The sequence below is a fragment of the Pantoea sp. RIT413 genome, from assembly GCF_003057675.2.
In the GTDB taxonomy this organism is placed as follows: Bacteria; Pseudomonadota; Gammaproteobacteria; order Enterobacterales; family Enterobacteriaceae; genus Pantoea; species Pantoea eucrina.
The window spans coordinates 1-57,053 of the sequence record NZ_QBJB02000006.1 but is presented as its reverse complement, the minus strand read 5'-3'; the positions used below and the strand labels follow the sequence as shown (position 1 = coordinate 57,053).

The following is a 57,053-nucleotide window of genomic DNA, read 5'->3' as shown; positions in this document are numbered from 1 at the left end:
CTGCTGATGTCTACCCGGAAAGGCTATTTTTTTATGTTTTTCGGAGGCTATACCTAAAATATAGTGCAAACAGGGCAAAAGCAGCATCTTAATAGGGTAATTAATCGGTTGCCTGACAACAATAACCGCCGAATAAGCGGAGCTACGCAAAATATTTGACCAAATGGTCAAATTTAATCTTAGCAGCTGAGAAAAAGATGAGTTAACTTGCAAATAAACCCATTACGAAGATATTTTATGGCGAAGAGGTTATTTTGACAAAAATAAAGGGCAATAAAAATATTGCCCTGCCAATCAATGGACTAGCGACTGAAAAACCACATCACGATGGCTCACAACAATCAACTTTTTGCTAAATTAAGCACATCACGCATGTCATAAAGACCATTTTTTCGCAACTCAACCCAGACTGCAGCCCGGACGGCACCTTTTGCAAAGGTCATCCGGCTTGAGGCCTTGTGGCTAATCTCTATCCGTTCGCCGATATCAGCAAACAGAGCAGTATGCTCACCAATGATGTCGCCGGCGCGCACCGTGGCAAAACCGATAGTGTGAGGTTTGCGCTCACCGGTATGGCCTTCACGCGCGTAAACCGCATGATCCTCCAGCTTCCACTCCATGGCGTCCGCAATGGCTTCACCCATTGCCAGCGCGGTTCCTGAGGGCGCATCAACTTTATGGCGATGGTGCGCCTCAACGATCTCAATATCCGCATACTCCCCCATCACTGAGGCCGCCTGCTGCAGCAGATTCAGCATCAGGTTGACGCCAACGCTGAAGTTGGCAGCAAACACGATGCCGATCTCCTCTGCCGCTGCACGAATTGCGGCTTTTCCGGCGTCATCAAAACCGGTTGTGCCAATCACCATCGCCTTTTGATGCTGGCGGCAAAAGGCCAGATACTCCAGCGTGCCTTCCGGACGCGTGAAGTCGATTAGCACATCGAAATCGTCCACCACCTTTAGCAAATCATCGGTGACGGTGACGCCGGTTTTACCGATGCCCGCCAGCTCACCCGCGTCTGTACCCAGCAGTGAAGAGCCGCTGCGCGCCAGCGCAGCGCCCACCGCCACGCCTTCCGCCTGATGCGCGGCCTGAATCAGATTTCGTCCCATGCGGCCCGGCGCACCAACAATAGCTAAGCGGATATCACTCATATTTATTCATTCCTGATACAAAACTATGCATGCAAAGCGTAAACAGGTTAACCATCAGCTAACCGTCACGCCACAATAAAAAAGGGATATAAGAATTTCAGGACAGCGATAAAACATTATCAGTAAAAGCAATCCTGGCGGCTGGTTGTGGCGAGGCACGCAGCCGTACATAAAGAAAAGGCCGAACAATGTCGGCCTGATACGGTAGCAAATGTTAAACGCTTATTGCACGTTGCGCACGTCAACGCGCAGCTCTTTCGGCACTTCGAATACGATATTTTCTTCACGGCCGATCAGCTCAATGGCTGCTTCACCACCGAGTTCGCGCAGGCGCTGGATCACCTGCTGTACCAGAATATCGGGCGCAGAAGCACCTGCCGTCACGCCAATACACTCTACGCCGGTTACCCACTCTTCCTGAATATCATCCGCTGAGTCGATAAGCTTCGCCAGCTTGCCTGCGCGCTGCGCCAGCTCAGCCAGCCGGTTAGAGTTGGAGGAGTTTTTTGAGCCGACCACCAGCACCACTTCAGCATCCTGTGCCAGCACGCGCACCGCTTCCTGCCGGTTAGTGGTGGCATAGCAGATGTCATCTTTGCGCGGGCCGATAATGGCCGGGAAGCGCTGACGTAAGGCGTCAATGACGTCAGAGGTGTCATCAACTGACAAGGTAGTCTGCGTCATAAAACAGAGGTTGTTCTCATCTTTGACGGTCAGCTTAAACACATCTTCCGGTGATTCCACCAGATACATGCCGCCATTGGGGTTGCTGTATTGCCCCATGGTGCCTTCCACTTCAGGATGACCGGCGTGACCAATCAGGATCGCCTCCACCCCTTTACGGCTGGCACGCGCCACTTCCATATGGACTTTCGTTACCAGCGGACAGGTGGCATCAAACAGCATGGTCAGATCGCGTGCTTTCGCTTCAGCGCGTACCGCCTGCGACACACCGTGCGCTGAGAAGATCAGAATGGCGCCATCCGGCACTTCACCGATCTCTTCGATAAAGATCGCGCCACGCTCGCGCAGGCTGCTCACTACATAACGGTTGTGCACCACTTCGTGACGCACGTAGATTGGCGCGCCATACATCTCCAGCGCCCGCTCAACGATGCTGATAGCGCGATCCACACCGGCGCAGAAACCGCGCGGGTTAGCTAACAGGATTTGCATTGTTATCCTCCAGCGCCGGGTCGATCTCGAGGACTTCAATATCAAACCGGACAGGCTGCCCCGCCAGCGGATGATTAAAATCCACGGTGATTGAGTCACCGGAAATTTCGCGGATTACGCCAGGCATCTCGCTGCCGCCCATGCCGCTGAACAGCATGATTGCGCCGATTTCCGGCTCGCCCGCGTCGATAAAGTCGCGACGCGAAAAGTACTGGATCAGATCCGGGCTGCTGGCGCCAAACGCATCTTCCGGCACCAGGGTAAAGGCGAGCTGATCGCCCGCTTTGCGCCCCAGCAGCTCGCGCTCCAGCGCCGCCGACAGGCTGCCGTCACCCAGACGGAACAGCGCAGGCTTGCCGTTAGCACGGGTGGATTCGGCAGTAGAGCCATCCTCCAGCTTGAGCGTGAAATGCACCAGCAGCGCGCTATCGGGCTGAACTGTCTCTGTCATCGGTTACCCTTACTCTCTTTTTCATCATGCCTGCGCCTGCAGCCGTGACCGGCATGCAGGCAGCAGACGTCAGGATGTTGCTTTTTTGCCGCTGGGGCTGAAGAACCCCTCAAGCACCACCAGCGCCGCGCCGATGCAGATGCCGCAGTCAGCGATATTGAACGTGGCGAAGTGCCAGTTACCGACATAAAAGTCGATAAAGTCGACGACAAAACCGTGCCAGGCGCGATCGAACAGGTTGCCAAGCGCCCCGCCAACAATCAGCGCATACGCAATATTGCTGAGCCTGTTGCTGGCGCGGTTGCGATACATCATCACCAGCAGCGCGACCACAATGGCAATGGCAATACCGGCAAAGAACCAGCGCTGCCAGCCACCTTTGTCTGCCAGGAAGCTGAACGCGGCGCCATAGTTATGCGCATAGAACAGGTTCAGAAACGGCATCAGCGGCTGCGTTTCATGCAGCATCATATTGTTCATGACCCACACTTTACTGGCCATATCGATACCAATGACGACCAGCACCAGCCAGATCCAGCGCAGTCCGGTAGAACTGAGTTTAGTCATCAGGCAAATTTCCGTACTTCACCGTCACCGGCTACGTTTGAGTAACAGCGTCCGCACACGTCGGCGTGCTCCGGATTCTGGCCTATGTCGGTAGTATAGTGCCAGCAGCGCGGGCACTTCTCGCCTTCTGCTTTATGCAGAACGATTTTCAGCCCTTTCAGCAGGTCGCTCTGCTGCGCCTCATCGCTCGCCGTTGCGTAATCGGCTACCGTCGCGCCGGAGGTCAGCAGCACAAAACGCAGCTCGTCGCCAAGCGCCTGCAGCTTCGCACCCAGTTCCGGTTCCGCGTAAAGCGTGACCGTCGCTTCCAGCGCGCCACCGATGCGCTTGTCGCTGCGCGCCTGCTCGATCGCTTTGTTGACTTCGCCGCGGACTTTCAGCAGATCGGCCCAGAACGCATCGTTCATCGGCTCATCCGCCGCAAGACCGAACAGATTGTCATACCACTCTTCAGTGAAGACATACTGCGCGCGTTCGCCGGGCAGGTGACCCCAGATCTCATCAGCGGTAAAGGACATGACAGGTGCCATCCAGCGCACCAGCGCCTCCACAATGTGCCACAGCGCGGTCTGGCAGCTGCGACGCGCCAGGCTGTCGCCCTTCGCGGTGTACTGGCGATCTTTAATCACATCCAGGTAGAACGACCCCATCTCAATGGAGCAGAAGTGCATCAGACGCTGCACCACTTCATGGAAGTCGTAGTTTTCATAGGAGGCAACGATATCCTGCTGTGCAGCCAGCGCACGTCCTACCGCCCAGCGATCGACCACCACCATCTCTTCCGGCGTAACGCAGTCAGTAGCCGGATTAAAGCCCGCCAGGTTAGCCAGCAGGAAGCGTGCGGTGTTACGAATACGGCGATAGCTGTCGGCAGCGCGTTTCAGGATCTCATCCGATACCGCCATTTCGCCGGAGTAGTCGGTAGAGGCGACCCACAGACGCAGAATGTCCGCGCCAAGCTTATCCATCACATCCTGCGGCGCTACCGTGTTGCCGATCGACTTCGACATCTTGCGACCCTGACCATCCACGGTAAACCCGTGCGTCAGAACCTGACGATAAGGCGCTTTGCCTTTCATCGCCGTAGAGATCATCAGCGAGGACATAAACCAGCCGCGATGCTGATCGGAGCCTTCCAGATACATATCCGGCGCGTGTCCCTCAAACTCCGGACGCGCATCGACTACCGAGAAGCTGGTTGATCCCGAGTCAAACCATACATCCAGCGTATCCGGCACTTTCACGTACAGATCGGCGTCGTCACCCATCAGTTCGCGCGGATCGAGATCCCACCACGCCTGAATGCCATCCTGCTCCACGCGCTGCGCAACTTTCTCCATCAGCTCAAGCGTGTCAGGGTGCAGCTGCTCACTCTCTTTATGCACAAACAGCGCCATGGGCACGCCCCAGGTACGCTGACGCGAGATGCACCAGTCAGGACGGTTGGCAACCATCGCTTCGATACGCGCCTGACCCCAGTCCGGGATCCACTGCACGCCTTTAATCTCTTTCAGCGACTGCGCGCGCAGCCCCTGCTGATCCATGCTGATAAACCACTGCGGCGTCGCCCGGAAGATGATTGGCGTTTTGTGACGCCAGCAGTGTGGGTAGCTGTGCAGCAGTTTCTCCACGTGGAGCAGCGCGCCCTTCTCTTTCAGCAGCTCAACAATCATGTCGTTAGCTTTGAAGACATTAACGCCATCAAGCGACGGATAAGTGCCCGGCAGATAGGTACCATCTGGTGCCACCGGGTTAGCGGTCTCGATGCCATACTTCTGACCGATTACGTAGTCATCCGGGCCGTGTCCAGGCGCGGTATGCACCGCACCGGTACCCGCTTCCAGCGTAACGTGCTCACCCAGCAACACTTTCGACTGAACCTGCGTCAGAAACGGATGCTGAAACAGCTGCAGCTCCAGCGCTGCCCCCTGGCATTCACCCAGCACCTGCCACTCGCTGATGCCGGCGCGCTTCATCACGCTCTCCACCAGATCTTTAGCGAGGATCAGGCTGCGGCCCTCAATCTGGACCAGCTGGTACTCAAATTCAGGATGCAGGGAGATCGCGCGGTTGGCGGGCATGGTCCACGGCGTGGTGGTCCAGATCACCAGTGAAACCGGCCCCTCTGAGGCGCTGACGCCAAAGGCTGACCGCACCGCGTCGGCATCCAGCGCGTTGAACATCACGTCAATAGACGGCGAGGTTTTGTCGTAATACTCAACTTCCGCTTCCGCCAGCGCTGAACGGCAATCCATACACCAGTGCACCGGCTTCGCGCCTTTATGCAAATGGCCGTTACCGATGATTTTGCCCAGTGCACGGATGATGTTGGCTTCGGTCGTGAAGTTCATGGTCAGATAGGGACGATCCCAGTCGCCCAGCACGCCAAGGCGGATAAAATCTTTTTTCTGCCCTTCTACCTGCTCAGCGGCATAGCTGCGGCAGGCGGCACGAAACTCTGCCGCGCTGACTTTCTCGCCCGGCTTGCCAATCATCTGCTCAACTTTGTGCTCGATCGGTAAGCCGTGACAGTCCCAGCCCGGAACATAGGGTGAGTCGTACCCTGCCATGCCTTTCGACTTGACAATAATGTCTTTCAGAATCTTGTTAACAGAGTGACCAATATGAATATTGCCGTTTGCGTACGGAGGGCCATCATGCAGGATGAAGGTTTTTTTCCCTTTTTTGGCGGCGCGGATGATGCCGTAGAGATTGTCATCGTACCAGCGCTGCAGCATGCCCGGTTCGCGTTTGGCCAGATCGCCACGCATCGGGAACCCCGTTTCCGGCAAATTCAGGGTAGATTTATAGTCACTCATCAGATTCTCGATTCCGTCTGTCGGTCATTAAACCGGTGTTTGTAGCCCAAAGAATTGGCGGGCTGTCACCACATCTTTTGCAATTTGTTCTTTCAGCGCATCCAGCGAGGAAAAGCGCTGTTCGTCGCGGATCTTCTGTTTCAGCACCACCTCAATATGGCGGCCATAGAGATCCATATGTGTGTCGAGCAGATGAACTTCAAGCTGCTGACGTAAACCTTTTACCGTCGGGCGGGTACCGATGTTGGCGACGCCTGGCACCGGCTCTGCGGTCAGACCCAGCACTTCCACGGCAAACACGCCCTTAACCGGCGTGACCGCGCGACGCAGCGGCAGATTAGCGGTCGGAAAACCTATGGTACGGCCCAGTGCATCACCGTGCACCACGCGGCCTGAAATGCTGAAGGGATGGCCAAGCAGCTGCTGCGCCTGCGCAAAATCATCCTGCGCCAGCGCCTGACGGACAGCCGTACTGCTGATGCGCTTACCGCTGTCGCAGAAGGTCTGGGTGCTGATGACCTCAAAGCCATACTCTGCACCCGCTTTCTGTAATAACAGGAAATCCCCTTCGCGACCAGCGCCGAAGCGGAAATCATCGCCTACCGCCAGAAAACGCACGTCGAGTTTTTCCACCAGCAGCTCGCTGATAAAACGCTGAGCCGGATAGGCTGCAAACTGACGATCAAACCGGATACAGAGCACGGCGTCGACGCCAGCGCGCTGCAGCCAGCGCAGTTTTTCACGCAGCCGCGTCAGACGGGCCGGTGCTTTTTCACCCGCAAACAGCTCCAGCGGCTGCGGTTCAAACAGCATCACCACCACCGGCAGATTGCGCTTACGGCCCTCTGCAATCAGCTGCGCCATCAGCGCCTGATGACCGCGATGCACACCATCGAAATTACCAATGGTCAGAACGCAGCCGCGATGCTGCTGTTTCAGATTATAAATACCGCGGATTAACTTCATGGCTGACTCAAACCGGTGGAAATCGGCGGATTATACCCTTGAATAGCGCTGAGGTTAACCCGTATACACGCCTTTCCTGCGCTGAAGCGCCCTCTGGCCCACCGTCGGGCAACAAATCACCATACCTGCTGAAGAAATTGTTGCGAAATACTGTATTCAGAGCGGGGTTGCTGGTAGAATCTTGCGCCATCAATTACGTAAGCGGGTGTCGTGGTTAAAACGACGCTTATTTGCACAAATCCATTGACAAAAGAAGGCGCAAAAGGCATAGTCCTCGGCCTTTGATTTGTCCATATAGAACACATTTGGGAGTTGGACCTTGGCTAATATCAAATCAGCTAAGAAACGCGCCGTAACATCTGAGAAACGTCGCAAGCATAACGCGAGCAACCGTTCTATGATGCGTACTTTCATCAAGAAAGTATACGCGGCTATCGCAACCGGCGACAAAGCTGCTGCGCAGAACGCATTCAACGAAATGCAACCAATCGTGGACCGTCAGGCTGCTAAAGGTCTGATCCACAAAAACAAAGCTGCACGCCATAAAGCAAACCTGGTGGCTCAGATCAACAAACTGGCTTAATCGCCTGTCTGTTTATCGCTTTGTAGAAAGAACCGGCTTATAGCCGGTTTTTTTATGCCTGTCGTTTGCCGGCAGCGTAAAAAGGAGGCTGACGCCTCCTCTCCGGTTAACGCAGCTTAACGCGCAATAGCGTATAGCCAATCACCGCTGACAGCAGCGAGCCGCTAAGAATACCCAGTTTCGAGAACGTCACCAGCTCTTCATGCGCGGCGTCAAAGGCCAGCGAACTGATAAAGATAGACATGGTAAAGCCGATACCGCACAGCACGCCTATGGCCATGATATCGCGTATCGTTGTCCCGCCCGGCAGCGCCGCCAGACGCAGTTTTACGGCCAGCCAGCAGAACAGCGTAATACCCAGCGGTTTACCAATCAGTAACCCGAGGATAATCCCCAGCGGCTCTGGTGAGAACACATCACCAAAGGTGATACCACTCAGTGAAATCCCGGCGTTAGCAAACGCGAACAGCGGCAGAATCAGCCAGTTCACCCACGGCATCAGACCGTGCGCCAGATGCTCTGCCGGTGAATGCCCCTCTTTCTCCTCCAGCGGTACAAAGAAGCCGACTACCACGCCTGCCAGCGTGGCGTGCACGCCTGATTTCAGCACCGCGGTCCAGAGCACAATTCCGACCAGCATATAGACGGCGATATTCCGCACGCCACAGCGGTTAAATATGGCCAGCACCACAATCGCCGCTGCCGCAACGCTGAGCGACAGCACGGAGAGATCGCTGGTGTAGAAGAGTGCGATAATCACAATCGCGCCGAGATCGTCGATGATGGCCAGCGCCATCAGGAACACCTTCAGCGCCACGGGAACACGACTGCCAAGCAGTGCCAGCACGCCCAGAGCAAATGCGATATCGGTCGCGGTCGGGATCGCCCAGCCGTTGCGCGCAATCTCATTGTCATAATTGAAAAACAGGAAAATCAGCGCCGGCGCAACCATACCGCCGAGGGCAGCAATGACCGGAAAAATCGCGCGATCGCGACTGGCCAGCTCGCCGCTGATTAATTCGCGTTTCACTTCCAGACCGATCAGCAGAAAGAACAGCGCCATCAGCGCATCGTTGATCCACAGCAGCAGGTTCTTGCTGATATCGAGTGCGCCAAAGCGGATCTGCACCGGCTCAGCGAGAAAGCTCTGATAGCCAGCGGCTGTCTCTGCACTGTTTGCCAGAATCATGGCCGCGACCGCAGCGAGAATTAATACCATGCCGTTGCTGGCATCACTTTCTATAAAGCTTTTCAGCAACGTTTTAATCGAACGGGGCTTATTCACAACTCCTCCTGAGCAAAAACAATTTGTTAAGGAGTGTAACCGCGTTAACCCTGTGATAAAAGCCGCTTGCCGCGTCTTTACGCCAGTTTAAAATTAATAAAAAAGCGGAGAGTCACCTCTCCGCTTTTCGTGTGTTGCCCTGACGCTGAATCAGCGCGTCAGGTCATCAAAGAACTTCTTCACGCCATCAAAGAAGCTTTTTGAACGCGGGCTGTTCTTTTCACCGCTCGGGCCACCAAAGCTCTCTTCCAGCTCGCGCAGCAGCGCTTTCTGTTTATCATTCAGGCTGACCGGTGTTTCCACCACCACCCGGCACAGCAGGTCACCAACGGCGCCGCCGCGCACTGATTTTACGCCTTTGCCGCGCATGCGGAACAGCTTGCCGGTCTGGGTCTCCGCAGGCACCTTCAGCTTCACGCGGCCGTCCAGCGTCGGCACTTCAATCTCTCCGCCCAGCGCCGCCATCGCAAAGTTGATCGGCACTTCGCAGTAGAGGTTATTCTCTTCGCGCTCAAAGATAGGGTGCTTCTTCACCGATACCTGAACGTAGAGATCGCCCGCCGGTGCGCCATGCTCGCCCGCTTCCCCTTCGCCACTCAGACGAATACGGTCGCCGGTGTCTACCCCCGCCGGAATTTTTACCGACAGCGTTTTCTGACGCTCTACGCGCCCATGACCATGACAGGCGTTGCACGGATCTTTGATGACCGAGCCGCGACCGTGACAGGTCGGACACGCCTGCTGTACGGTGAAGAAACCCTGACGCATCTGTACCTGGCCTGCACCGTGGCAGGTCGGACAGGTCTGTGGCTGCGTGCCCGCTTTGGCGCCGCTGCCGTGGCAGACGTCGCACTCTTCCAGTACCGGGATGCGGATCTCTTTGGTCACGCCGCGTACCGCTTCTTCCAGCGTCAGCTCCATGTTGTAGCGTAAATCGGCACCGCGTGATGCACGCTGACGGCGACCGCCGCCAAAGATATCGCCAAATACGTCGCCAAAGATATCGCTGAAGTCTGCGCCGCCACCGCCGAAGCCGCCACCAAAGCCGCCGCCACCGCCACCCTGTTCAAAGGCTGCGTGACCATACTGGTCATAGGCCGCACGCTTCTGAGCATCCGTCAGAATTTCGTACGCTTCCTTCACTTCTTTAAATTTTGCTTCAGCTTCTTTGTCGCCCGGATTACGGTCCGGGTGATATTTCATCGCCAGGCGCTTATAAGCCTTTTTGATTTCACGCTCATCAGCCGATTTTGAGACGCCTAAGATCTCGTAAAAATCACTCTTAGCCATTTTGTTCTGCCCTTAACATAGTTGCACGGGCGTGGAGAAACTCCTACGCCCGTGCTGGTTTCAACGGCTGTCAGGCCAGCCGTCGCGCCCGGTCAGGGGCAATTATTTTTTATCTTTAACTTCTTCGAACTCAGCGTCGACCACGTCATCCTGCTGCTGTGCTGACGCGTCGCCGGCGTCCGCTGCGCCTGCCTGACCCTGCTGCTGTGCCATCTCCATCAGTTTGCCGGAGACTTCCATCAGCGCCTGCATTTTCGCTTCGATAGCCGCTTTGTCTTCGCCTTTCAGCGCTGTATTCAGCTCAGTCAGTGCAGCTTCGATAGGTGCTTTGTCTTCTGCAGAGAGCTTATCGCCCGCTTCATCCAGCTGCTTGCGGGTGCTGTGCGCAATCTGGTCACCCTGGTTGCGCGTCTGTACCAGCTCTTCAAACTTGCGGTCAGATTCAGCGTTCGCTTCCGCGTCACGCACCATTTTTTCGATCTCATCTTCGTTCAGACCAGAAGATGCTTTAATGGTGATTTTCTGCTCTTTACCGCTGTTTTTATCTTTCGCTGACACATGCAGAATACCATCAGCATCGATGTCAAAGGTGACTTCGATCTGCGGCATACCGCGTGGTGCAGGCTGGATGCCATCGAGATTAAACTGACCCAGCGATTTGTTGTCACCGGAACGCTTACGCTCACCCTGCAGCACGTGAATGGTCACGGCAGACTGGTTATCTTCAGCAGTAGAGAACACCTGACTGTGTTTGGTCGGGATAGTGGTGTTCTTGCTGATCAGCGCGGTCATTACGCCGCCCATGGTTTCAATACCCAGCGACAGCGGCGTTACGTCCAGCAGCAGAACGTCTTTCACATCACCTGCCAGTACGCCACCCTGAACAGCAGCACCGACCGCTACGGCTTCATCCGGGTTAACATCTTTACGCGGCTCTTTGCCGAAGAACTCGGTCACTTTCGCCTGCACCATTGGCATACGAGTCTGACCACCTACCAGGATGACATCGTTGATGTCAGAGACTGACAGGCCAGCATCCTGCAGCGCAACTTTCAGCGGCTCAATTGAACGGGTTACCAGGTCTTCTACCAGAGATTCCAGTTTCGCACGCGTCACTTTGATGTTCAGGTGCTTAGGACCGGTTGCATCTGCCGTGATATATGGCAGGTTAACGTCGGTCTGCTGCGCAGAAGATAGTTCAATTTTTGCTTTCTCAGCGGCTTCTTTCAGACGCTGCATCGCCAGCGGATCGTTATGCAGATCGATACCCTGGTCTTTCTTAAACTCGGCTACCAGATAGTTGATCAGGCGGCTATCGAAGTCTTCACCACCCAGGTGGGTATCACCGTTGGTTGCCAGCACTTCAAAGGTTTTTTCGCCATCAACGTCGTCGATCTCAATGATTGAGATATCGAAAGTACCACCACCCAGGTCATAAACCGCGATAGTACGGTTGCCCTGACCTTTGTCCAGACCGTAAGCCAGCGCTGCTGCGGTTGGTTCGTTGATGATACGCTTAACGTCCAGGCCCGCGATACGGCCCGCATCTTTGGTCGCCTGACGCTGTGCGTCATTGAAGTAAGCCGGTACGGTAATAACCGCTTCAGTCACCGCTTCACCGAGGAAATCTTCCGCGGTTTTCTTCATTTTTTTCAGCACTTCAGCAGAGATCTGCGGCGGTGCCATTTTCTGGCCCTTCACGTCCAGCCATGCGTCACCGTTGTCAGAACCGGTGATTTTGTACGGCATGATTTTGATATCACGCTGTACTTCTTCGTCCTGGAAACGACGACCAATTAAACGCTTGATAGCGAACAGGGTGTTCTGCGGGTTGGTCACTGCCTGACGTTTAGCCGGCTGACCTACCAGCGTTTCGCCGTCTGCGGTATACGCAATGATTGACGGCGTGGTGCGATCGCCTTCAGCGTTTTCCAGCACGCGTGCCTTGCCGCCGTCCATGATCGCCACACAAGAGTTGGTTGTACCCAGGTCAATACCAATAATCTTACCCATCTAAACGTCTCCCACGTAAATTCTTTGTCAAATTGGGTTGTGATGCAGAGATGTGGTCGTTACCGCCACTTTCAACTGCGACTGCAGGCTTTTTTGCTGCCTCACAACGCCCGATGACAAGTAAATGGGGCCGCTTCGATGCGCATCAAGGGTTAAAAGCAAAAAATATTTCGATTCTTTTACCCGGAAGGGATAAATGGCGGAAAAATGTACAACTTCAGCAGCAGTACGGCGGAGCAGTGCTGCCCGCCGTACCGGGCTCATCAGGATAAAGAGCGCGAGGAGTGCCCCGCTGGCTGACGTGCGTCACGCCACAGCCAGCAGCCGACAGCGGCACCGATCGCCGCCAGCGCCAGCACATACCAGGCCGGTGCCATAGGCGTCAGCTGCATCATCAGCGTTACGCTGACGGGCGTCAGGCCGCCGAAAATCGCGTAAGCAACATTGTATGAGAAAGAGATGCCGGTAAAGCGTACCGCTGGTGGAAAGGCGCGCACCATGACAAACGGCACTACGCCTACCACACCGACGCTCAGTCCCGCCACGCCGTACCAGAAAAACAGCATCTGCGGCGCGCTGCCGGTGTTTTGGAAAAAGTGCCAGCTGCAGAAAGCCAGCAGCAGCGATCCCGCTATCAGCGTACGCGCCGCACCCGCGCGATCTACGATCCAGCCTGCCAGCACGCATCCGACCAGCAGCATTACGGTCGCCAGGCTGTTGGCCTGCAGGCTCAGCGCAGCAGGCACGCCCTGTTTCTGCATCAGTGCGGGCGCCATTAAAATCACCACTACAATGCAGGCGGAGAGCAGCCAGGTCAGCAGCATTGAGATCGCAATACTGCGCTTGTGGTGCAGCAAAATAGCCTGCAGCGGCAGCCGTTCAGACAGCGTTTTCCGCTGCTGCATCTGCTGAAATACCGGCGTTTCATGCAGCCAGCGACGCAGGTACATCGCCAGCAGTCCAAACAGGCCGCCGAGAAAGAACGGCAGCCGCCAGCCGTAATCGCGCATTGCCGCTGGCGAAATCGTGCTGTTAAGCAGCGTCGCTACCAGTGAACCCAGCAGGATACCGGCAGTGAGGCCTGCGGTCAGGGTGCCGCAGGCAAAGCCGGTACGCTTTTCCGGAACGTGCTCAGCAACAAATACCCAGGCGCCCGGCACCTCACCGCCAATTGCCGCCCCCTGCAGCATCCGCAATAGCAGCATTAGCAGCGGTGCAGCGATACCTATGCTTGCATAGGTGGGCAGTGCGCCCATCGCCAGGGTCGGCAGCGCCATCAGCAGAATACTCAGGCTGAACATCTTTTTCCGGCCGACTTTGTCACCAAAGTGCGCCATAACAATGCCGCCCAGCGGTCGCGCCAGATAGCCGGCAGCAAAAATACCAAACGTCTGCACCTGACGCAGCCAGTCAGGCATATCGGGCGGGAAAAAGAGCTCGCCAATGACGGCAGCAAAGAAGATAAAAATAATGAAGTCGTAGAATTCCAGCGCCCCGCCAAGGGCAGCCAGCGACAGGGTTTTATAGTCCTGCCGGTTAAGTCGATGCGAGGTGAGCGAGTCCATAACGATGCGGTATCCAGAGCCGGGAAAGGTAGAGCAGACGTTACTATACCGGCAAACCCGCACCACACCAGCAAGGCTGAATTTTATGCCTGAAAAGCCTTATATTCAGAGGTTTGTCTCACGCCGTGCGCTTTTTGGACGAAATGCTGCTACCACTGCCGCATGCGTCTCGATATAGGGTCCTTCCAGCAGCTGCAGGCAGTAAGGCACGGCGGCAAAAATTCCGGGTACCCTTACGCTGCCATCCTCCGCTTTTACCCCTTCCAGCGTCTCTTTAATCGATTTCGGCTGGCCGGGCAGATTCAGGATCAGCGACTGTTTGCGGATAACCCCTGCCTGACGTGACAAAATGGCAGTGGGTACAAACTGCAGGCTGATCTGACGCATCTGCTCACCGAAGCCAGGCATTTCGCGATCCGCTACCGCCAGCGTCGCATCCGGCGTCACGTCGCGTCGTGCCGGCCCGGTACCGCCGGTGGTGAGCACCAGATGGCAGAAACGTTCATCTACCAGCTCGCAGATCGCCTGTTCAATCATCGGCTGTTCATCCGGCACCAGCCGCGTCTCCAGCTCGAAGGGTGTTGCCAGCGCAGTGCTGAGCCAGCTCTCCAGTGCCGGAATGCCCTGATCCTGATAAATGCCGTTTGCTGCGCGATCGGAAACGGAAATTAATCCAATGCGTAAAGTATCCATAAGAGTATCGCTGTGGTTAGCCGCGTGGCGGCAAAGAAAGATAGATGCAGAAAGGATAATACAAAGCGCAGAGCAGAGAAATGCGTAATGCCGCGGCGGCAAGGCACCGCCACGGCGTCATGCTTACAGCAGTTCGGTCAGCATCTTTTCAAGTTTGCCCTGATCAACGGCAAAGTTGCGGATGCCTTCCGCCAGCTTAGTCACCGCCATAGGATCCTGATTATGCTGCCACAGGAACTCCGCTTCGGTCATTTTCGCCGGACGCTCGCTGATCTCGCCGCTGTAGCTCAGCTTGCGCTCAACGCTGCCTTCGCTCTCAGCCAGCTCTTTCAGCAGGCCCGGAGAGATGGTCAGACGGTCGCAGCCCGCCAGCTCAATGATTTCGCCCACGTTACGGAAGCTGGCACCCATCACTACAGTTTCATAGCCGTGCTGTTTGTAGTAGCTGTAGATTTCAGATACGGACACCACGCCTGGATCTTCATGCGGCGCATACTCTTTTTTATCGGTGTTCTGCTTGTACCAGTCGAGAATACGGCCTACGAATGGAGAGATCAGGAAAACGCCCGCTTCTGCACAGGCGCGTGCCTGCGCAAAGGAGAACAGCAGCGTAAGGTTACAGTTGATACCCTCTTTTTCCAGCTGCTCCGCTGCACGGATGCCCTGCCAGGTTGAAGCGAGTTTGATCAGAATACGATCGTTGCTGATGCCTGCGTCGTTGTAGAGTTTGATCAGGCTGCGCGCTTTCGCGATGCTCGCTTCGGTATCGTAGGAGAGGCGTGCATCAACTTCTGTGGAAATGCGGCCCGGGATCAGTTTGAGGATCTCCAGCCCGATGTTGACAGCCAGTTTGTCAGAGACCAGCGCCAGCTGCTCTTCCTTGTTGCTGCTCTGCTGACGCGCCCAGCCGATCGCTTCATCAATCAGCTTGCGGTATTCAGGAATTTGGGCAGCGTTGAGGATCAGGGAAGGGTTTGTCGTGGCATCCTGCGGCTGATAGAGCTTCATCGCCGCAATATCACCGGTGTCGGCGACCACGGTAGTCAGCTGACGCAGGGAAGTAAGTTTATCCGTCATGGTTCTCTTTTCTCTTTGGTTGACTGTCAGGGTATAAAAGGCTGAATCGATAATATCACGCGCAATCAGCGGCGCAACATCGTGGCGTGCCCTTTACGATAGCGCTGACGAATAGGAGTGATTTGCCGATTGATGCCGCTTTTTTGATACACTCCGCGCAATAAATTTTCCGTTAATGTCCTGATATTTAAGCAGGCGCACAAGGAGACCCGGTATGCTGATGGTGATTTCACCGGCTAAAACGCTGGATTATGAGAGCCCGCTTGCCACCCCCCGCTTTACCCAGCCTGAGCTGCTGGAAAAATCGCAGCAGCTGATTGACGTTGCGCGCGCCCTCTCTCCGGCTGATATCGCTTCGCTGATGCGTATCAGCGACAAGCTGGCGCACCTGAACGCCGAGCGCTTTAACCAGTGGCAGCCGCACTTTTCGCCGGAAAATGCGCGTCCGGCTATTCTGGCGTTCAAAGGGGATGTTTATACCGGCCTGCAGGCTGAACGCTTTAGCGAGGCAGATTTTGATTTTGCCCAGCAGCACCTGCGTATGCTCTCTGGTTTGTATGGCCTGCTGCGCCCGCTGGATCTGATGCAGCCCTACCGGCTGGAGATGGGTACCCGACTGGCAAACCCGGCTGGCCGCGATCTCTATAGTTTCTGGGGCGATACGCTCACGGAAGCGCTGAATCAGGCGCTACAGGCGCAGGGTGACCAGGTGCTGATTAACCTGGCGTCAGATGAATATTTCCGGGCGGTAAAGCCGGCGAAACTTAATGCCCGGCTGATAAAGCCGGTGTTTCTGGATGAAAAGGGCGGCCACTATAAGGTCATCAGTTTTTATGCCAAAAAAGCGCGCGGTCTGATGAGCCGTTTTGTGATTGAGCATCGTCTGACACAGCCAGATCAGCTGAAGCAGTTTGATGCAGATGGATACCGTTTTGATGCGGCAGCCAGCCAGGGAAATGAGCTGGTGTTTAAGCGTCAGGAGCAGGGATAAATCGGTTTATGCCGGGGCGTCATCGCGTTTCGTATGCGCATCAATCCGGGCGCCATTAATGACGCCCCTACGGGACCATCCGATATCCGTAGGGGGCGCATTTATGCGCCCCTGGCATCATCGCGTTTCGTATGCGCATCAACCCGGGCGCCATGAATGGCGCCCCTACGGGACCATCCGATATCCGTAGGGGGCGCATTTATGCGCCCCTGGCATCATCACGTTTCGCACGCGCATCAACCCGGGCGCCATGAATGGCGCCCCTACAGGGGATGGGATATCCGTAGGGGGCGCATTTATGCGCCCCTGGCGTGTTTATGCGCCCCTGGCCGCCATGGACTACGCCCCGATCTGTTACTGCAGCAGGAATTTGCGTAGTGCGGCAAACTCTGCCGGCATCTGGTGTGACAGCAGCGGCAGATCGGCGCGATCGGCCAGCGCCTGCGGCAGCGTAAGCGTCTGTCCCAGAATCTCCTCTACGCTCTCGCGGAATTTCGCCGGATGCGCTGTACCAAGGAACAATCCATACTCACCTTCCTGCAGCTGATCGCGCAGCAGACGATAAGCGATGGCCGCATGCGGCTCTGAGAGATAACCCAGATCGGCCAGCTCGCGCATCGTGGCCTGCGTCGTCTCATCAGAAACCGCACCGTAAGCGAGATCGGTCAGACGCCAGGTTTTACGGCGGAACAGCTCTTCCACGCGCGGCCAGTTATTCGGCTGGCTGACATCCATTGCGTTTGACAGGGTAGCCACGGTGGCATTTGGCTGCCAGGCACCGTTGCCAAGAAAGCGCGGTACGGTGTCGTTGGCGTTGGTTGCGGCAATAAACCGTTTGATTGGCAGACCGAGCGATTTCGCCAGCAGGCCGGCCGTGAGATCGCCAAAGTTACCGCTGGGTACGGAAACCACCAGCTGATTACGCTGCTCCTGCGGAAGCTGTGCGACCGCCTCAAAGTAGTAGCAGATCTGCGCCAGCAGACGGCTGATATTGATGGAGTTAGCGGAGTTAAGGCCAATCGCTTTTTTCAGCTCCTCATCATCAAACGCCTGCTTAACCAGCGACTGACAGGTATCGAAATCGCCATCAATTGCGATAGTTTCAATATTGCCACCCAGCGTGCAGAACAGTTTTTCCTGCAGGGCGCTGATTTTGCCCTGCGGATAGAGGATCACTACACGCACATTGTCCATACCGTAGAAAGCGTGCGCCACGGCAGCCCCGGTATCACCCGAGGTGGCAGTCAGAATAGTGATCTGCTCATCTGCGCCGGAGACATAGGAGAGCATCTGCGCCATAAAGCGGCCGCCGAAATCTTTGAATGCCAGCGTCGGGCCGTGGAACAGCTCCAGACAGGCGATATCTTCGCTGACTTTCGCCACCGGTGCCGGGAAGGTAAAGGCCGTTTTGACCCGCTCAGCCAGCTGATGCGGGGTAACTTCATCCCCGATATAAGCAGACAGGATTTTGCTGCTGCGGCTGACAAAGTCCATCTCCAGCATCGCATCGATATCGGTCAGTTCAAATTCCGGCAGCTCCAGTGGAAAGAACAGCCCCTGCTGCGAGCCCAGCCCCTGTTTGACTGCCTGCGAGAAGCTGACCTGCTCGTTGTGATCCTTAAGATTATAGAGTTTCATACGTTATCCCAGTTTACGTGCGCCAGCCGTATCAAGACGGCAGATATGGACGAAGCCTTCTTCATTCTGCAGATAGTGCTGGCTCAGCCAGTCTGCCATCCGCTGCGCCGTTGCCATCTCATTGCAAACAGCGAAAAGCGTCGGACCGGAGCCCGAAATGCCGCAGGCCAGCGCGCCGATATCGGCTGCCGCCTGCCGTGCCGCGGCGAAGCCCGGCAGCAGTTTGGTGCGGTACGGTTCGGCCACCACATCCTGCATTAACTTAGCCGCCAGCTGCGGCTGCCGGGTATGGCAGGCGTGAATAAAGCCCGCCAGCAGGCGGCCATGTTTAATCACATCCTGCTTGCGATATTGCGCCGGCAGAATCGCCCGCGCTTCCGCGGTAGAAACTTTAATGCCGGGATACGCCATAACCCACAGCCACTCATCAAAGCACGGCACCTGCTGGCTGATAATCCCCTGCTCTTCAATCATTAATTGTACGCCGCCGAGGAAGCAGGGAGCCACATTGTCATAATGTACGCTGCCAGAGATACGCCCTTCCAGCTCGCCCATCAGCGCCAGCAGTGCGGTATCGCTGAGCGGCTTGCCGCAGAATTCGTTCATCGCCATTAAGCCTGCCACGACGGAACAGGCGCTGGAGCCGAGGCCGGAGCCGATCGGCATATTTTTCTCCAGAGTCATCGCAACCGGCACTTCTTTGCCAATCGCCTGACAGAAACGCTCCCAGCACTGATAAACGATATTTTCTTTGGGATCGTCAGGCAGCTTGCTGACAAAACGACCGCGATTCTCAAGGCTGAAACGATCGGCTGCTTCAACTGCCACACAGTCGCCCAGCAGCGATCCATCCACCGGCGACACCGCGGCTCCCAGCACGTCAAAGCCAACGCTGACGTTGCCGATGGAGGCCGGTGCATAAATTTTTACCATCATTAAACTCCTAACTTCCACGACAGCGTACGCAGCAAATCAGCAAACACGCCCGCTGCGGTAACATCATTCCCTGCACCATACCCGCGCAGTACCAGCGGAATCGGCTGATAGTAGCGGCTATAGAACGCCAGCGCATTTTCACCGTTTTTCACTTTGCACAGCGGATCGTTGCCATCTACTGCCTCAATTTTAACGCTGCAGTGACCATCTTCTGCAATCGCTCCGACAAAACGCAACACTTTGCCTTCATCGCGCGCCTGAGCGACGCGTGCTGCAAAGGCATTATCCAGCTCCGGCAGACGCGCCATAAACTGATCCGCATCCGCCAGTTCAGTCAGGCTGGCAGGCAGAAGCGGCTCGATGGTGATATCGCTCAGCTCCAGCTGATGCCCCGCTTCGCGCGCCAGGATCAGCAGCTTGCGCGCCACATCCATTCCTGACAGGTCGTCACGCGGATCGGGTTCAGTAAAGCCCATCTCGCGCGCCAGCGTGGTTGCCTGGGAGAGCGACATCCCCTCATCCAGTTTGCCGAAGATAAAAGAGAGCGAGCCGGAGAGAATGCCGGAAAACTTAATCAGTTCATCGCCCGCGTTCAGCAGGTTCTGCAGGTTTTCAATCACCGGCAGACCGGCGCCGACGTTGGTATCATAAAGAAACTTGCGACGCGACTTCGCAGCGGCAGCCCGCATCTGCTGGTAGTAGTTCCACGAGGAGGTGTTCGCCTTTTTATTAGGCGTCACGACATGAAAACCTTCGGCAAGGAAGTCAGCATACTGGTCGGCCACCGCCTGACTTGAGGTACAGTCGACGATCACCGGATTAAGCAGGTGATACTCTTTTACCAGCCGGATCAGACGTCCGAGGTTAAACGGCTCGCGCGCCTCACTCAGCGCCCCTTTCCAGTCTTTAAGGTCGATACCGTGGACGTTGGTCAGCAGCGCGCGCGAATTTGCGATCCCGCAGACGCGCAGATCGATATGTTTGCCTTTCAGCCACGCCTGCTGGCGATGCAGCTGATTCAGCAGCGCACCGCCGACGCCGCCGACGCCGACAACGAACACTTCAATCACCTGATCGGTCGCGAACAGCATCTGATGCACAACGCGCACGCCGGTAGTCACATCGTCATTGCTTACCACGACAGAGATTGAGCGTTCGGAAGAGCCCTGGGCGATCGCCACGATATTAATATTGGCGCGTGCCAGTGCCGAAAAGAATTTTGCGGAGATGCCGCGCAGCGTACGCATGCCATCGCCTACCACCGAAATCACCGCCAGCTGCTCCAGCACATCCAGCGGATCGAGCAGGCCCTCTTTCAGCTCAAGATGAAACTCCTCTTCCAGCACGCGCCGCGCGCGCGCCTGCTCGCTCTGGGGTACGCAGAAGCTGATACTGTATTCGGAGGAGGATTGGGTGATCAGCACCACGGAGATACCGGTGCGGGACATCGCAGCAAACACGCGCGCGGCCATGCCCACCATGCCTTTCATTCCGGGGCCGGAGACATTAAACATCGCCATGTTGTTTAGGTGGGTGATGCCTTTGACCGGGTTTTCGTCATCGCTGCCCTCGCCGCCAATCAGCGTACCGGGCGCCTGCGGATTAGCGGTGTTTTTAATCAGGCAGGGGATCTGAAACTGTGCGATCGGCGCAATGGTACGCGGGTGCAGAACTTTGGCGCCAAAGTAGGAGAGCTCCATCGCCTCCTGATAGGACATCGACTTCAGCAGGCGTGCATCGGGCACCTGACGCGGATCGCAGGTATAGACGCCATCGACATCGGTCCAGATTTCGCAGCAGTCAGCGCGCAGGCAGGCGGCCAGTACGGCAGCAGAGTAGTCGGAACCGTTGCGCCCCAGTACGACCAGCTCGCCTTTTTCGTTACCGGCGGTGAAGCCAGCCATCAGGATCATATGATCGGCCGGGATCTGACTGGCGGCAATGCGCCGGCTGGATTCAGGGATATCCACTGTGGACTCCAGATAGTGTCCCACGGCCAGCAGCTTCTCAACCGGATCGATCACGGTCACCTGATAACCACGCGCCTGCAGCAGCGCCTCCATAATGGCAATCGACAGCTTTTCACCCCGGCAGATGATAGCAGCATTGACCGCGTCCGGGCACTGCCCCAGCAGGCTGATACCGTGCAGCACCTGCTTAAGCTGAGCAAACTCCAGCGCAACAAAGGTATTGATGCGCTCAGCGTCAAACCCCGGCTGGGCGGCCGCAAGCCCCTGCAGAAGATCGGCAAAAATGCGCTCGGCGTCGCTGATATTCGGCAGGGGATCCTGGCCGCTGATGGTTTTTTCAATCATCGCCACCAGGTGATTAGTAATTTTTGCGGGTGCAGAGAGCACGGTGGCAACCTGTCCCTGCTGCGCATTGCTTTCCAGAATGTCCGCTACGCGCAGAAAACGCTCTGCGTTTGCTACTGAGGTTCCGCCGAATTTCAGCACTCGCATGGTTAAAACTCTCCTGAATTTTTGCCGAAAAAAAAGCCCGCACTGTTGAGGTGCGGGCTTCTTTTTTATTTTTTCCTGTATGCGTCAGCCCGCACCGTTACCTGTGGTAATGGTGGTGGTAATAATTGTTGTGGTGTTCAGGCTGTCGTTACGCATTAAGATTTTTCTGTCTGTCTTTGTCTTGTCCGTCTGCCTTCCAGAAGTAAAGCAAAGCGCACGTTAAGTCAACGAATTTGTCTTTTGCCGCTGAACCTGCAGCCGGGCAGTGCTGCGCTGGATCGGGTAAATGGTGTTGCGATCGTTCAGCCCCGAGGCAAGATGCCCGATCAGCAACTATCTGTTCAGGATTTTGCCGAGTAATGCTCTGCCAGCTTTTTTTCCACATCGTGCAGCAGCCGGTGCAGCATTGCGCTGTCGCGCTGCTCCAGCAGACCGATGCGTTGATCGATCCAGTCCACCATCTTGGTGTCATCGCTCACCTCAAGCGTCGTGAGCAGCTGCTGAAAACGCTGACGCAGCGCCTGCAGCTGCAGCGCATTGGCCGTTTCTGCCGGGGTGACGGTGACCTGATTAAGCGAGGCGAGCTGATAGCAGTAGACCATTACCGCCTGTCCCAGATTGAGTGAGGGATAATCCGCCGCCATAGGAATACCGGTCAGCAGATCGACCTGATCCAGCTCCTCGTTCGTCAGCCCGCTATCTTCACGACCAAATACCAGCGCAATGCGCGGCAGCCACTGTCGTTTTTCCTGCAGAATAGTCTCTACCTGCACAGGCGTGGCATAGTAGCGAAACTTCGCCCGGCTGCGCGCCGTGGTGGCAACAGAAAAATCGACATCGGCCAGCGCGTCACTTAGCGTGGCATACGTCTGAACATTGTCGAGGATTTCACCGGCGCCGTGCGCAACGCGCCGCGCCGCCGGATCCTGCCACGCATCGCTGGCGACAATGCGCAGCTCTGTAAAACCCATGGTTTTCATCGCGCGGGCAGCGGCACCAATATTTTCCGGACGGGCGGGTGAAACTAAAATCAGGGGAAAAGACATAATTTTTCCAGTAGCAAATTAACACTATGCGCTATGGTGGCATGCAGCGAAAAAAATACCAATTGTTATGCAGTGATAAAGCAGAATGTTAATAATGTTAAACTGCCGGAATAAATTGTACTGATGGCATTTATCGCGATCAGGCAGATATTATGCGCTTATAAAACATAAATCCTGTTAATTCATAATACTACGCCAGCTATTTATGCAGTTTGCATACGTTTAAAACCGCGGGCTAAATGTAGCGAAAATGCTGCTTTTTGTGAGCTAAGCTGGCAATACAGGAGAAGTTTTTCATAAAAGTGTTAACGTGCTACACTTGCTTTTGATATAAGTCAACGAAGCGTTGTTTTTATGCTTATCGGTTGTTGCTGGTGCTGTTAGGTTGCTGTTAATGCGGTTAGGATAAACGCTATTCCGATCCCAACGGGGCGCACAGATATTCATTCTGACCGGCTGAGCTGACACTGAAGTTGACCTGATGGATGGTATATTCCGAAGATTATTTCGTACTCCGGCTGCGCACACGCCTTTATTCTGTCGCGGCAACGGCGGTACGCCCTGTTTTCGATTTGTTGGCAAATTTTAGGTAGCAAAACATGCAGACCCCGCACATTCTTATCGTTGAAGACGAACTGGTCACGCGTAACACGCTAAAAAGTATTTTTGAGGCGGAAGGTTACGTGGTCTATGAAGCCACTGACGGTGCTGAAATGCATCAGGTTTTAACAGACAATGACGTAAACCTGGTGATTATGGATATCAACCTCCCAGGGAAAAATGGATTGCTGCTGGCGCGCGAGCTGCGTGAACAGGCAAACGTCGCGCTGATGTTTCTGACCGGTCGCGATAATGAAGTGGATAAGATCCTCGGCCTGGAAATTGGCGCTGATGACTACATCACCAAACCTTTTAATCCGCGTGAGCTAACCATTCGCGCGCGTAATCTGCTGTCGCGCACCATGAACCTGGCGATGCCGGGTGAAGAGCGCCGTCAGGTAGAGAGCTACCGCTTTAACGGCTGGGAGCTGGATATCAACAGCCGTTCCCTGATCAGTCCAAACGGTGAGCAGTATAAGCTACCGCGCAGCGAGTTCCGCGCGATGCTGCACTTCTGCGAAAATCCGGGCAAAATCCAGACGCGCGCCGATCTGCTTAAGAAGATGACCGGTCGCGAGCTTAAGCCGCATGACCGTACCGTGGACGTCACGATTCGCCGTATTCGTAAACATTTCGAGTCAACGCCCGATACGCCGGAAATCATCGCCACCATCCATGGTGAAGGCTATCGCTTCTGCGGTGAGCTGCAGGATTAAGTTAAACAATAAAAAAACGCCCGTTCGGGCGTTTTTTTTGGCTGCTTTAGTGCCACGGCATAATGGGCACTGCGCTTAGCGCGTTTTTCGGCGATCCATCCACAACCTTATCTGAGTAGCTCAGATAGACCAGCGCATTGCGTTTCTGATCGAAAAAGCGCACCACCTGCAGCTTCTTAAACACCAGCGATGTCCGCTTGCGAAACACGACTTCTCCCTGCGCCTTGCCTTGTGCGATTTTCTCGCTAAGCTCTACAGGCCCTACCTGCTGGCAGGAGATAGCCGCATCCGATGTATCTTCAGCCAGCCCCAGGCCCCCTTTGATACCGCCGGTTTTAGCCCGGCTGATATAGCAGGTGACATTTTTCACGTCCGGATCGTCGAACGCCTCGACCACAATCTTATGATCGGGGCCGAAAATTTTGAATACGGTGTCAACAGAGCCGATCTCCTCCGCCAGCGCGACGGGAGTGAGCATAAAAGTTGCCAGCGTGACTATAAGAGCGCGATTTATTGTCATTGGGTTACCATTGCAAAGGAAAGAGATGTGGCGATAATGTACCGTCACCAGATCAAAGTACCAAACCTGAACGGGTTATCACCCGCATTGATATAGCACAGTTGATCAACACACAAGCGCCGCGCGTTTGTGCATTTAGTGCTATTATTCGACGACTTCATCGTTGCGCCACCAGAGAGTTATGAGGATGTTTTATGGACCAAGCCGGTATCATTCGCGATTTGCTTGTCTGGCTGGAGAGCCATCTGGATCAGCCGCTTTCACTTGATAACGTTGCACTGAAAGCGGGTTACTCCAAATGGCACCTGCAACGGATGTTTAAAGAGGTCACCGGACACGCCATCGGGGCCTATATCCGTGCGCGTCGGCTCTCCAAAGCCGCCGTGGCGCTGCGTCTGACCAGCCGCCCTATCCTCGATATCGCTCTGCAGTATCGCTTCGATTCACAGCAGACATTTACGCGCGCGTTTAAGAAACAGTTTAATCAGACGCCCGCCTGGTATCGCCGCTCGTCCGAGTGGAACTCTTACGGTATCCGTCCGCCCATTCGTCTGGATAACCAGCCCGTGCCGGAAGCACAATTTGTCACGCTGCCGGAGACGATTCTGGTAGGCCAGACGCAGAGTTATACCTGCGCGCTGGAGCAGATCTCCCGCTACCGTGATGAGATGCGCGTGCACTTCTGGAAACAGTTCCTGCTGGAAACCGATACCGTGCCGCCGGTGCTTTATGGTCTGCATCAGGTGCGCGCCAGCCATGAGAAAGATGATGAGCAGGAGATCCTCTATACCACTGCGGTACCGGCCGATCAGCAGGCGCTGAATATGCAGTCAAACCAGCGCGTGACGCTGGAAGCGGGCGACTACGTGCAGTTCAGCTATGAAGGTCCGCGCGTCGCGCTGCAGGAGTTTATCCTGATGCTCTACGGCACCTGCATGCCGCTGCTGGGGCTGATCCGTCGTCAGGGGCAGGATATTGAGCGATTCTATACCCACGGCGGCAAAAAGCGCAGCGAACCGCCTGCCGATATTCGCTGCGAATACCTGATCCCGATCCGCCCGCAGCCCGTTAATTAATCGCCAAAGAACCTCGTCGGGCGCATTAATCCGGGCGCCATTAATGGCGCCCCTACATTTTCCGTAGGGGGCGCATTAATGCGCCCCTGGCCGCGGTAAAAAACGTCATCACGTTCCGTACGCCCATTAATTCGGGCGCCATTAATGACGTCATCACGTTCCGCACGCGCATTAACCTGGGCGTCATTAACGACGCCCCTACATTTCCCGTAGGGGGCGCATTAATGCGCCCCTGGCAGCTCATCCAGCGCAGGGGCATCCAGATGCGAGACGTCGCCGGCGGTCTCTACGATCCAGCCAGACGCCAGCCAGGCACTCTGCTGATGATCCACGCGTGAAATCGAGCAGTTACGCAGGCGCAGGCGTCGTTCCGCATGCGCCGGTAAACCCAGAATGGTACTCACCAGGGCACCCAGCGCCATACCGTGGCTGACCAGCAATGGCCGGCTGCCGGCTGGCAGATCGAGGCAGGCGTTTAGCGCATCATGCATGCGCGCCGCCAGCTCGCTCATCGACTCGCCGCCGGGAATGCGCCCCGCTTCGGTGCCATCCACCAGCGCCTTGCGCCAGCGCTCCTCTTCCGCCGTCAGGCCATCAAGCGGACGCTGCTCCAGACAGCCCATATTCAGCTCGCGCAAACGTGCATCCAGCGTAACCGGGCAGCCGCAGGCGTCAGCGATAATCTCTGCCGTACGCCGGGTGCGGCCTAAATCGCTGGCAATGACGTGCGTAATGCCCAGCGTTTTCACCCGCTCACCGACCTGACGCGCCTGCTGTTCACCTTTATCCGTCAGAGCACTGTCGGACTGCCCCTGAATGCGTCGGGCCGCATTCCAAACCGTTTCACCGTGACGAACAAGATAGACCTGTAACATGCGTAATTTCCGTTATACTGCGACAAATTTGCCTTGAGGGTTCAATCAATTATGTACCATGTTGTCGCAGCCACCACCAATCCGGCAAAAATTCATGCGGTTGCGCTGGCGTTCAGCGACGTATTCGGTGAGGGATCCTGCCATATTCGCGGGGTAGCGGTCGAGAGCGGCGTGGCGGCGCAGCCGCTTAGCGATACAGAAACGCGCAGCGGCGCACGTCAGCGCGTGATCAATGCCCGTGCGGCCGCGCCGGAGGCGGATTTCTGGGTGGCTATTGAAGCGGGCATCGAAGGCGACTGCGCGTTTGCATGGATGGTAGTGGAAAATGCACAGCAGCGCGGTGAATCACGCTCTGCCAGCTTTACGCTGCCGCCGGTTGTGCTGGCAGGATTAGCAGCCGGGCGCGAGCTGGGCGATGAGATGGCGCGCCTGACCGGGGTCGACAATATCAAACACAAGGGCGGCGCGATCGGCGCTTTTACGCAGGGCCTGCTGACCCGCTCCAGCGTCTATCATCAGGCGCTGATCCTCGCACTCTGCCCGTTTACTCATCCGCTTTATCAGCAGTAATCAGCCGCGATTCCAGCCAGCGTCTGAGTTCGGGTGGCGCCTCTTTCAGGCTGTTAGAGCCGCGCGTTATCGTCGCAATGCCCACGCCCAGCTCGTTTTTCAGTTCGCGCTGGCTGATATCGCCGTTGATTAACGCTTCGATAATGCGCAGCCGCGTGCCGAACGATTCACGTTCATCGGGCGTCATCATCAGCTGCAGCATCGGCAGCGCCACGTTATCGGCAAACGCATGCTGCATCAGGTCGATAAAACGCAGCCAGTGATCGTCAGCGGGCTGCTCAGAAAGGGATGAAGGCATAGTGGCTTCCGTACTCATTAACGAGTACGGAAGCATAGCACACTCAGTAACGCTGATTCCACTCGCTGTCGCTGAGAATCTTGTCAGGTTTCCCCATGAAGTAACGATAGTAGGCGTCATACGCCAGCACGTTCTTCACGTAGCCCCGCGTTTCAGAGAACGGAATCGTTTCAATAAAGGCCACGGCGTCCAGTTTGCCTCCGCTGTTATTACGCCAGCTGCGCACCCGCCCCGGCCCGGCGTTATAAGCGGCGGAGGAGAAAATGCGGTTCTGCCCGAACTGCTGATAGACATACTCCAGATACTGCGTGCCAATCTGGATATTGGTTTGCGGATCAAGCAGCTGGCTGCTGTTTACGTAGCCGGGAATATTGTACATTTTCACGGTATGCGCGGCCGTGGCTGGCATCACCTGCATCAATCCGCTGGCCCCGACCGGGGAGCGCGCTTTCGGGTTCCAGGCGCTCTCCTGGCGCGAGATGGCCATGGCGTAGCTCGGATCGATCGCCTTATCACCGGTGTATTGCTGATACAGATTGCGCCACGCCAGCGGGAAACGCTCTTTCAGGCTATCCCACATTTTTGCGCTAATCGTGGCCTGCACGCTCAGATCCCACCAGTCCTGCTGGTTCGCGTAGTGCGCCAGCATCTGCTGCTGCGTGCGGGTTTTACTGACGATCAGGTTTGCCCACTCGCTGCGCGCCAGGTTATCCATGCCCCAGTACATCAGCTCGCGTACGCGCGCCATCTCCGGTCCCTGCACGATGCTGTTGTCCGCGGCCGGCGCGTCATCAATCTTCAGCGGATAGTCGGTGCCAAGGCGCTGCGCCGCCACCATCGGATAGAAGCCGCGCTGCTGCATCAGCTTACGCAGGATCTCATCGGCCTCTTCTTTGCGCCCCTGCGCTATCAGCAAATCCGCCTGCCAGTACTGCCACTCATCTTTTTCTTTCGCTTCCGGCGGCAGGCGCGCAATCCAGGTGTTGAGGCCACGGCGATCGCTTTCGCTCAGCGCAAGGCGCACGCGACGTTCGATAAGCGCGGTGGATTCACTGTTCATCACCACGGCATCGCGCCAGCGCGCCTGCTCTGAGGTCAGGTCAGCCCCCATCATGCGCCATACCACCGCTTCTTTCAGATCCTGCTCTTCTGCCTGACTCATCTTCTGCGCTTTAACCAGCTGCGGGATCATCATGCGCGCGTTATCCATATCTTCGCGCGCCACGCGCGCAAAGGCGTAGCTGGTGGCCATACGGGTAAAGTCGGTCGGCCCCAGCGTGGCGGCAAACGTCGTTACGGTCTGCGGATTCTGCTGCAGGGCCAGCAGTGCGCTGGCGGTGGTCTGGTAATCCGCCGGCAGCATTTTTGCCAGATAGTTTACCAGGCTGTCGTTGCCCGCTTTCATCGCCAGGCGGATACGCTCCAGAATGGTGATCGGCGAGAGCTGGCCTGATGCCTGCCAGACTGAGAAGAGCCGGTCGCAGTCAGCGGGCAGTGCCGAGCCGCGCAGCCAGATACTTTTCGCGCCGGTAAACGCCGTCTGCTGCTGGCCGGTGGCCCATTTAGCGTAGTACCAGTTGCAGCGCGCCTGCACCGGCTTCGGCTCATCCGGACTGAAACTCAAAATTCCCTGCCAGTCCTGCCGGTGCGCCAGCACGTTCACAAATCGCGTCTGCAGCGATTTGGCCGGCGGCAGCGTCGGATACTGCTGAATAAAGTTTTTGATCGCCAGCCCCGCTTCCTGATCGAGATCCTGCGCCAGCAGGCGATACTGCAGATAGGGATAGAGCGGATAATCCTGCAGCGTCGGCATCAGCTGCTCAACCTGGTCCATCTGTTTGTTATCCCAGGCCTGCTTGATCTGCGCATAGCGCTGTCGTTGCTGATCCAGCGAGTCGGCCCATACGCTGCCTGCCGTGCTGACCAGACACATCCCTATCATCCAGTTACGCCACTTCTCCACTCCGCTCTCCTCTCTGCTTCGGTCCAGCGTATGCCGGACTCCCTTCATGCTAACCAGGGCTTTCGTCTCTCGCCACGTTCTTAACAAAATTTACCTGACGAACAGGCTCCTGCCCCCCTGACCCGCCTGTGCACCTGCAACACAGTTTACGCCACGGCGCCTTTAAGGCTACTATTGACCACCCGCTGCTGACGCCGCCGCAACCGCCTGAAACCTGTCAGGATTGTCGCGCTCAGAGGCTCAATGGCAAACCGCATCCGCTGCTCTGCGGCAGAACACCACTTTTACCGAGATGCTTATGGAAACCCGGCGCGACGAACGACTCAATAAGCTGGCCCAGGCCCTGAAACGCACCGATAAGCTGCATCTGAAAGAGGCGGCGCAGCTGCTGGGCGTCTCTGAAATGACCATCCGCCGCGATCTCAGCGAATCGGCCTCGCAGGTGGTGCTGCTCGGCGGCTATGTGGTCAGCGATCCGAAAAACCATGCCGGGCACTACTTTGTTTCCGATCAGCACGGGCACAACGCCGCGCGTAAACGGCGTCTGGCGCAGGCCGCCGCCGCGCTGATTCGTGAAAATGATACGGTGTTTTTTGACTGCGGAACCACGCTGCCCTACGTCATCGACGCGATTCCGGACACCCTCGCCTTCACGGCAGTCTGCTGCGCGATGAACACCTTTCTGGCACTGAAAGAGAAGCCCGCCTGCAGCGTGATCCTCAGCGGCGGCGAGTTTCATGCTGATAACGCGCTGTTTACGCCAGTCGGTAACCACTCCATTCTTGATGACCTCTGCCCGGCGCTGGCGTTTATCTCAGCAGCGGGAGTGGATCTGCAGCAGGGCGCAACCTGTTACAACCTGAATGAGCTGGCGATGAAGCACCACGCCATGCTGCGCGCGCGTGAACGGGTACTGGTGGCAGACAGCAGCAAATATGGCAAAGTGCTGCCCGCCCGTATCAGCGCGCTGCACCGTTTCGAGCGGCTGGTCAGCGACAGCGCCCCCGACGCCGCGCTCAGTTCGTGGCTGGCAGAGCAGGCGATTACGCTGCATCTGCCCTGATCGCCGTCAGCGCGTACAATTACGCAGCAGTGCGCCTGACATCACGCCTGTCACGCAAGTTTCACCGCGGCGCGGCTGTGATTAGGCCGTGAAAACCGCTAAACTTCACCATCTGACGTTCCACTATTTACAGACCAAGAGGCTCATCACAACGTGGCTCAATTCGTCTATAGCATGCATCGCGTCGGCAAAGTGGTACCGCCGAAGCGTCACATTCTGAAGAATATCTCTCTCAGCTTCTTCCCGGGCGCCAAAATCGGCGTACTCGGCCTGAACGGCGCGGGTAAATCGACCCTGCTGCGCATCATGGCCGGTATCGATAAAGATATCGAAGGGGAAGCGCGCCCGCAGCCGGGCATTAAAGTGGGTTATCTGCCGCAGGAGCCGCAGCTCAATCCGGAACACACCGTGCGTGAATCGGTTGAAGAAGCGGTGGCGGAAGTCGCTGGCGCTCTGAAACGTCTTGATGAAGTCTACGCGCTGTACGCCGATCCCGATGCGGACTTCGACAAGCTGGCCGCCGAACAGGGCCGTCTGGAAGAGGTGATTCAGGCGCACGATGGCCACAATCTGGAAACCCAGCTCAACCGCGCCGCTGACGCGATGCGTCTGCCGGAGTGGGATGCCAAAATCGGCAACCTGTCGGGTGGTGAGCGCCGTCGCGTCGCGCTGTGCCGCCTGCTGCTGGAAAAGCCGGACATGCTGCTGCTTGATGAACCGACCAACCACCTGGATGCGGAATCTGTCGCCTGGCTGGAACGCTTCCTGCACGACTTCGAAGGCACCGTAGTCGCGATTACCCACGACCGTTACTTCCTCGATAACGTTGCGGGCTGGATCCTGGAGCTGGACCGCGGTGAAGGTATTCCGTGGGAAGGCAATTACTCCTCCTGGCTGGAGCAGAAAGATCAGCGTCTGGCGCAGGAAGCGTCACAGGAAGCTGCACGCCGCAAATCCATTGAAAAAGAGCTGGAGTGGGTGCGTCAGGGTGCGAAAGGCCGTCAGTCTAAGGGCAAGGCGCGTCTGGCTCGCTTTGAAGAGCTGAACAACAGCGACTATCAGAAGCGTAATGAAACCAACGAACTCTTTATTCCGCCAGGCGCACGCCTCGGCGATAAAGTGCTGGAAGTGAAAAACCTCAGCAAATCGTATGGCGATCGCGTCCTGATTGACGATCTGTCGTTCTCGCTGCCAAAAGGGGCAATTGTCGGGATTATCGGGCCGAACGGCGCGGGTAAATCGACGCTGTTCCGCATGATGTCTGGTCAGGAGCAGCCCGATTCCGGCAGCATCGATCTGGGCGAAACCGTGAAGCTGGCGTCGGTCGATCAGTTCCGCGATGCGATGGATAACTCTAAAACGGTATGGGAAGAGGTCTCTGGCGGCCAGGATATTATGCGTATCGGTACCACCGAGATGCCAAGCCGTGCCTACGTCGGACGCTTTAACTTCAAAGGCACCGATCAGGGTAAACGCGTAGGCGAACTCTCCGGTGGTGAGCGCGGACGTCTGCACCTGGCGAAACTGCTTCAGGTAGGCGGCAACCTGCTGCTGCTGGATGAACCAACCAACGACCTCGACATCGAAACCCTGCGCGCGCTGGAGAATGCCCTGCTGGAGTTCCCGGGCTGCGCGATGGTGATCTCGCATGACCGCTGGTTCCTCGACCGTATTGCCACCCACATCATCGATTATCAGGATGAGGGCAAGGTTGAGTTCTTTGAAGGTAACTTTACCGAATACGAAGAGTATAAGAAACGCACTCTCGGCGCGGATGCGCTGGAGCCGAAGCGTATCAAATACAAGCGTATGGCGAAGTAACCTGCTGATAAAAAAGGCGCCTTCGGGCGCCTTTTTTTATTGTGCTCAGGCGTTAATTGCCCAGCCGCTCTTTGACCAGCTCCACACAGCGCAGGAAGCGCGCATCGTAGTTGTCCTCCTGCACGTGTACAAACTCAACGTTATTTTCCCGCAGCATGGTCACCAGAATAGACTGAAACTCGCGCCGGTCCACCGAGCTGCCAAGGCTGCGCAAGCCATCCGCCACCCAGGGCACGTTGTTCTCCAGCAGGATCACCAGGTCAAAGCGGTACTCATCGATCAGCGCCTGCACAAAAGGATGTTCGCGTCCTTCATACTTCAGGCAGAACGCCTGAGTGGTAATAAAATCGGTATCGATAAAGGCGACTTTATTCGCGTACTTGACGGCAAAATCGATGTATTGCGCCTGACCGAGCGCGATTTTATCGTAGTCAGAATACTGCAGCGCCATCTCGTCGCCGCCGAGGTGAGAGAAGACGTAGTCGCGGCCATACTCCCAGGCGCTGGTGGTATTAAAGATATTCGCCAGCTTGTTGACCAGCGTGGATTTGCCGCTCGACTCGCCACCCAGCACCGCGACGGTGCGCACAAAGAAAGGCTTCACTTCGGTCGGAATATATTCCCAGTAGCGAAACGGATCCTGACGGATCTGGCTGCCGCTGATGCTCATAAACGATCGATGCGGATCGATCACCCGCGCCGGGATCCCCAGATATTGCTGATACATCGGTGCATCCGGTTCTTCGCTGGTATAAACGCAGTCGGGCATAATCCCCTGCTCTGCCAGAAACGCGCTGACGCCTGCGCTCCAGAGATCCCAGCCGTGCGGATAGGGTTCGATTCCCTCTTCGTTGAATGAGTGAATACGAATGTTTTTCTGGTATTTGAATGTCTGCAGCAGCCAGCGCAGACGATCGCTGATGGTGGGCTGCTGCGACATGGCGCTGTTCTCAAACAGTGCGCGATCGCGCGGCTCGTCGTGGCCCATAATAATATGCAGCTCATCCACCTGACTGCAGGCGCGCTGGATCAGGTAGATATGGCCGGTGTGCAGCGGATAGAACTTGCCAAATACCACGCCCACGGTTTTCTCACGCCGCGGAAACTCCAGCCCGAGAAAGTGATGCAGCGCCGCCAGTTTCTGCGCGCCAGGGCTTTTTATTTTCGCGTTAAGCAGCTGACTCAGGTAGCCCTTGGTCATTCCGCTGGCGTCAGCCACCTGCTGCAGCGTATGGCCCTGCTGCCGAATCGCGGTCTTCAGATAGTCAAATGATGACACTCAGTGCCTCCTGCGGATAATAAATGGCGGTGCGGCCTTTAAGGCGGGGCGCATTAATGCGCCCCCTGCATATCGCGGCGGCGGCATTTATGCCGCCCTGGCGAAATTACAGCTCATCCAGAATGGCCAGCGCATCTGCCAGCTTCTTCGCGCTGTAAACCTTCATGCCATCAATGGTTTTCTTCGGCGCGTTGCCGGCCGGCACGATGGCGCGCTTAAAGCCGTGCTTGGCTGCTTCAGAGATACGCTCCTGGCCACTCGGTACCGGCCGGATCTCACCTGCCAGCCCGACTTCACCAAAGATCACCACATCCTGCGGCAGAGGGCGATCGCGCAGGCTGGAGACCATCGCCAGCAGCAGCGCCAGATCGGCACTGGTTTCCGTGACTTTTACGCCGCCTACCACGTTAACAAACACATCCTGATCCGCCATTTGCAGGCCGCCATGACGATGCAGTACCGCCAGTAAAATCGCCAGACGGTTCTGCTCCAGCCCTACCGCTACGCGGCGCGGATTGCCCATCATCGAGTGATCCACCAGCGCCTGGATCTCAACCAGCAGCGGCCGGGTACCTTCCCACACCACCATCACCGAACTGCCTGAAGTGATCTCATCGCCGCGCGACAGGAAAATAGCTGAAGGGTTGCTGACCTCACGCATTCCCTGCTCCGTCATGGCGAATACGCCCAGCTCATTCACCGCACCAAAACGGTTTTTATGGCTGCGCAGCGTGCGAAAGCGCGAGTCGGCATCGCCATCCAGCAGCACCGAGCAGTCGATACAGTGCTCCAGCACTTTCGGACCTGCCAGCGAGCCATCTTTGGTGACGTGGCCGACCATGATAATCGCCACGCCGCGCGTCTTGGCAAAACGCGTCAGATAGGCGGCGGTCTCCCGCACCTGCGCCACGCTGCCGGGAGAAGACTGAATATCCGCCATGTGCATCACCTGGATGGAGTCGATAACCATCAGCTTCGGCTCTTCCTGCTCGGCAATCAGGCAGATCTGCTCAATACTGGTTTCCGACAGCATATTCAGGTTGTCCGTGGGCAGTCCCAGCCGGTGCGCGCGCATCGCCACCTGCTGCAGCGACTCCTCGCCGGTGACATAGAGCGTCTTCATGCTCTCCGCCAGCTTGCACATAACCTGCAGCAGCAGCGTCGATTTACCGGCACCGGGGCTGCCGCCAATCAGGATAGCGCTGCCCGGTACCACGCCGCCGCCCAGGACGCGGTCAAACTCTTTAAAGGTGGTGGTGAAGCGCGGCAGCGCCTCAAGGCTGATCTCCGAGAGCTTCTGCACCCGGCTGCTGCCGGCGTTACCTGCATAGCCGCTCAGGCGCTCATTGCGCGCAGCGGCAGGCGAGGCAGCAATACGCACCTCGGTGATGGTGTTCCAGGCGTGGCAGGCGCTGCATTGCCCCTGCCAGCGCGGATAGTCTGCGCCGCATTCGTTGCACACGAAGGCGCGTTTTGCCGCTTTGGCCAAATCAGTTCCTCAGTTAACGCTCTTCATGAATCAGGCTGCCGGTCAGGATGCAGAACACCCCCATCAGGTCAGCGTGACGGATAGTGACTTCCGTCTGCTCATTCACTTTAGGTTTAGCATGATAGGCAATACCCAGTGCTGCACGCTTAATCATCGGCAGATCGTTGGCGCCATCGCCCACCGCTACCGTCTGCTGCGGTGCGATATCAAAACGCTGTGCCAGCTGATGCAGGGTATCCGCTTTATATTGCGCATCGACAATCTGTCCGATCACCTCGCCGGTGAGTTTACCGTCGCGCATCTCCAGCTCATTGGCGACGGCCGCCGCCAGATGCAAGGTCTGACGCAGGTGATCCGCATAAAAGGTAAAACCGCCAGACGCAATCGCAACCTGCCAGCCGAGCGCCTGCAGCTTATGCACCAGCGTGGTCAGGCCCGGCATCAGCGGCAGAGTGTCGCGCACCTGTTTAAGGATAGCGGCATCGGCGCCAGCCAGCTGCGCCACGCGCTCACGCAGGCTGGCTTTGAAGTCGAGTTCACCGCGCATAGCCCGTTCGGTGACCTCAGCCACCTGCTCACCGCAGCCCGCCAGCCTGGCGATCTCATCAATGCATTCGATCTGAATCGCCGTGGAATCCATATCCATCACCAGCAGCCCTGGCGTTTTCAGATGCGGGATTTTGCCCAGCGGCGCCACGTCAAACCCGGCGTCATGCGCCAGCCGGGTGGCGCGCGGCGTCAGCGAACCTGCCAGCCGGATCACCTGATATTCGTCAACGTTCCACGCGCTGACAATCACCATGGCGGCCCCCAGCTGATGCTGATAATCGGTCAGCTGCTGTTTATCGAGTCCGCGCCCATACAGCAGCCAGCCCGTGCGGCCGGCACGGTAGTCCAGCGGCATAACTTCATCACCGCTCAGGGAGAGGGGTAAACCCGGCCAGAGAGAGACATCGGCGGGCAGATCGCACCAGGTAAGACGATTTGGCATTACAGCTCCTGTAGGGACAACAAAACCACGCAAGAGGCTACCTTGTCTGCGCGGGTTCTGGCAACATAATTGCCAGCCTTTCTGCTGCTATGTCACATGGGTTTCTGATGGTTAAAACTGCACTGAAATTTCGCCTGCATCGCACGGTGATTGTTCTTATCTCTCTGGCGCTGCTGGTGGTGCTGATGCAGGGCGCCTCATGGTTCAGCCTGGGTCATCAGATGGCGCGTTCTGAGCAGGTTGAAGAGCTGGCCCATACCCTCACCCGCCAGGTGGCGTTCAGTCTCAAGCCCCTGATGGATAACAGCGATGATAACCGCACGCAGATTGCCGCCATTCTCGATCAGATGACGGATAACAGCCGCATCCTTGATGCCTCCGTCTATGCTGACGATGGCAGCCTGGTGGCACACAGCGGTGAAACCATCAACGTACGCGACCGTCTGGCGCTGGATGGCAAACGCGCCGGCAGCTACTTCAATCATCAGATTGTGAAGCCGCTGGAAGGCAAAGAGGGGCCACAGGGTTTCCTGCGCGTGACGCTGGACACGCACGTTCTGGTTACCGAATCACGTCAGGTAGATAACACCACCAATATTCTGCGCCTGATGATGCTGCTGGCGCTGGCGATTGGCATCATTCTGACCCGTACTCTGCTGCGCGATCGCCGCACCCGCTGGCAGCAGTCGCCCTTCCTGCTTACCGCCAGCCGCGCGGTGAAAGAAGATAAAGAGGAAGAGCCGGCAGAAACACCCGACGCGCAGGAAAAGACGCGCTAAGCGCCAGCCTGAGCCGCGGGCTGTTCAGAAAGATACAAAAAAACCAGGCCGCTGCTTCTGCCTGGTTTTCGGTTTTTAACGGCGCGCTTTAAGCGGTAAGAATAGCCTGAAGCTGAGCGAGGTTTTTCACCTGAAAATCAGGGGTAATATCCGCAGGCAACGGGCGCGTGCCGTGATCGATCCAGCAGGTTTTAAGACCCGCATTCATTCCCCCGAGAATATCAGACTCGGGCGTATCGCCAACCATCAGTACGCGCTGTGGCGCCGGATTGCCGAGCAGCTCCAGCGTATGGGCAAAGATTTTTGCGTCCGGCTTGGGAACACCAACCTGCTCTGAAATCACCAGCGCATCGAACATATCGTGAAAGCCCGTGCGCTCCAGCCGCGCCTGCTGCAGGGCCGTAAAGCCGTTGGTGACGATCGCCATTTTGACGCGGCCTTTAAGGCTCTGCAGCAGTTCAGGCGCGCCTTCCAGCGGCAGGCAGATCTCCGCCATCGCATTAAGGAAATCGCTGTTCAGGATATCCGGCTCTACGCTGAGCTTCTCTCCCCAGAGCGTAAAGCGCTGCGTCTGCAGCTGTGCGGCGGTGATGGTGCCGTTCTGGTAATCCACCCATAAAGGCTTATTGATCGCCTGATAATCGGCGTAATCGCGATCGCTGAACTGCACGTCGTAGCGGGTAAACATGCGCTGCAGTCCGGCAAAGGCATCGAAATGAAACAGTGTTTCGTCAGCATCAAACAGGATGCAGTCCCAGTCGTTTAACATGGTGCTCCTTAATCAGCGGTCAAAGTGTCAGCGCCATAATGATGGCGTCTTCCCGTCCGCCTGCAGTGGGGTAGTAATTGGGGCGCACGCTGACCCGGTGAAAATCGAGCTGCTCATACAGGGCAATCGCCGCGCGATTTGAGGCGCGCACCTCCAGCCAGAGGGTCAGCACATCGCGCTGCTCCAGTTCGCCGATCAGCGTCTGCAATAGCTGACGCGCATAGCCGCGGCGCTGAAAGTCGGGATCAACGGCGATGTTAAACAGCGACGCCTCATCCAGCACAACCTGCGTAATAGCAAAGCCGGCAAGGCGTCCGTCACTGTGCAGCCCGAAGTTGAGAAAGCGTTCCCCCTGATTGCTGGCGAAGGTCTGTTCACTCCAGGGAAAAGCGTGCGCCCGGCGTTCAATGGCGAGCTGCTGCGGCCGATCGTCAGCCGTGATGAGCGAGATAGTGATCATGGTTACACATCTGTTGCCACAGCGCGCGCCTGGCTGCGCCGCTGCTAATCAGTTCATTAAGGACGGCGCTGGTGAATACCACACCGTTAAAGGTGTGCCCGCTCTCCACGCCCAGCAGCCAGCCGGGACAGGCTACCTGCTCTGGCAGCATCGGCAGCTGCTCCGGCGTCAGCGTCATCACCTGTGCGGGCAGAATATCCAGCGCCCGCAGCACGTCCCGTATCAGAGGCTCATCCAGTGCCGGCGGGTGTTCCGCTACCAGCAGCAGGCGCGTATCGGGTGCCAGCCTGACGGCGATCTCCCCTTGCAGCACGCGCGGACGCCGCAGCTGATACTGCGTAATCCCCATCTGCTGCAGAAGCCAGTCGCGTCTTGTACTCATGCTGTTTTCCGCTATGCCGTAAGTAATGCGCGCTATGCTAGCAAACCCGTCGAACATGCGCCAACAAAGCACTATAATCCCCGCTCTGATTTAACAGGAGCGTTCCATGTCTGCTTTTACCCCGGCCAGTGAAGTTATTCTGCGCCACAGTGATGAATTTACCACCCGCCACGTGCTGTTTGCGGGTGATCTGCAGGATGACCTGCCCGCCCAGCTGGAAACCGCGCTCAGCCGCGTTCATACCCAGCAGTATCATCACTGGCAGAACCTGAGCCATCGGCTGGGCGATCGCGCCGTATACAGCCTCGTGGCCAGCGCGGCCGATGTGACAGACTGCACCACTCTGATTTACTTCTGGCCCAAAAATAAGCCGGAAGCGCAGTTCCAGCTGCAAAATCTGCTCGCGTTACTCCCTGTCGGCAGCGATATCTTTGTCGTGGGCGAAAACCGCAGCGGCGTACGCAGCGCCGAAGGCATGCTGGAGCAGTGGGTGACGCTGGAGAAAATTGACAGCGCGCGTCGTTGCGGCCTCTATCATGGCCAGCTGACGCAGCAGCCTGAGTTTGACGCCAGCCGGTTCGGCAATACTTACCAGCTGGATGAGATGACCATCCATACGCTGCCGGGCGTATTCAGCCGCGATGGTCTGGATATTGGCAGCGATCTGCTGCTGTCGACCCTGACGCCGCACACCAAAGGAAAAGTGCTGGATCTCGGCTGCGGCAGCGGTGTCTTAGCCACCGCGCTGGCACAGCACTCCCCGAAAGTGCGGCTGTGGCTGTGTGATGTGCATGCTGCTGCCATTGAAGCGAGCAAAGCCACGCTGGCGGCAAACGGGCTGGAAGGCGAGGTGTTTGCCAGCAACGTCTTTAGCGACGTTACCGGACGTTTCGATCTGATCATCTCTAATCCACCGTTCCATGACGGCATGCAGACCAGCCTTGATGCGGCCAACAGCCTTATCCGCGGCGCGGTGAAGCATCTGAACAGCGGCGGCGAACTGCGTATTGTGGCGAATGCTTTCCTGCCTTATCCGCAGATACTTGATGAGACCTTCGGCAGCCACGAAGTGCTGGCGCAGACCGGCCGCTTTAAGGTTTACCGTGCGGTTTATGGTCGTGGCGCGCGCGGACGCTAAGCGCCTGATGCGGCGATAAAGCGTTGCTTTTTCCAGCAGTCGGTTTATCGCCGTAAAATATCTGTTGACGCATTGCGTAAAACCTCTAGAATGCGCCTCCGTGGTTAGCAATACTGTAAAGTGTTGCCGGTATGCGAAGGTGGCGGAATTGGTAGACGCGCTAGCTTCAGGTGTTAGTGTCCTAACAGACGTGAGGGTTCAAGTCCCTCTCTTCGCACCAATAATCACAGAGTTTATATCGCGTGCACTGCGCGAAGGTGGCGGAATTGGTAGACGCGCTAGCTTCAGGTGTTAGTGTTCTTACGGACGTGAGGGTTCAAGTCCCTCTCTTCGCACCATGCGGTGATATAAACAGACAACACGATGCGAAGGTGGCGGAATTGGTAGACGCGCTAGCTTCAGGTGTTAGTGTTCTTACGGACGTGAGGGTTCAAGTCCCTCTCTTCGCACCACTGTTGTCACCTCTCTCCCGTCAGTTAATTCCCTGAATGTTATTCTCCTGCTTATCACGCGCTGCGTGATGGTGCTGTTTCTGCACGCTGCTAACCCAGATGAAAATTCACTGACGCTGCCGTGATGCCGCCCGCCAGCGCGACACAGGATGGCAGCAATATATAGTGGCGCAGCCGCTGGTGAAACAGCATAACCAGCGTCAGCAGAAGCATAACAATCATGATCGCCCGCCACTGCGCATAGCCCGGTTCCCATAACGCAAACAGCGGCATAGCGGTACAGGGCAGCAGAATACCCCAGCCACTATCCAGGCGCTTACCCATTATCCAGCTCACACCCCACAAGCCGCAGGCAGCCAGCATTGCTGCGATCATCATTACGCCCCTTAATGATAAGAATTACCATTATCATATGACAACCATTCTCATTCTGCAGCGAATTTTTCACCGCATGACAGAAATACTGGAAAATGCTAAATTGCCGCCGATAACACACCTGATAACAACATGAAACGTGCTGACTATCCGCATAGCAGAATTAACGCTGCCGGGTAGCGCTTTGATATTTCAGGGCTGTCACGGGTAATAATAATGAAATTAAACGCTTACGATGAACTGAAACAGAGCAAATATCGGCTTTCGCTGATGCTGTTTTTGTTTCTTAATATCGCCGTTTCACTTTTTTGCCTGCTGCCCTGCCTGAACGTTCAGATACCGGTATTTACCCTGCCTGCGGTGCTGGTCGCGGGTTTCAGCACCACGCTGCTGCTGCTTTGTCTGATAATGCCCGGCCTGCGCTTTCCCGTATTAACGCCGGTCGCGCTGCTGCTCGGGCTGCTGTGGGCGTGGCATATTAATCAGAAATATCATCTGATTTCTGCGTTTGATAGCAGCTATTTAATTATCAGCTTACTTAGCGTCTTTTTTATCAGCGCTATCGCGCTGAGCGACTATTTAACGGCATTTTGCCTGCATATTCTGCCGCCGGTGCTGACCGTGCTGCTGCTGGATAACGGACAGCACCTGACCACTATTCTGTTTACTATTACGCTGCCGCTGATTGGATTTTCCCTGCTGCATTTGATGCGCCGGCGTTTTGACCATTTTACCCGGCAGCTGATTGGCCAGCTGTATGAAGAGAAGCAGAGCTTCAGCGCGCTCAGCATGCTCGATCCGCTGACCGGCCTCTATAACCGGCGCGGGCTGCAGAACCGGCTGGAAACCATTCTCGAGAACCATGCCGGCAGCCACTTTATCCTGCTGCTGGATATCGATCACTTTAAAGCCTATAACGACAATTACGGACATGCGATGGGCGACCAGGCGCTGAAGCGCGTATCGGCCGCGATCCGTGACGCCGTCCGCTCGCGCGATGTGGTCACCCGCTATGGTGGCGAAGAGTTTCTGGTACTGCTGACCAATGTCAACGCGTCAATCGCCATGAAGCTCGCCGAGCGCATCCGGCAGTCGGTGCTGGAACTGGAGATCCCCCATCGTTCTAATACCGCGGTATCGACTCACGTCACCGTCAGCGCCGGCATCGCGCCGATGGCTGCGCACGATTTTGAGCGGGCCGTCGCCAACGCTGACCGTGCGCTCTATGTCGCCAAAAACCGCGGGCGCAATACCATTCTGGCCTGGGAGGCGCTGCCGGCACGCCGGCAGGCGATTAGCGAGCCGCACTAAAGTGATAAATACAACGCTATAGCAATCTTATGCTGCTGCTATCTTGCTCACTCAATCAGGAACGATTATCATTTGTTTTTCGTTTCCCGTTATCATTCAGGATTGGCATGGCTACGATTACGCGTCAGGCGCACCGCTTCAGTGAGCAGTCCCCGATCTTCATGCAGCGCGATCGCACGCTGGTACGCGCGCTGCAGGAGCTGATCCATGAGCAGTGCAGCGACCGTCAGGCTTATGTCAGACTGGGAGAAACCGCACCGGAAGGCGCTTTGACGCTGGCTGAATGGTCGGCACCGGAGCACTTTCAGTCTCTGACGCAGCGCTACGGTGACTATCTTTATCGCAGCCATCCTGATACGCCGCGGGAGGCGAAGCCGCTGCAGTCACTCTGGGCGCAGTGGTACTTCGGCCTGCTGGTGCCCACGCTGATGATGGCGCTGCTGCATGAGCCGCGTGCCCTCAACTGCTCACCTGAATATATCCGCGCTGAGTTTCACGAAAATGGCCATCCCGCCACCTTCTGGCTGGATGTACAGGAGGATGAGCCCGCGCGATTTCTCTCTGCCCCGCAGCGTATGGCGCGCCTGATCCAGACCTGCCTGCAGCCCGCCGTGGAAGGCATGACGCAGCACGGCGACATCAATGCGCGCCTTATCTGGAACAACATGGGATACCTGATCTACTGGTTTCTGGGTGAACTCCGCGCGCAGCTGCCCGCCGCGCTGATCGACCAGCTGGAAGAGATGCTGTTTTTCACGCCGTCGCTGCCGGACGGCAGCGATAACCCGCTTTACCGCACCATGATTATGCGCCACGGGACAATGGAGCGGCGCAGCTGCTGTCAGCGCTATCGTATTCCTGACGTCGAGCGCTGCGGTAACTGTACACTGAAAGCGCAATAAGCACGCGCGCGCCGTAAATTCTCCTTTTCTCTCGTTTACACTTTTTTCGCCTTGTGGCAGCGTTCAGGTTCAGTTTTTACCGGAGAACAACATGAGCCTGGAGTCGGTACAGCAGTTCTTTGCTGAGCATGCGCCGGATATCGAAATTATTGAAACGCCTGAAAGCACGGCCACCGTGGCGCTGGCGGCACGCGTTCACGGCGTCTCACCGGGGCAGATTGCCAAAACGCTGTCGCTGAAAGTGAAAGAGCAGGTGGTGCTGATTGTTACCCGCGGCGACGCGCGTCTGGATAACCGCAAACTGAAAGCCGCCCTGGGCGCTAAAGCGCGCATGCTGAGCGTCGATGAAGTGGTGAACTGGACCGGCCATCCGGTCGGCGGCGTCTCTCCTTTTGGCCTGGAAAACCCGCTGACCGTGTACTGCGATATCTCTCTGCGCAGCTTTGATGAGGTGCTGCCTGCCGCGGGCTCGGTGCGCAGCGCGGTACGCATCTCACCGCTGAGAATGGCGGAGCTGACCCATGCCACCTGGATCGACGTCTGTGAAGCGCTTTGAGGGCGCGGATATTATCGCGCCGCCGCTGTCACGTTTCAGAGCCGGGTCGGCAAACGGGTAAAAGCCTGTTCTAGCATATCCAGCAGCAGCGCATTATCAACGTGCTGGATGACATGCACCAGCGCCCCGGTTTCCGGCGGGATCCCCACATCGAGCCGCAGCGGTGGACGGTAACGCCAGCTCTTGCCGCGCGTTGCACCGGGACGCAGCTCGATATCCACGTAATAATCGGCGCCTTCCGCCACGCGCTGGTTCAGCAGCCAGGCGACCACCAGCGCATCATGGATCCAGCAGCCTGGCAGCCGCCGGGTCCGCATTGAGTAGTCGATCCAGGGGCCCAGCGTCTCGCGGATAAACTGCGTCAGCGGATGCGGTTGCGCCGTGATGCGTGCGAGATCGTCGCGGGTCAGCAGCGTCTGCGTGGTGGCGTCCATCGGCACCAGGGTGATGGTAGCACCGCTGTGCAGTACCTGATGTGCCGCCTCCGGATCGAGACCAAAATTGGTATCTTTGATGTAGTCATCAAGCGCAAAGACGCCGCCCATGATCACAATCTCCGCTACCGCTTCAGCCATCTGCGGATAACGCTGCAGCGCCTGCGCCACATTCGTCAGCGGCCCGATAGCGACCAGGGTAAACTCTCCCGGGTTATCGCAGATCAGCTGGCCCATCACGCCGGCAGCGTCATTGCCGTCCGCCGCCATCACCGCTGGCTGACGCACGCCCTGCCACAGCGCGGCCAGCGCCGGGTCGGCCAGATTATCCAGACGCGCCCGCCACGGCAGCGGATCTTCGCGCAGCGCCTGCAGCGCCCCCTGCACCACCGGAATATTCAGCCCGAGACGTTTCAGCAAATCTTTTGCCACGCGCGCGCCCGTCGCGCTGGGCGTGTTACCGGTGACCGTGGTAATCAGTTCCGGCGACAGCGCGGGTGATGCCAGTGCCAGCGCAATCGCCAGTCCGTCATCGGTATTTGCACCTGCGATGCCATTCCCCGGATCGCAATCAATAATCACTCTTTTCATAATGTTTTATCGTTATTGTATTTAAGGCTGCAGGCAGCCACAGGATTCGCCGGTTTCGATGTAGTGCGGCAGCTCGGCCATCACCCCCTCCTCCGGCTGGTTTTTCAGCATAGCAATAGCGCGCTGCGCCAGCTCAGACAGCGGCTGTCGCACCGTGGTCAGCGAAGGCACATGAAACGCGGCCTGCGTGGTACCGTTGAAACAGACCAGCGCCACATCCTGCGGCACGCGGATCCCCTGCTCGGCAAACGCGCGAATACAGCCAATGGCCTGGCCTTCGTTACTGGCAAACAGCGCACGCGGTACGCGACCGCTGGCGATCATGCGCTGCGCCGCGTCGTAGCCGCCCTGCCGCGAGTAATCCGCCGGGAAAATCAGGCTTTCATCCACGGGCAGCCCCCGCTCCTGCATCGCATCACGCCAGCCCTGAATACGATCCTGAGCGTTAAACATCGCCGGCGGGCCGCTGATCATGCCCACCTGCTGATAACCGTGACTCAGCAGATGCCGGGTGACATCACAGGCCGCCAGCCGCTCGTTCATGCTCAGCACGCTGACGCCGGGCCGCGGAGTAATGCGATCCAGCATCAGCAGCGGTGTTCCGCTCGCCTGCACCACATCAATATAGGGATGACGATCGACGCTGTTATAAAACAGTCCGTCAATCTGACGGTTAAGCATGCCCTGAATCAACTCCAGCTCACGCTGACGATCGTCACCGGCATCACCCAGCAGCATGATATGGCCGTGGTTAAGCGACTCCTGCAGCAGGACATGCGCCATGGAAGCAACAAACGGGTTCGCAATGTTCGGCACAATCAGACCAAAAGTTTTGGTGGTGCCGGAGGCCAGCGCGCGCGCTACGGCGTTAGGCCGGTAGCCCGTCTGCTTAATGGCAGCCAGCACCCGCTGACGGGTCGCTTCCGCCACCGGGCGCGGCCCGTTGTTGATCACATAGCTGACCACGGCTACCGAGGTGCCTGCGACGCGGGCGACATCGGTACGGGTAACATTTCCGCCGGGAGATTTTGCCAAATTAGCCTCAATATAAATGCCGCTGGCCGGATTCACCGGCCAGCGTTATGTCAATGGTACTGCCTGCAGCTGCGCGTCAGATGGCATCCTCCGGCAGATTAAGGTCGCGACCGCGCGTTTCCGGTGCGACAAACGTCGTCAGAAATCCGATAGTGGCCATCGCGCTAAAGTAAACGGCGATTGGCCACCAGTGGCCGGTCCATGAGAGCAGCGCTGCCGCCACCAGCGGCGCAGTGCCGCCAGAAAGAATCGACCCCAGCTCTTTTGCCACTGCCATTTTGGTATAGCGATGCTTCACGCCAAACATCTCGACGCCCCAGGCCGCCTGTACACCAAATATCCCCAGCGAAGCGAGCGCCATTCCTGTAACGATGACAGCAATAATAATTGTCGGATCGCGGCTATCCATCAGGCTGAAGGCGGGCCACGCATAGATCATCAGCAGCAGGCAGAAACCACGATAGGTAATGCGGCGACCAAAACGATCGGAGAGCCAGCCCGCAAACGGAATAATCAGGAAGCCCAGCAGCGAGGCGATAAACACCGCCGTGGTCGGTACCGACTTATCCAGCATCAGCACTTTTGCGACATAGCCGACGATAAAGCCCTGAGCCAGGTAAGAGGGACCATTTTCACCGATGCGCAGACCCACCATGGTCCAGAACGCCCGGGTTCGCTGCCAGACGCTGCGGCTGTCAGTTTCAATATGCGCCCGGGAGAGCGTCTCGCTGCGCTGCGCCTGCAGTTCAGCCTGCTGACGCTCAAACACCGGCGTTTCGCGCAGATGGCGGCGGATCCAGAGCGCCACTACGGCGATCAGGACGCTGCTCAGAAAAGGAATACGCCAGCCCCAGGCCAGCAGACTCTCTTTATCCATCTGGATCACCGCCAGCCAGACCAGAGAGGCAATCAGCGTGCCGCTGTTTGATCCCAGCGCGATCACGGAAGAGACCAGGCCGCGTCGCTCAACCGGGGCATACTCGCCCAGCATAACGGTGCCGCCAGAGAGCTCCGCCCCCGCTCCCAGCCCCTGCGTAAAACGCAGCAGTACCAGACAGGCAGGCGCCCAGAGTCCGATTGTTGCATAAGACGGGATCAGGCCAATCAGCGTGGTTGAGGCGCCCATCAGGATAATCGTACTGATCATCACGACTTTGCGCCCTTTGCGATCGCCAATCCAGCCAAACAGCAGCGCGCCTATCGGGCGGGCGATAAAGCCGACTGACCAGGTGGCAAAGCTTGAGAGCAGCGCCATAGCGGGTGTCGCTTCCGGAAAAAAGATGTCGCCAAAGATGATACCTGCCGCCAGGCCATACAGCGCAAAGTCGGCATACTCCATTGCCGTACCGAGCCAGCAGGAGAAGGTTGCGCGCCAGAAATCTTTGCGGCCAGCGGGAGTTTGCAGCCGTTCATCAGCTGCGGTGAGGTGAGGTGAGTGCTGTGCAGTGGGATGATGTTCCGTCATAACCCTTTCTCTTAGTGAAGTGAAAACAGTAAACGCCCTTCCATGGGTCTGTTCCCTTGCTTAAGCAAGCAGAACGTCCCGGTGACGACGTTCGACAGGCAAATCCTGAAAGATCAGTAAGGAATTCCCTGGTGTTGGAATTCATCTCTCTGCTGCGTTTCGCCGGTGTTTAATTCACCGATCGTATTAGCACAGCAAATGTAACATGTTCATTTCAGGGCCGTAGCCGCGTCTGGCACCGTGAGTTATCACTGGGGAGACAGTCTATCTACGCGCGTAGATAAATCAAGCGGCAAAACGAAAATTAGTTAGATTATTTTGACTATCCTCCCTGATTAATACCAAAAAAATACGAGAATTCAGGTAATTGCATGCGTTTTAATTAAGCAAAAGCCGTATTAAAACGCAGCAACGGGTATCCGTAATTTATCAATAGCTGCGCAGTGCCTGCTGACGCGCCGCCTTTATGCCACCTGCAGATGACAATGAAATGACAGCGGCTGCCTCAGCTCAGCGTAAAATAACTTAACGCCTCACAGCCTGTGCCCGCCTGCGGCGTGGCTATCACCTTTCGTTGCGCCAGATCGATAACGCTTAACGACCCATCGCCTTCATTCGCGATAAGCAGCGTGCGGTTATCCTCACTGAAACAGCCATCCCCTGGCCGGCACCCTACGCGCAGAGTACCTGAGGGATTTAGCAGATCGTCAAACAGCGTAATCAGTGATTCATCATGCCCAATCGCAACCAGCCGTTCGCCACTGGCACTGAACCGCACAACCTGGCAGGGCTGCTGGTGGCCGGCCAGCGTAATGCGCTGCCGGACCCGGTGGCTCTGCCGATCGATCACATAAAGCAGCGGTGCGTCGGCGGCGCTGGCGACCAGATAAGGATGTCTGGGCGAGGCAGCAATACCGGCTATCGGACCAGGCAGCAGAATGTTATCAATGACGCGGCCTTCTGCCTCACATAAATCGATTACTGTGATGCTGGCGTCCTCTTCATTTTCCGTAAACAGCTTGCGTCCGCTGGGGGAGAGCGTCAGCCGGTGCGCGTTATGTGAAGGCAGCGGTATGGTTTTCTCTACGCGATCGGTGTGCGGATCGATGACCGCAACCGCCGCGCTGTTTTCACAGCAGAGATAGACTTTGCCGTCACGCCCCAGCTGTCCGCTGTGCGGCGACTGCAGTGGCGTAAGGTCGATAAAGCCGCTGATCCGGCGCTGACGCAGATCGATAACAGCGACTTTATGCCCGGGATAAGGATTAGCGCCGTGCACGCCGCTGCCATAGAGCGGGACATAGGCTTTTTCCAGTGCGGGCAGCATCAGCAGCTCGTGCGGGCGCGGCGGAAACGCATTCAGCTCCTGCTCAACGGCAAAGCTTTCCGGATGCAGAAACAGCACCCGATTCCCCTGTTTATCAACGGCTATCAGACCGCGGGCAGATGACTGCATAATGACTCCTTAAACAGAATGCCTGACTAAAGCGTAGCTAAGCTGTATGACGAAGGTAAATTTCGCTCTGATACCAGACTAAAATCCAGCAGGGATAAACGTTCATTTCTCACCACAATTTTCACATTCCCGCACTTCAGGCTGCACGCAGAGAACGATCTTAGGATTAATCCTGGCGGAAAAAAATAAACTGTGAAATTCGTCACGCTGTTATTTTGTTAAATTTTTATTGTTAACGGCAGCTTCATTTTCCGCTTTATCTGAAAGAGAAAAAAAGGATTAGCGCAATCGCAAAGAATGTTTTATTAAGCTCATTGTAATACTTTTACACACAGCCCCCGTAAGGAAACATAAGAGCGCCTAAGGCGCCAGCATCAGGGACTCCTTGCCCATAATCACAATAATCAGGTGCATCATGTCAAAAAAACGTCTTCAGCCGGCGCGCGCGCTCTGGCACAACTGGAAAAGAATAGCGTTTACCGGTCAGTCATTACTGCAGAAAAAACAGCATAATGCGCTCTGCGCGCCGGAGTATGATCCCAGCGAAGAGGACAATATCGTGTTACTTTCTGGTGAGAAGACGTTGCCAGATATCCCGAAAAAAGTATGGCTGTACTGGGATACAGAATATTTACCAAAATCGTTACAGGCGAATATTGCTAAAATACGCCGCGATAATCCTGACCACAGCGTTCACCTGTTAAATAAATATTCTGTAAAAGAAGTCCTGCCCGATTTTATATTTACTTCAGCGCAATTAACGGCGCAGCAGAAAAGCGAAGTGATCAGGCTTGAGCTGTTATTACGCTACGGCGGCATCGCTATCGACTGCGCTGCGCTGCTGTTTGAAGATCTGAGCTGGGTACACAGCGCCCATCAGGAACGTCCGATGGATGTGATCGGCTATTATTGCGAACGCTCAACGCTGAATTATCTCGCACCTGTTATTGAGAACTGGTTCCTTGCTGCTGCACCAAATAATCCTTTTATTCGCGAATGGCAGAAGCAGTATGCGCCCATCAAGCATCAGGGTGAGCAGAGCTTCTTTAACGAAATGCGCAAGCGTGATGACTTTTCGCTGCTGACGCAGAGAATCGCTGAACCGGCACAGCAGCCGGGCGCGCTGGCGCAGCAGGCGGCCATGCGCGAATACCGCCGCGTTAATCTCTTTCTGCGTAAATGCGAAGCCAGCGCCTTTTACTATCAGCGCCTGAACAACTGGAAAAGCGACGCCTTTACGCATGCCATTCTGTTTCATCAGCGCCCGCATACGCCGCCGCCGGTTATTAAGCTGGATGGTCACGCACAGCTGCATCTCGACTTTAACCTGCGCCTGGGGAACTACAACCGCAGCAGCCTGCTGGGCGCAATGATGCAGCCTGCCGCACCGCTCAGCGTGGCGCTGCCCTCACCCGTTAACAAAGCGAGCGCGTAGCCAGTGAATAAAGGTCGTCACCGCACGCGGCACCTGTGCCGCGTAAGGGCGCACCACCCAGAGGCGGTCGGCAAAGGCGTCGACCGCCTGCCACGATGAGAGTACCGGCTGCAGCGCGCCGCTTTCCAGCGCTGCGCGGGCGCTGAAATCGGGCAGCATGGCAATGCCTGCCCCCTGCAGCGCGGCGTCCCGAATCGACTCGCTGTTATTGGTGGCGAAATTTCCCTGAATTTTTACCGTCAGCGTTTCGCCGCCCTGATGCGACTGAAAGCGCCACTGCGGCGCATCGGGACCGCGCGGATACCACAGGCAGTTATGCTGAAGCAGCGCGTCCGGCGTCTGCGGCACGCCGTGCTGTGCCAGATATGCGGGGGAAGCCACCAGCAGCGCGCGCGTGGCGCACAGAGGCAGCGCGACGTGCGTTTCCGGCAGCGACTGACTGTGGCGGATAGCGAGATCAAACCCCTCCCCGCCGAGTGACACCAGGCGGTCGGTCACATCCAGCTGCAGGCGCACCTGCGGATATTCCCGCAGAAAGTCACCGATAATCGGCACCAGCTGCTGCCGGGCAAACGCCACCGGCGCGCTGATGCGTACCTGTCCGCGTACCGGCCCCGCTTCATCACGCACGCGATACACGCTTTCCGCTATCCGGGTAAAGGGTTCACGCAGCTCGCCAGCCAGCTGCTCACCGGCTGACGTCAGCCGCACGCTGCGCGTGGTGCGCTGAACCAGAGCAACCCCGGTCAGCGCTTCCAGCTCTTTAATTTTCTGACTCACTGCCGCTTTACTGACATCCAGCCGCTCAGCGGCGCGGGTAAAACTGCCCTGCTCCGCCAGTACCGTCAGCCAGTAAAGATGTGTCCAGAGCGCTTCGGTTTTCATCGACTTACCCGCCATTGTTCAAAATAGTGAACAATCATTTTATCGCAGACGCTTTTTCTTTGCGCGTACAGCGGGCAGCATAGCCTCACATAACGCGGCTTTAACGCCACTACTGCGAGGGTTTACCGATGCCACTACTCACTTTTGATCTGATTCAGGGCCGCTCTGAGGCTGAAGTTCGTACACTGCTGGATGCCGCCCATCGCGCCGTCCTGACTGCATTCGGCGTGCCTGAGCGCGACCGCTATCAGATTGTTCACGAAAACAAAGCTTATCAGATGGTTTTCCAGGATACCGGGCTGGGCTTTTCGCGCACGGATAATCTGGTGATGGTGCGGGTTTACACCAGCCCGCGCAGTGAGGCGCAAAAAAGCTGTTTTATGGCAGAGCTGGCGCGCGAGCTGCGTGAAAGCTGCGGCGTGCAGGGCCACGATCTGATGATAAGTTTTATCACCAACAGCAAAGGTGACTGGAGCTTTGCGCACGGTGAAGCGCAGTATCTTACCGGTGCGTTATAAGCCACAGTCTGCCTGATACGCTACCGCCGCCGCGCTTATCATCCCGCCTGGCGGCACGATTCCGAATGTACCGCACAAATCCCGCCGGACAAGTTGCAGCCCGGTGACAGCCAATATAGATTGACGCAAAACCCCTGAGAGGGCGCGCGGCCGCTGGCGCTGCGCTATTCATCTATCGTGAGGATTTGCCGTTGGCATTGCTTTCAATCGTGCTGTTTCTGACCGCCATCATCATTTACGCCTCTAAAGCCGGACGCAATACGTTCTGGTTCAGCCTGATGCTGCTGTTGCTGACGCTGTTTATTGTGCTGAATGCAACGCTGTTCGCCAGCAACTATTTTACCGGTGACGGCATCAATGATGCGGTGATCTACACGCTGACCAACAGCCTGACCGGCGCCGGCGTCAGTAAATATGTGGTGCCCGCTATCGGGCTGATTATTGTGCTGTTTCTGCTGTTCTGCTTTCTTTCATGGATTTTGCGCCGCCATAAACGTCCGCATCATCTCGGCTGGAGCCTGCTGGCGGTCGCCTGCGCCGCCGGCTCGGTGCAGACCACGCCGGCGTTTCGTCAGGTTAAAGATCTGATTGCGTCGCACGCGCACGCGGGCGACTCCGATTTCGCCACCTGGTACATCACGCCGCAGAACCGTATTGAACAGCCCGCGCTCAACCTGGTCTATATCTACGGCGAGAGCCTGGAGCGCACCTATTTAAATCAGCAGGCTTTTCCCGACCTGGCGCCGGAGCTGAGCCGCGAGCAGGCGCAGAGCCTGGATTTCAGCAATACCGCGCAGCTGCCCGGCACCGACTATACCATTGCCGGCATGGTCGCCTCACAGTGCGGTATCCCGCTGTTTGCGCCTTTTGACGGTAACGCCTCAGCCGCGCTCTCCAGCTTCTATCCGCAGAGTCTCTGCCTCGGCGATATTCTCAAAAACAGCGGCTATGAGAACTGGTTTATTCAGGGCGCCGATCTGCGCTTTGCCGGCAAAGATACTTTTCTGCTTTCGCACGGCTTCGCCGCATCGAATCTCTATGGCGCGCAGGAGCTGAAAAGCCGCGTGGCCGATCCCGACTACCGCAACAACTGGGGCTTTTACGACGACACCGTGCTGGACGAGGTGTTTGAGAAGTATGCTGAACTGTCGCAGCAGAACAAACGCTTTGCCCTGTTTACCCTGACGGTGGATACCCATCATCCTGATGGCTTTATCTCCCGCAGCTGCCAGCGTAAAAGCTATCAGTATGAGGGCAAAATGAACCAGTCATTCAGCGCCGTCGCCTGTTCACAGGAGCACGTGGCGCGGCTGATTGAGCGTATTAAAGCTTCGCCGTGGTTTAAAAACACCGTCATCGTCGTCAGCTCCGATCATCTGGCGATGAACAATACCGCCCACCCCTATCTGACGAAGCTGCCGCGCCGCGATCTCTTTATGGTCATTCGCGGCGATCGGCCGCAGGCGGAGGTGCGCGATGCGCCACGCAGCACGCTGGATAACGGCGCCACGGTGCTTGAGATCCTCGGCGGTGACAAGGCGCTGGGACTTGGCCGCAGTTCACTCTCTACGCCGTCGCTCTCCACGCAGTTTGACGACATGGCGAAAAAGGTCAGCAGCTGGAAAGCTGATATTGTGCAGCTGTGGAATTTTCCGGCCAGCATGAAAGAGTTCACCATCGACCAGCAGAAGAATACCTTTACCTTCTCCGGCGCCACGTTCCGCCTGCCGATCCTGTTCCGGCTGGGGAATAAGCAGGTTGAACCACTGCCGGAGGGAGAGTATGCCGCGCCGCTGCGCTATCAGCTGGCCGATTTTGCCGCGAACGACAAATTTGTCTGGGCCGACCGCTGCTTCAAAATGGCGCGACTCTGGAAGCCGGAGCTGGCGCTCTCCACCGATCTCTGCCTGGCGATGGGCCAGATGGGTGGCCAGCCCAGCGTGGTGCGTATCGATCTGCCGCTCTGGCACGGCAAAACGCACTTTCCGCCGCTGCGCGTCAGCCCGGAAACCTGGCGGCTCAACCAGCAGCAGATCCGCATTGAGGATAATGACATTCGCTACGATGCCGACAGCTTTGTGCTGAACGTGCCGGGCGCTCCGCACAGCATCCGGCGCTTTAGCGGCATCTCGCGCCCGGAGAGCTGGGGGCGCTGGTCCAATGCCAATCTGGCTCCGGAGGTGAATATTGAGTATGCCGAACCGCTGCCGTCGCGGTTCGATCTGGTGATCACCGCGCGCGCGTTTGGTGCCAATGCGCAGCAGCCGATTCCGGTACGCGTAGGCAGCGAGGAGCAGGTTCTGCGGCTGGACGATAGCTTCTCCACCACCACGCTGCACTTCAGCAATCGCGACGGCAGCCATAATCTGGTGATTGTGCCACCGGCGCCGCAGCTGTCGAATCAGGACAATATTGTGGGTCAGGCGCCGCGCAAGCTCGGCATTGGCATGGCGGAGATCCGCATCGTGCCACGCCCCTGAGAGCGGGCTCAGTCGCGCGGGCGCAGCGTCTCCAGCCGCTCCCGCTGCGCACCATCGGCGCTGAAATTATCCGGCGCCAGCCAGCGCTCAAAGGCGAGCTTTAATACCGGCCAGTCGCCATCGATAACAGAGAACCAGCAGGTATCGCGGCTGCGGCCTTTATACACCATCGCCTGACGGAACACGCCTTCGGGCTGAAAGCCGAGCCGCAGCGCCGCCTGGCGCGACGGCTGATTGCAGCTGTCGCATTTCCATTCGTAGCGGCGATAGCCGAGCTGGTCAAACGCATACGCCATCAGCAGAAAGTGCGCCTCGGTGGCCATGCGGGTACGCTGCAGCAGCGGTGAAAACACCACATATCCCACTTCCATTACGCCGTGCTGCGGCTCGATACGCATCAGCGCGAGCGTACCCACCGCCTGCCCGCGCTGCATGTCGATTACGGCAAAATGCAGGTAATCGGGATTGTGCTGGCAGGCGGCGGCGAACGTCAGCCACTCACGCTGCGATGCCGGACGCTCCACGGGCAGCCAGGTCCAGCTGCTATCGTCCGCGGCGTGCGCATGCGCGGCGCTGAGATCGGACGCGTGGCGTGACGCATCCAGCGGCTCAAGGCGGCAGTAACGCCCCTGAAGCGTGACGCGCTCCGGACGCGGACGCGGCTGCCAGTCAGGCAACGCACTACCCGTCGGCTGGCCAAACTCATTAACGGTCGGGGCCATCTTTTCTGCCTCTGAAATAAAACAGGCGGACCCGGTGGCCCGCCTGCTGGCGTTATCCTTTAAAGAAGATGTCGCCCGATTTGCCCATCACGATTTTGCCGCTGTCATCGGTGATCTGAATATAGTTGGCGTTGATGTAAGCCCAGTGTGCACCAGCCTGCGGAGCGGGCAGATGACGCGCCTGCCAGTCAGTGATGGTGTACTCTTTTTTGCGATACTCTTCCGGTACCACATCGCCGACCTTGTGCTCTTTGTAGTCGATGATAATGGTGTGCAGATTGTAGTTGTTGGCGGCGGAAGGCTGCTCGCCGGTGCCGTTGTTAGACGGGCGAACCGGCGCGTCATCGCCTGATGCAGCAGGTGCCTGAGCGGCTGGCGCATCGGCGTCTGGCACCGGCGCGGCATCAGGGGCCTGCACATCCGGCTGCTCTACCTGAGGCGGCATCGGCACGCTATCGGTCTGCTCATCCGCTGCCAGTGCAGCTGGCGTCAGGCTGAGCGCGCCCAGAAACAGGCCGGCAGATAAAAGGGTTACGTGTGTCCTGCGCATTGGTGATTCCCACTCTGATTAATAGTCTGATGTCCATTTACTGACAAGCGCACCGGGCCAATGGTTCCCGCTGCCGTGCGGCGCTCGTCGCGTCATGCCACAGCATACCTCAGCCTGGCCCGATTCAGGCGCGCTAAAATTGCAAATAATCGTGATAATGCCGCTATAATCGCGCCATGAGATGCGGGCCTGGCCCGTACAGAATATTACGTGCAGGAGAGAAGCGATGAATCAGGGGCCGTTAACGGAAAAAGAGCTGAACTGGCTGGATGACATGCTGGAGAAGTATGGCAATGCGCATTCCGTGGTGGATACGGCCGAGCTGGATGGGATGCTGACCGCCCTGCTCTCCGGCCCGAATGATATTGAACCCAGCGAGTGGCTGGTGGCGATGTGGGGCGGCCAGAAGCATATCCCTAAATGGGCTAATGAGCGCGAGATGGATCGCTTTATGACCCTGACCTTTCAGCACCTCAATGATATTGCGGAACGTCTGGCCGAGTTTCCGGAGCAGTTTGACCCGCTGTTTGGCCTGCAGGAGATGGAGGGCCAGGAGTTTACCGTGGTCGAAGACTGGTGTTACGGCTATATGCGCGGCGTCGCGCTGGACGCCGACTGGTCACAGCTGCCTGAACCGCTGCAGCCGCAGCTACAGGCGATTGCCCTGCACGGCAGCGAAGAGCAGCGTGAAGCGCGCGAGGCGCTCGATCCGGACGCGTTCGAAGCGAGCATGGAGGCGATCCGCCCGGCGGCGCTGGAACTGCACGAATACTGGCAGGCCGAGCGCATGGCCCAGCCCGATCCCGAGCCACAGCTGCCGTTCTTTGCCGGTGACAAAACCGGACGCAACGATCCCTGCCCGTGCGGCAGCGGCAAAAAATATAAGCAGTGCTGCCTGAATAAATAACCTGCGTTGGGGGGTATCGCGCCTAACCCACCCCGGACCGCATTAATGCGGCCCCTACGGGTATCGCGCTCCATCTTATCCCGGGTCGCATAAATGCGACCCCTACAACAATATCCACAAGGGCGCCATTTATGGCGCCCTGACCACATCGCGCATCAGCCCCATACAAATGCCACCACAGGGGCGCCATTTATGGCGCCCTGGCCACACCGCGCCCAATCCACCCCGGGCCGCATTAATGCGGCCCCTACGGATATCGCGCTCCATCTTATCTCGGGTCGCATAAATGCGACCCCTACATTGGTATCCGTAGGGGCGCCATTCATGGCGCCCTGGCCACACCGCGCACCTGACCCATATAAATGCCACCACAGGGGCGCCATTCATGGCGTTCTGGCCACACCGCGCACATGCCCCCGGGCCGCATAAATGCGGCCCCTACATTGGTATCCGTAGGGGCGCCATTCATGGCGCCCTGGCCACATCGCACACCTGACCCCGGGCCGCATAAATGCGACCCCTACAGCAATATCCACAGGGGCGCCATTGATGGCGCCCTGGCCACATCCGGCACATGCCCCCGGGCCGCATAAATGCGACCCCTACAATAATACCCACAGGGGCGCCATGTGCTCTGCAATCAGAGAGCGGGTCTGACGTCGCTGACCAGCACCGGCAGCTGCCAGGCGCCGCCGGCGCGGATGGCGCGGCACATGCCGGTGGTAGCGTCACTACTCTGTACAAAACTGCGGCCATCCCAGACCCATGCGGCGGTACTCCAGCAGTCGCCAATACCGCGGCCTTTCTGCGCTTCGCTAATTGCCCCGGCGTGATAATCGGAACCTGAGTCAGTGATCAGCTGTGGTGAACCCTGCAGCGCGCTATCCATCAGCCAGTAGCCATATCCTTCGTTATAGGCACCGCGCCAGCAGAGGGCGGCGATCAGCACGTGGTCCGCATCCACAGCGGTCAGCGTCGGCGGCTCTGCGCCTTCTTCCGGCTGATCGTCCGCCGGTGCGAGATTATCGCAGCTGTCATCATCCGTCAGCGTAGCGATAAGCGCCGGCTTGATCCGCGCCAGCTCCTGCGGCGTCAGCGGACGCGGCTTTGCCTCAACGGTTCTGGCCTGGATAATCACCGGCATGGGTACGGCGGGCGGCACGCTGCTTTCCGGCTTGCTGCCTTTACGCACCAGCGCACCCGGCGTGCCGATGCGCCCCTGCGCCTCATCCATTTTCAGCAGCACGGCAAAAGCGCCGTTTGCAGAGAGATCAAACGGCTCGACACCGCCACGGAACTCCACGCTGCCGCTGCCTTTAATGGCAGTGATAATCGACCGGGTCTGCGCATCGGTCAGCGTCCACTCATCGTTATCAGCCTTTGCCAGTTCACCCAGCGAGCGATCGTCAATCCAGAGCGTCAGCGTATCAACCTGCTTTGAGTCATCATCGCCGGTATCCGCCAGCACTACCCGG

Annotated in this window: 52 protein-coding genes, 3 tRNA genes and 1 other annotated feature; of the genes, 20 read left to right on the top strand and 35 right to left on the bottom strand. The window is 57.1% G+C overall.

The annotated features are described in order from the left end of the window. Nucleotides 1-341: 341 nt before the first annotated feature. The 6 genes from dapB to ribF all read right to left on the bottom strand — a co-directional run bounded on the left by dapB (nt 342) and on the right by ribF (nt 7,136). Complete coding sequence (dapB, locus tag DBY66_RS10045) at nt 342-1,157, bottom strand: 4-hydroxy-tetrahydrodipicolinate reductase (RefSeq protein WP_108569983.1); 816 nt, start codon at nt 1,155-1,157, stop codon at nt 342-344. Nucleotides 1,158-1,379: 222 nt separating this feature from the next. Then, entirely contained in the window at nt 1,380-2,333 is a 954-nt protein-coding gene (ispH, locus tag DBY66_RS10040; RefSeq protein WP_039382499.1) for a 4-hydroxy-3-methylbut-2-enyl diphosphate reductase, read from the bottom strand. Beyond that, nucleotides 2,314-2,784: an FKBP-type peptidyl-prolyl cis-trans isomerase gene (fkpB, locus tag DBY66_RS10035; protein ID WP_071669088.1), complete on the bottom strand. Its 471-nt coding sequence runs from the start codon at nt 2,782-2,784 to the stop codon at nt 2,314-2,316. Before fkpB ends, ispH begins: the two co-directional genes overlap by 20 nt. 69 nt (nt 2,785-2,853) lie before the next feature. Then, entirely contained in the window at nt 2,854-3,351 is a 498-nt protein-coding gene (gene lspA / locus DBY66_RS10030) for a signal peptidase II (RefSeq protein ID WP_071669089.1), read from the bottom strand. After that, nucleotides 3,351-6,170 carry an isoleucine--tRNA ligase gene (gene ileS / locus DBY66_RS10025; protein WP_108569982.1) on the bottom strand — a complete coding sequence of 940 codons (2,820 nt, stop codon included), beginning with the start codon at nt 6,168-6,170 and terminating at the stop codon, nt 3,351-3,353. The genes lspA and ileS overlap by 1 nt, the downstream gene beginning before the upstream one ends. A gap of 27 nt (nt 6,171-6,197) precedes the next feature. Next, entirely contained in the window at nt 6,198-7,136 is a 939-nt protein-coding gene (gene ribF / locus DBY66_RS10020) for a bifunctional riboflavin kinase/FAD synthetase (protein WP_039382487.1), read from the bottom strand. Nucleotides 7,137-7,455: 319 nt separating this feature from the next. Between ribF and rpsT the strand changes: the two genes are divergently transcribed. Then, nucleotides 7,456-7,719 carry a 30S ribosomal protein S20 gene (gene rpsT, locus DBY66_RS10015; protein WP_039382484.1) on the top strand — a complete coding sequence of 88 codons (264 nt, stop codon included), beginning with the start codon at nt 7,456-7,458 and terminating at the stop codon, nt 7,717-7,719. A 106-nt stretch (nt 7,720-7,825) separates the two neighbouring features. Here rpsT and nhaA read toward each other — a convergent pair whose 3' ends face one another. The 3 genes from nhaA to dnaK all read right to left on the bottom strand — a co-directional run bounded on the left by nhaA (nt 7,826) and on the right by dnaK (nt 12,307). Next, the gene (gene nhaA / locus DBY66_RS10010) at nt 7,826-9,004 is read right to left on the bottom strand and encodes a Na+/H+ antiporter NhaA (protein WP_108569981.1); all 1,179 of its coding nucleotides are present in this window, start codon (nt 9,002-9,004) and stop codon (nt 7,826-7,828) included. A 150-nt stretch (nt 9,005-9,154) separates the two neighbouring features. Next, nucleotides 9,155-10,294, bottom strand: coding sequence for a molecular chaperone DnaJ (gene dnaJ / locus DBY66_RS10005; RefSeq protein WP_071669092.1), 1,140 nt, complete (start codon nt 10,292-10,294; stop codon nt 9,155-9,157). 102 nt (nt 10,295-10,396) lie between these two features. Next, entirely contained in the window at nt 10,397-12,307 is a 1,911-nt protein-coding gene (dnaK, locus tag DBY66_RS10000; protein WP_039382477.1) for a molecular chaperone DnaK, read from the bottom strand. Nucleotides 12,308-12,357: 50 nt separating this feature from the next. Here dnaK and DBY66_RS17790 point away from each other — a divergent pair, with 50 nt between their 5' ends. Beyond that, nucleotides 12,358-12,579 (top strand): hypothetical protein, encoded by a 222-nt coding sequence (locus DBY66_RS17790; protein WP_128083759.1) that lies wholly within the window; start codon nt 12,358-12,360, stop codon nt 12,577-12,579. Here the strand turns inward: DBY66_RS17790 and DBY66_RS09995 are convergent. From DBY66_RS09995 to tal, 3 genes are all read right to left on the bottom strand, one after another. Then, complete coding sequence (locus tag DBY66_RS09995) at nt 12,571-13,872, bottom strand: MFS transporter (RefSeq protein WP_094110717.1); 1,302 nt, start codon at nt 13,870-13,872, stop codon at nt 12,571-12,573. The two genes, DBY66_RS17790 and DBY66_RS09995, sit on opposite strands and share 9 nt — an antisense overlap. Before the next feature lie 105 nt (nt 13,873-13,977). Then, on the bottom strand, nt 13,978-14,565 hold the full coding sequence (gene mog, locus DBY66_RS09990) for a molybdopterin adenylyltransferase (RefSeq protein ID WP_071669094.1): 588 nt from the start codon (nt 14,563-14,565) through the stop codon (nt 13,978-13,980). A 123-nt stretch (nt 14,566-14,688) separates the two neighbouring features. Beyond that, the gene (gene tal, locus DBY66_RS09985; protein ID WP_094110716.1) at nt 14,689-15,642 is read right to left on the bottom strand and encodes a transaldolase; all 954 of its coding nucleotides are present in this window, start codon (nt 15,640-15,642) and stop codon (nt 14,689-14,691) included. A 214-nt stretch (nt 15,643-15,856) separates the two neighbouring features. Here tal and yaaA point away from each other — a divergent pair, with 214 nt between their 5' ends. Next, the gene (gene yaaA, locus DBY66_RS09980) at nt 15,857-16,633 is read left to right on the top strand and encodes a peroxide stress protein YaaA (protein WP_108569980.1); all 777 of its coding nucleotides are present in this window, start codon (nt 15,857-15,859) and stop codon (nt 16,631-16,633) included. A 354-nt stretch (nt 16,634-16,987) separates the two neighbouring features. On the opposite strand, the gene thrC is transcribed toward yaaA, so the two are convergent. From thrC to DBY66_RS09955, 4 genes are all read right to left on the bottom strand, one after another. Next, nucleotides 16,988-18,271, bottom strand: coding sequence for a threonine synthase (gene thrC / locus DBY66_RS09975; protein ID WP_071669097.1), 1,284 nt, complete (start codon nt 18,269-18,271; stop codon nt 16,988-16,990). Nucleotides 18,272-18,274: 3 nt separating this feature from the next. Continuing rightward, nucleotides 18,275-19,204: a homoserine kinase gene (gene thrB, locus DBY66_RS09970; protein WP_039385707.1), complete on the bottom strand. Its 930-nt coding sequence runs from the start codon at nt 19,202-19,204 to the stop codon at nt 18,275-18,277. A gap of 2 nt (nt 19,205-19,206) precedes the next feature. Next, a complete protein-coding gene (gene thrA, locus DBY66_RS09965) occupies nt 19,207-21,669 on the bottom strand; it encodes a bifunctional aspartate kinase/homoserine dehydrogenase I (RefSeq protein WP_108569979.1) in 2,463 nt (820 codons plus the stop codon). Nucleotides 21,670-21,695: 26 nt separating this feature from the next. After that, nucleotides 21,696-21,818 (bottom strand) — a sequence feature (Thr leader region). A gap of 192 nt (nt 21,819-22,010) precedes the next feature. After that, nucleotides 22,011-22,715, bottom strand: coding sequence for a tRNA/rRNA methyltransferase (locus tag DBY66_RS09955; RefSeq protein WP_071669099.1), 705 nt, complete (start codon nt 22,713-22,715; stop codon nt 22,011-22,013). A 599-nt stretch (nt 22,716-23,314) separates the two neighbouring features. On the opposite strand from DBY66_RS09955, the gene arcA reads away from it, so the two are divergent. Continuing rightward, nucleotides 23,315-24,031, top strand: a complete 717-nt coding sequence (arcA, locus tag DBY66_RS09950) for a two-component system response regulator ArcA (RefSeq protein ID WP_039382461.1) — start codon at nt 23,315-23,317, stop codon at nt 24,029-24,031. Between the two features lie 46 nt (nt 24,032-24,077). Here arcA and creA read toward each other — a convergent pair whose 3' ends face one another. Continuing rightward, nucleotides 24,078-24,551 (bottom strand): protein CreA, encoded by a 474-nt coding sequence (gene creA, locus DBY66_RS09945; RefSeq protein WP_039382459.1) that lies wholly within the window; start codon nt 24,549-24,551, stop codon nt 24,078-24,080. Between the two features lie 194 nt (nt 24,552-24,745). Between creA and robA the strand changes: the two genes are divergently transcribed. Continuing rightward, on the top strand, nt 24,746-25,627 hold the full coding sequence (robA, locus tag DBY66_RS09940) for an MDR efflux pump AcrAB transcriptional activator RobA (protein ID WP_039382458.1): 882 nt from the start codon (nt 24,746-24,748) through the stop codon (nt 25,625-25,627). Between the two features lie 221 nt (nt 25,628-25,848). Here the strand turns inward: robA and gpmB are convergent, their stop codons facing one another. Then, nucleotides 25,849-26,502, bottom strand: coding sequence for a 2,3-diphosphoglycerate-dependent phosphoglycerate mutase GpmB (gene gpmB, locus DBY66_RS09935; protein ID WP_039382453.1), 654 nt, complete (start codon nt 26,500-26,502; stop codon nt 25,849-25,851). Between the two features lie 51 nt (nt 26,503-26,553). Between gpmB and yjjX the strand changes: the two genes are divergently transcribed. Then, entirely contained in the window at nt 26,554-27,072 is a 519-nt protein-coding gene (yjjX, locus tag DBY66_RS09930; protein WP_039382451.1) for an inosine/xanthosine triphosphatase, read from the top strand. On the opposite strand, the gene trpR is transcribed toward yjjX, so the two are convergent. Both trpR and sltY read right to left on the bottom strand, forming a co-directional pair. After that, nucleotides 27,047-27,370, bottom strand: coding sequence for a trp operon repressor (trpR, locus tag DBY66_RS09925; protein WP_039382449.1), 324 nt, complete (start codon nt 27,368-27,370; stop codon nt 27,047-27,049). The two genes, yjjX and trpR, sit on opposite strands and share 26 nt — an antisense overlap. Nucleotides 27,371-27,413: 43 nt before the next feature. Next, nucleotides 27,414-29,333, bottom strand: coding sequence for a murein transglycosylase (sltY, locus tag DBY66_RS09920; protein ID WP_071669100.1), 1,920 nt, complete (start codon nt 29,331-29,333; stop codon nt 27,414-27,416). Between the two features lie 298 nt (nt 29,334-29,631). Here sltY and deoR point away from each other — a divergent pair, with 298 nt between their 5' ends. Together deoR and ettA are read left to right on the top strand one after the other, a co-directional pair. Continuing rightward, nucleotides 29,632-30,396, top strand: coding sequence for a DNA-binding transcriptional repressor DeoR (gene deoR, locus DBY66_RS09915; protein WP_104085557.1), 765 nt, complete (start codon nt 29,632-29,634; stop codon nt 30,394-30,396). 153 nt (nt 30,397-30,549) lie between these two features. Beyond that, nucleotides 30,550-32,217, top strand: a complete 1,668-nt coding sequence (gene ettA / locus DBY66_RS09910; protein WP_071669101.1) for an energy-dependent translational throttle protein EttA — start codon at nt 30,550-30,552, stop codon at nt 32,215-32,217. Between the two features lie 52 nt (nt 32,218-32,269). On the opposite strand, the gene nadR is transcribed toward ettA, so the two are convergent. From nadR to serB, 3 genes are all read right to left on the bottom strand, one after another. Beyond that, on the bottom strand, nt 32,270-33,496 hold the full coding sequence (gene nadR / locus DBY66_RS09905; protein ID WP_039382440.1) for a multifunctional transcriptional regulator/nicotinamide-nucleotide adenylyltransferase/ribosylnicotinamide kinase NadR: 1,227 nt from the start codon (nt 33,494-33,496) through the stop codon (nt 32,270-32,272). Nucleotides 33,497-33,602: 106 nt separating this feature from the next. Then, nucleotides 33,603-34,985 carry a DNA repair protein RadA gene (radA, locus tag DBY66_RS09900; RefSeq protein WP_039382437.1) on the bottom strand — a complete coding sequence of 461 codons (1,383 nt, stop codon included), beginning with the start codon at nt 34,983-34,985 and terminating at the stop codon, nt 33,603-33,605. A gap of 13 nt (nt 34,986-34,998) precedes the next feature. Beyond that, complete coding sequence (serB, locus tag DBY66_RS09895) at nt 34,999-35,976, bottom strand: phosphoserine phosphatase (RefSeq protein ID WP_039382434.1); 978 nt, start codon at nt 35,974-35,976, stop codon at nt 34,999-35,001. A gap of 107 nt (nt 35,977-36,083) precedes the next feature. On the opposite strand from serB, the gene DBY66_RS09890 reads away from it, so the two are divergent. Next, the gene (locus DBY66_RS09890; RefSeq protein WP_108570011.1) at nt 36,084-36,755 is read left to right on the top strand and encodes a YtjB family periplasmic protein; all 672 of its coding nucleotides are present in this window, start codon (nt 36,084-36,086) and stop codon (nt 36,753-36,755) included. Nucleotides 36,756-36,843: 88 nt separating this feature from the next. Here DBY66_RS09890 and yjjG read toward each other — a convergent pair whose 3' ends face one another. The 3 genes from yjjG to DBY66_RS09875 are packed head-to-tail and all read right to left on the bottom strand — an operon-like array spanning nt 36,844 to nt 38,366. Beyond that, nucleotides 36,844-37,524, bottom strand: coding sequence for a pyrimidine 5'-nucleotidase (gene yjjG / locus DBY66_RS09885; protein ID WP_039382431.1), 681 nt, complete (start codon nt 37,522-37,524; stop codon nt 36,844-36,846). A 19-nt stretch (nt 37,525-37,543) separates the two neighbouring features. Continuing rightward, complete coding sequence (gene rimI, locus DBY66_RS09880) at nt 37,544-37,984, bottom strand: ribosomal protein S18-alanine N-acetyltransferase (protein ID WP_108569978.1); 441 nt, start codon at nt 37,982-37,984, stop codon at nt 37,544-37,546. Further along, the gene (locus tag DBY66_RS09875; RefSeq protein ID WP_039382425.1) at nt 37,956-38,366 is read right to left on the bottom strand and encodes a DNA polymerase III subunit psi; all 411 of its coding nucleotides are present in this window, start codon (nt 38,364-38,366) and stop codon (nt 37,956-37,958) included. The genes rimI and DBY66_RS09875 overlap by 29 nt, the downstream gene beginning before the upstream one ends. Before the next feature lie 106 nt (nt 38,367-38,472). On the opposite strand from DBY66_RS09875, the gene rsmC reads away from it, so the two are divergent. The 4 genes from rsmC to DBY66_RS09855 all read left to right on the top strand — a co-directional run bounded on the left by rsmC (nt 38,473) and on the right by DBY66_RS09855 (nt 39,956). Next, nucleotides 38,473-39,504 carry a 16S rRNA (guanine(1207)-N(2))-methyltransferase RsmC gene (rsmC, locus tag DBY66_RS09870; protein WP_071669103.1) on the top strand — a complete coding sequence of 344 codons (1,032 nt, stop codon included), beginning with the start codon at nt 38,473-38,475 and terminating at the stop codon, nt 39,502-39,504. Between the two features lie 133 nt (nt 39,505-39,637). Then, nucleotides 39,638-39,724: transfer RNA gene (locus tag DBY66_RS09865), tRNA-Leu, on the top strand. 31 nt (nt 39,725-39,755) lie between these two features. Continuing rightward, nucleotides 39,756-39,842, top strand: a tRNA-Leu gene (locus tag DBY66_RS09860). A gap of 27 nt (nt 39,843-39,869) precedes the next feature. Next, nucleotides 39,870-39,956 (top strand) — tRNA-Leu (locus DBY66_RS09855). A 90-nt stretch (nt 39,957-40,046) separates the two neighbouring features. Here the strand turns inward: DBY66_RS09855 and DBY66_RS09850 are convergent. Next, nucleotides 40,047-40,331 carry a DUF1435 domain-containing protein gene (locus DBY66_RS09850; RefSeq protein ID WP_071669150.1) on the bottom strand — a complete coding sequence of 95 codons (285 nt, stop codon included), beginning with the start codon at nt 40,329-40,331 and terminating at the stop codon, nt 40,047-40,049. 216 nt (nt 40,332-40,547) lie between these two features. On the opposite strand from DBY66_RS09850, the gene DBY66_RS09845 reads away from it, so the two are divergent. From DBY66_RS09845 to DBY66_RS09835, 3 genes are all read left to right on the top strand, one after another. After that, on the top strand, nt 40,548-41,642 hold the full coding sequence (locus tag DBY66_RS09845) for a GGDEF domain-containing protein (RefSeq protein WP_108569977.1): 1,095 nt from the start codon (nt 40,548-40,550) through the stop codon (nt 41,640-41,642). A 107-nt stretch (nt 41,643-41,749) separates the two neighbouring features. Continuing rightward, nucleotides 41,750-42,544 carry a siderophore-iron reductase FhuF gene (fhuF, locus tag DBY66_RS09840; protein WP_108569976.1) on the top strand — a complete coding sequence of 265 codons (795 nt, stop codon included), beginning with the start codon at nt 41,750-41,752 and terminating at the stop codon, nt 42,542-42,544. 91 nt (nt 42,545-42,635) lie between these two features. Next, nucleotides 42,636-43,100: a YbaK/EbsC family protein gene (locus tag DBY66_RS09835; RefSeq protein ID WP_071669106.1), complete on the top strand. Its 465-nt coding sequence runs from the start codon at nt 42,636-42,638 to the stop codon at nt 43,098-43,100. Nucleotides 43,101-43,135: 35 nt separating this feature from the next. On the opposite strand, the gene DBY66_RS09830 is transcribed toward DBY66_RS09835, so the two are convergent. The 4 genes from DBY66_RS09830 to DBY66_RS09815 all read right to left on the bottom strand — a co-directional run bounded on the left by DBY66_RS09830 (nt 43,136) and on the right by DBY66_RS09815 (nt 48,081). Further along, the gene (locus tag DBY66_RS09830; RefSeq protein ID WP_071669107.1) at nt 43,136-44,125 is read right to left on the bottom strand and encodes a nucleoside hydrolase; all 990 of its coding nucleotides are present in this window, start codon (nt 44,123-44,125) and stop codon (nt 43,136-43,138) included. Nucleotides 44,126-44,146: 21 nt separating this feature from the next. Then, on the bottom strand, nt 44,147-45,160 hold the full coding sequence (locus DBY66_RS09825; protein WP_108570010.1) for a LacI family DNA-binding transcriptional regulator: 1,014 nt from the start codon (nt 45,158-45,160) through the stop codon (nt 44,147-44,149). A gap of 76 nt (nt 45,161-45,236) precedes the next feature. Further along, the gene (locus DBY66_RS09820) at nt 45,237-46,625 is read right to left on the bottom strand and encodes an MFS transporter (RefSeq protein ID WP_094110700.1); all 1,389 of its coding nucleotides are present in this window, start codon (nt 46,623-46,625) and stop codon (nt 45,237-45,239) included. A 505-nt stretch (nt 46,626-47,130) separates the two neighbouring features. Further along, nucleotides 47,131-48,081 (bottom strand): hypothetical protein, encoded by a 951-nt coding sequence (locus tag DBY66_RS09815; protein WP_094110699.1) that lies wholly within the window; start codon nt 48,079-48,081, stop codon nt 47,131-47,133. Nucleotides 48,082-48,496: 415 nt separating this feature from the next. Between DBY66_RS09815 and DBY66_RS09810 the strand changes: the two genes are divergently transcribed. Continuing rightward, nucleotides 48,497-49,516, top strand: a complete 1,020-nt coding sequence (locus DBY66_RS09810) for a capsular polysaccharide synthesis protein (protein WP_104085562.1) — start codon at nt 48,497-48,499, stop codon at nt 49,514-49,516. On the opposite strand, the gene DBY66_RS09805 is transcribed toward DBY66_RS09810, so the two are convergent. Further along, complete coding sequence (locus DBY66_RS09805) at nt 49,490-50,401, bottom strand: LysR family transcriptional regulator (protein ID WP_108569975.1); 912 nt, start codon at nt 50,399-50,401, stop codon at nt 49,490-49,492. The genes DBY66_RS09810 and DBY66_RS09805 overlap by 27 nt on opposite strands. A gap of 128 nt (nt 50,402-50,529) precedes the next feature. Between DBY66_RS09805 and DBY66_RS09800 the strand changes: the two genes are divergently transcribed. Next, on the top strand, nt 50,530-50,919 hold the full coding sequence (locus DBY66_RS09800) for a tautomerase family protein (RefSeq protein WP_071669111.1): 390 nt from the start codon (nt 50,530-50,532) through the stop codon (nt 50,917-50,919). A 185-nt stretch (nt 50,920-51,104) separates the two neighbouring features. After that, the gene (gene opgB / locus DBY66_RS09795; RefSeq protein WP_108569974.1) at nt 51,105-53,399 is read left to right on the top strand and encodes a phosphatidylglycerol--membrane-oligosaccharide glycerophosphotransferase; all 2,295 of its coding nucleotides are present in this window, start codon (nt 51,105-51,107) and stop codon (nt 53,397-53,399) included. A gap of 8 nt (nt 53,400-53,407) precedes the next feature. Here opgB and DBY66_RS09790 read toward each other — a convergent pair whose 3' ends face one another. Together DBY66_RS09790 and DBY66_RS09785 are read right to left on the bottom strand one after the other, a co-directional pair. Then, nucleotides 53,408-54,121, bottom strand: coding sequence for a GNAT family protein (locus DBY66_RS09790; RefSeq protein ID WP_108569973.1), 714 nt, complete (start codon nt 54,119-54,121; stop codon nt 53,408-53,410). A gap of 52 nt (nt 54,122-54,173) precedes the next feature. Then, complete coding sequence (locus DBY66_RS09785; protein ID WP_104085567.1) at nt 54,174-54,671, bottom strand: RcnB family protein; 498 nt, start codon at nt 54,669-54,671, stop codon at nt 54,174-54,176. A gap of 226 nt (nt 54,672-54,897) precedes the next feature. Here DBY66_RS09785 and DBY66_RS09780 point away from each other — a divergent pair, with 226 nt between their 5' ends. Further along, the gene (locus DBY66_RS09780; protein WP_108569972.1) at nt 54,898-55,578 is read left to right on the top strand and encodes a YecA family protein; all 681 of its coding nucleotides are present in this window, start codon (nt 54,898-54,900) and stop codon (nt 55,576-55,578) included. A 640-nt stretch (nt 55,579-56,218) separates the two neighbouring features. Here the strand turns inward: DBY66_RS09780 and DBY66_RS09775 are convergent. Beyond that, on the bottom strand, nt 56,219-57,053 hold an 835-nt coding region (locus tag DBY66_RS09775; RefSeq protein ID WP_146745176.1), incomplete at its 5' end, for a DUF1176 domain-containing protein.

What these genes read in the sequence shown, in the direction of transcription:
- dapB (WP_108569983.1), bottom strand. Translation starts at nt 1,157, where the DNA reads ATGAGTGATATCCGCTTAGCTATTGTTGGTGCGCCGGGCCGCATGGGA.
- ispH (WP_039382499.1), bottom strand. Translation starts at nt 2,333, where the DNA reads ATGCAAATCCTGTTAGCTAACCCGCGCGGTTTCTGCGCCGGTGTGGAT.
- fkpB (WP_071669088.1), bottom strand. Translation starts at nt 2,784, where the DNA reads ATGACAGAGACAGTTCAGCCCGATAGCGCGCTGCTGGTGCATTTCACG.
- lspA (WP_071669089.1), bottom strand. Translation starts at nt 3,351, where the DNA reads ATGACTAAACTCAGTTCTACCGGACTGCGCTGGATCTGGCTGGTGCTG.
- ileS (WP_108569982.1), bottom strand. Translation starts at nt 6,170, where the DNA reads ATGAGTGACTATAAATCTACCCTGAATTTGCCGGAAACGGGGTTCCCG.
- ribF (WP_039382487.1), bottom strand. Translation starts at nt 7,136, where the DNA reads ATGAAGTTAATCCGCGGTATTTATAATCTGAAACAGCAGCATCGCGGC.
- dnaJ (WP_071669092.1), bottom strand. Translation starts at nt 10,294, where the DNA reads ATGGCTAAGAGTGATTTTTACGAGATCTTAGGCGTCTCAAAATCGGCT.
- dnaK (WP_039382477.1), bottom strand. Translation starts at nt 12,307, where the DNA reads ATGGGTAAGATTATTGGTATTGACCTGGGTACAACCAACTCTTGTGTG.
- DBY66_RS17790 (WP_128083759.1), top strand. Translation starts at nt 12,358, where the DNA reads ATGTGGTCGTTACCGCCACTTTCAACTGCGACTGCAGGCTTTTTTGCT.
- DBY66_RS09995 (WP_094110717.1), bottom strand. Translation starts at nt 13,872, where the DNA reads ATGGACTCGCTCACCTCGCATCGACTTAACCGGCAGGACTATAAAACC.
- mog (WP_071669094.1), bottom strand. Translation starts at nt 14,565, where the DNA reads ATGGATACTTTACGCATTGGATTAATTTCCGTTTCCGATCGCGCAGCA.
- tal (WP_094110716.1), bottom strand. Translation starts at nt 15,642, where the DNA reads ATGACGGATAAACTTACTTCCCTGCGTCAGCTGACTACCGTGGTCGCC.
- yaaA (WP_108569980.1), top strand. Translation starts at nt 15,857, where the DNA reads ATGCTGATGGTGATTTCACCGGCTAAAACGCTGGATTATGAGAGCCCG.
- thrC (WP_071669097.1), bottom strand. Translation starts at nt 18,271, where the DNA reads ATGAAACTCTATAATCTTAAGGATCACAACGAGCAGGTCAGCTTCTCG.
- thrB (WP_039385707.1), bottom strand. Translation starts at nt 19,204, where the DNA reads ATGGTAAAAATTTATGCACCGGCCTCCATCGGCAACGTCAGCGTTGGC.
- thrA (WP_108569979.1), bottom strand. Translation starts at nt 21,669, where the DNA reads ATGCGAGTGCTGAAATTCGGCGGAACCTCAGTAGCAAACGCAGAGCGT.
- DBY66_RS09955 (WP_071669099.1), bottom strand. Translation starts at nt 22,715, where the DNA reads ATGTCTTTTCCCCTGATTTTAGTTTCACCCGCCCGTCCGGAAAATATT.
- arcA (WP_039382461.1), top strand. Translation starts at nt 23,315, where the DNA reads ATGCAGACCCCGCACATTCTTATCGTTGAAGACGAACTGGTCACGCGT.
- creA (WP_039382459.1), bottom strand. Translation starts at nt 24,551, where the DNA reads ATGACAATAAATCGCGCTCTTATAGTCACGCTGGCAACTTTTATGCTC.
- robA (WP_039382458.1), top strand. Translation starts at nt 24,746, where the DNA reads ATGGACCAAGCCGGTATCATTCGCGATTTGCTTGTCTGGCTGGAGAGC.
- gpmB (WP_039382453.1), bottom strand. Translation starts at nt 26,502, where the DNA reads ATGTTACAGGTCTATCTTGTTCGTCACGGTGAAACGGTTTGGAATGCG.
- yjjX (WP_039382451.1), top strand. Translation starts at nt 26,554, where the DNA reads ATGTACCATGTTGTCGCAGCCACCACCAATCCGGCAAAAATTCATGCG.
- trpR (WP_039382449.1), bottom strand. Translation starts at nt 27,370, where the DNA reads ATGCCTTCATCCCTTTCTGAGCAGCCCGCTGACGATCACTGGCTGCGT.
- deoR (WP_104085557.1), top strand. Translation starts at nt 29,632, where the DNA reads ATGGAAACCCGGCGCGACGAACGACTCAATAAGCTGGCCCAGGCCCTG.
- serB (WP_039382434.1), bottom strand. Translation starts at nt 35,976, where the DNA reads ATGCCAAATCGTCTTACCTGGTGCGATCTGCCCGCCGATGTCTCTCTC.
- DBY66_RS09890 (WP_108570011.1), top strand. Translation starts at nt 36,084, where the DNA reads ATGGTTAAAACTGCACTGAAATTTCGCCTGCATCGCACGGTGATTGTT.
- yjjG (WP_039382431.1), bottom strand. Translation starts at nt 37,524, where the DNA reads ATGTTAAACGACTGGGACTGCATCCTGTTTGATGCTGACGAAACACTG.
- rimI (WP_108569978.1), bottom strand. Translation starts at nt 37,984, where the DNA reads ATGATCACTATCTCGCTCATCACGGCTGACGATCGGCCGCAGCAGCTC.
- DBY66_RS09875 (WP_039382425.1), bottom strand. Translation starts at nt 38,366, where the DNA reads ATGAGTACAAGACGCGACTGGCTTCTGCAGCAGATGGGGATTACGCAG.
- rsmC (WP_071669103.1), top strand. Translation starts at nt 38,473, where the DNA reads ATGTCTGCTTTTACCCCGGCCAGTGAAGTTATTCTGCGCCACAGTGAT.
- DBY66_RS09850 (WP_071669150.1), bottom strand. Translation starts at nt 40,331, where the DNA reads ATGATCGCAGCAATGCTGGCTGCCTGCGGCTTGTGGGGTGTGAGCTGG.
- DBY66_RS09845 (WP_108569977.1), top strand. Translation starts at nt 40,548, where the DNA reads ATGAAATTAAACGCTTACGATGAACTGAAACAGAGCAAATATCGGCTT.
- fhuF (WP_108569976.1), top strand. Translation starts at nt 41,750, where the DNA reads ATGGCTACGATTACGCGTCAGGCGCACCGCTTCAGTGAGCAGTCCCCG.
- DBY66_RS09835 (WP_071669106.1), top strand. Translation starts at nt 42,636, where the DNA reads ATGAGCCTGGAGTCGGTACAGCAGTTCTTTGCTGAGCATGCGCCGGAT.
- DBY66_RS09830 (WP_071669107.1), bottom strand. Translation starts at nt 44,125, where the DNA reads ATGAAAAGAGTGATTATTGATTGCGATCCGGGGAATGGCATCGCAGGT.
- DBY66_RS09820 (WP_094110700.1), bottom strand. Translation starts at nt 46,625, where the DNA reads ATGACGGAACATCATCCCACTGCACAGCACTCACCTCACCTCACCGCA.
- DBY66_RS09815 (WP_094110699.1), bottom strand. Translation starts at nt 48,081, where the DNA reads ATGCAGTCATCTGCCCGCGGTCTGATAGCCGTTGATAAACAGGGGAAT.
- DBY66_RS09810 (WP_104085562.1), top strand. Translation starts at nt 48,497, where the DNA reads ATGTCAAAAAAACGTCTTCAGCCGGCGCGCGCGCTCTGGCACAACTGG.
- DBY66_RS09805 (WP_108569975.1), bottom strand. Translation starts at nt 50,401, where the DNA reads ATGAAAACCGAAGCGCTCTGGACACATCTTTACTGGCTGACGGTACTG.
- DBY66_RS09800 (WP_071669111.1), top strand. Translation starts at nt 50,530, where the DNA reads ATGCCACTACTCACTTTTGATCTGATTCAGGGCCGCTCTGAGGCTGAA.
- DBY66_RS09790 (WP_108569973.1), bottom strand. Translation starts at nt 54,121, where the DNA reads ATGGCCCCGACCGTTAATGAGTTTGGCCAGCCGACGGGTAGTGCGTTG.
- DBY66_RS09785 (WP_104085567.1), bottom strand. Translation starts at nt 54,671, where the DNA reads ATGCGCAGGACACACGTAACCCTTTTATCTGCCGGCCTGTTTCTGGGC.
- DBY66_RS09780 (WP_108569972.1), top strand. Translation starts at nt 54,898, where the DNA reads ATGAATCAGGGGCCGTTAACGGAAAAAGAGCTGAACTGGCTGGATGAC.